Raw genomic sequence first — 57,499 nt, forward strand, 5'->3', positions numbered from 1 at the left:
TATAAAAATTTCGAAAATATGGCTTCGCGACTTGGGATAAAAGCGGAATTCCCAGCATCTCCAGCAATCGCGCTTGGTGCTCTAGACGTTACTTTATCTGATATGACAAATGCATATAACAGATTTGCATCTGGTGGCACCGAAGTAGTACCCGTAACCATTCTTTCAATTTCCGATTCTGAAGGAAAAACGGTGTACGAACAGTCCTCTAAAGATTTAAAACAAATTATGTCAAAAGAAGATGCTTTTATTCTCACACATCTTTTAACAGGTATGTTCGATCCGGTTTTCAATGACTACTCGTCCGCAACAGGTTTGTCGATGCGCCAAAAACAAACGAGACCTTATGCCGCAAAATCCGGAACGACAAACTCCGACCAATATTTGATTGGCTACACTCCCTCACTCACTGCAGGGATTTGGACGGGATACGACGTCGGCAAGCAATTAACAGACGCCCAAGATTTAGCCCCTTCGAAGAAAATTTGGATCGATTTCATGGAAAAAGTACATGAAGGAACTGCACCAGAACCGTTCATACCACCTAAAGGAGTAAGTGGAGTCATCGTCGACGTCGAAACAGGCGGTCTTGCCATCGAAGAATGCGAACGTCAACGATTGATTTATGTAAAAAACAAAGACCTGCCACAAAAACTATGCACGGACAAATCCCTACGCGAACAGCGGACATCTGATTCAAAAAAAGGAAAACTCTTTAACCTATTCCCATTTTCATTTTTCGAATAAATTATGGGCTTGGTTGGACTAACCACGGGCTTGGTTGGACGCACGGTTACGCTGGTTGGACTATCCACGACGTTGGTTGGACTATCCAGGTTTGGTTGGACTAACAGTGGCGTTGGTTGGACTATCCACGGACTTGGTTGGACAAACGGCGACGCAGGTTGGACTATCCCCATAAGAATCACTTCAATCAAAAAAGCTTTCTACTCCTAAATAAATTCAGGGGTAGAAAGCTTTTTTACCAGTATAAAGCAGTACTAACAAATTGACACCATGCTTGGGTTTGTCTGGGTCAATCTGAAAACTACACTATTCCGGTTGTCCTAGCTTATGTTCGCAAGCTATGAGTTCAGTGTACTTCGTTTTATGAAGAGATTCAACACTGTTCATTGAAGAATTCAAGATTTGTCATATTGTGTTCACAATTCAGTTGTTTTCAGGTCTAAGACTGCTGTGCAGTTCTGGTGTACTGCGGTCCCATAATTCCTTATTGTGGCCTTCTAAAAAGTCCGCAAGTATATGTTTTGATTTATCATCCATTTGCTCCACTATAATATGACGCTTCATCGATTTATCCATATAATTCATATGTTCAATAAAGTTTTTATAGCCACGACGTTTTTCACGATTAATAACCATTTCACAAGCTGCTACGCCCGCATAATACGGTCCGTCTTCTTTAAAATCAATTGTTACCCAAACGAGCCAGTATGGTTTTCCGCCTGCAGACGGCTCACGGTCTATAAGAAACTTAATGCCCCGCTCTAAAGTGCTTCTGGCATGCATCGCGCCTATTTCAATTGAAGCAACGCCTTCTTCAACATCAATAATTACCGGCGAGACATTTTCCAGTGATAATGAACCTATGCCAAATCCTTTATGACCATCTGTCGGATCATTTTTTATAATAGTGAAACCTAATTTTGGTTTAGACTTTTCTTCATTTGTCATGTGTTTTGTCCCCTCCCATTTTGGTATACTCTTTAGTATACTGGATTTATCCAGAAAGGGGGAAGAAGTATGCCGTACGTAACTGTAAAAATGTTAGAAGGCCGCACAGATGAACAGAAACAAGAACTTTGTAAACGTGTAACTGAAGCTGTTTCGGAAACAACGGGAGCACCTTTAGGAAACGTTCATGTCATTATTGAAGAAATGAAGAAAAGCGATCATTCCGTTGGAGGAATACGCTCAAGCGATAAATAATGCACTTATAACAAGCTGACCTAAATGAAAGTACGTCATTTCATTAAAGTCAGTTTTTTTAATGCGCAGATTGTCGTTCCAGTTGTTCTATGAAGTCATATGCCCCATCTATTTCCTCCGCAGAGAATTTTAATTTGTTTTTCACAATATGAAGTTTCTCAATTTGTTCTTCTTTTTCCAAATGATCGAAATATAGAAGTGTCGACACGAGTTCAAGAAATCTTGAGCTTTTATTCATCATCAAATCAATGCAGCCCTCAAGGTTTTCAGGTACAGCATCCATCGTTTCAAGAAAGCGGTCCCCTGCATTTGTTACTTGATAGGCATATTGAATATAGGAACCTTTATCCGTACAGCTTTCTTGTAAAAAACCCATTTCACAAAGCTCTTCAATTCTAAGTGTTAATTCTTCTGAATATGGACCGTAAATATGAAAATTATATTTTTCTGCAAAAGTATAATTTAGTTTTTTTGAAATAAAAATCATTTTTTGCAATTTCTTTCTACCCGTAATTTCATTCGCAAGCGAAATAAATTGAACGATTTTAGCGTGATTTTGGAACATGACGGCCATCCTTCCTATCTATTTAACATTTCTAAGATTTTTCTATACAGTGGATTCTGATCTTTCCCTTTTAATAAAACGTCTTCCGGAAAATAAAGTTTATGGTCTGTTCTGCGTTTTCCTGTAATGGCATCGACTATATTGGATTGCAGCGAGAGTTCGCTTAATTCCCCATTCGGCATTTCTAAAAAGATCGGCAATCGCTCATTTTCTTCACCAGGTCTGTAAAAATCATAAGGCAAGTCGGACGATGAATCCGATACTAAGTAATATTCAGGATCTAGACCAGCTTCTCTAAAGAGTTCGGAGAGTTGAAGGACCTTTTCATATTCCGTCGCGGGATTGAAGTCGACATACTGAAACAATTTACGGTTAATAAACCGAGAGCTTAAATCCGCTAGAATTGTATCCTCTTCGGTCATCCACCACTGAAAATATGTCGTCATAACGCCCTCATCCAGCGCAATGTATTCTTCCAATAAAAATGTTTTGTCGAAAAACGAACTGAAATGGGTAGGCTTGTGTTTAAAGACATACCCCGTATCGTTAAGATATTTTGCACGATGTAATATTTTAGTTAGGATGACTTCCGCACTTCTTGAAACGGGGTGGAAATAAACTTGCCAGTACATTTGGTAGCGGCTCATTATATAATCTTCAACGGCATGCATTCCACTATATGTAACGACGGCCTGCTCTTCTTTCGGGCGCATCACACGTAAAATACGTTCCATATCAAAATGTCCGTAAGATACTCCTGTAAAATAGGCGTCTCGCTGTAAATAATCCATTCGGTCGGCGTCGATTTGACTTGATATCAGACTTACTACAAGTTTGTCAGGATAGGTTTTACCAATGACATCGGCCACTTTTTGCGGAAAGTCTTCGGATACACGACTTAGTATTTCATTTACCTCTGTGTTTCCTAGCAATATTGCTTGAGTGAATTCTTCATGGTCGAGATCAAACACATTTTCAAATGCATGTGAAAACGGTCCGTGCCCCAAATCATGTAATAATGCGGCACATAAGGTTAGGAGACGCTCATCGTCATTCCACTCAGGTCTTCCTTGGAAGCCATCATCGATAATTCGGCGGACAATCTCATATACGCCTAGCGAGTGATGAAAACGACTGTGCTCAGCCCCGTGAAAAACTAGATACGTAGTACCCAACTGACGAATACGACGAAGACGCTGAAACTCCCGTGCCCCAATCACATCCCAAATCACTTTGTCGCGTACATGGATATATCGGTGCACCGGATCTTTGAACACTTTCTCCTCTTTTAATTTCTCGTTTTTATACTCCATTTGCACACCTCCACCAGTTCTTTATTCTATTGTACTGAAAGAATGACAGAACTAAAAGCTCGAAAAATGCGGTCTATCTTAAAAAAGGTATGGGAATGCTGTGCAGACAATGAATAAAATAGTTGTTTCATGTACACACTGACATTAGAACGAGACTATTAACATGGCAGGAGGCACGGCAATGGTGAAAGTTAGGCAGGATGCTTGGATGGAAGAAAATGATATTTTATTAGCTGAGACTGTTTTAAGACATGTTCGTGAAGGAAGTACTCAATTAAGTGCTTTTGAAGAGGTCGGAGATTCACTAAATCGAACGGCTGCGGCTTGCGGATTTAGGTGGAACGCGGTTGTTCGACGAGAATACGAGACAGAACTTGAGGGTGCTAAAAAAGAACGTAAGCAAGCAATGCGCGTTCTTGGTAAGGACTTTAAACGACGCGGAAGGCAATTATACAGCCCTACGCAAGGGAGCGAATCCGACAATCGGTCAGTAGTGCCGTTATCGGCTTTATCACTAGATACCGTTATCGCCTACCTCGTCCGTTTACATCATACAGGTGCTGGCGATAGTGAATCTCTACGATGGAGGCAAACAGCTAAAATCGCAAATGAACACATTGCAAAGTTGGAAAAAGAAGTTGAGAAATATCGTAAAGAAAATGAGACGCTCCGTACCGATTACGAACAGTTTGTTCAAATCATGAACCGAGCTCGTCGAATGGTAACACTCTCAGATGATGATGACCGAACAGCCCCAGTTTTCACAATGGAAAGCAACGGGAATCTAATCACTAAAGAACCGCCGAATCATCATTGATCGGCGGTTTTTCTTATGCCTGAGGAGTTTTCGTGATGTGTTGCGAAGTTTTGTGGAAACGTTGCGTTGTTTTCGAAAAGCGTTGCGTTGTTTACATAAAACGTTGTGAAGTTTGACCAAAGTGTTGCGAAGTTTCCAAAAATCCTCACCCCTATCTAGCAATCCCATCCAAAACACAAAAGGTTGCTTCCATGTTATTGGAAGCAACCTTTTTTCGAACCAATTACTTGTGTAACATCTTCTGATTTCGTTCCACTACACGGTTTAAATAAAACGTGTACAACTCTATCTCTTCTGCTTTGAAACCGCCCATGAACACCTCTTCTGCCAATGAACGCAGCAATTGTTGCGTTCGGATGACGACGTCACTTACGGTTAATGGAGTTTCTAGAAGTTCTGTTAGCGATGCCATCACTTCTGGTTTAATTTCAGGGTAAATGAATTTTGTCGCTTCACCGTTGAGCCCTACTCTATAAAGTTCTTTAATGATTTCAGCACGTTCTGCACCAGAGTCTTCAATACATAAATACACTTGGACTGCGATGCCTTGACGTAATCGGCGTTGTGAAACACCTGCAAACTTACGACCGTCAATGCTTAAATCATACGAACCTGGACAATACGAACCTACGATTTCATAAGCTTCAATTCGATTTCCTGCTTCAGGAAACAGCAAACGAACGAAGGCCAACATCACTTCGTATCCCGCTGGAATATCGATAGGTGTTTCTTTTTCCGATAAGAGAATTGAGATATTTAAAATACCTTTATCGAGAACGACTGCGAGACCGCCGGAGTTTCTGACGATTGGTTTGTAACCCGCGTCCTCAACCATTTGCATCGCCTCGGAAATGTAAGGCATTCGGTGATCTTGGATGCCAAGGACTATCGTATCGTCATGGACCCATGTGCGGACGGTCGGGATACTCATCCCTTGCCCAACTAGATGACATAATGTGTCGTCAGCCGCAAAGGATTCAAGAGCGGAACGATTTTGTGCACTTAGCGATTCATCAACAAATCGCCATGCAGGAATGCGTAAAAAAGATTCAAAGTTCACCATTTAATTATCTCCTGATCTTAGACTTTGCGCGAAATACCTTTCCGTTTACCACCTTTTCATTTAGCTTTTAGTCCACTAAAAAAATCAGTCCTGTACGGCTACTCTTCCCGCGTCTTTCATATACCTTCAGCATACACCAATTCAGGAGGCCTGAAAAGTTGTGTGGTTCTTGTCAATTTCATGACAACGCACTGTACCAGCAATGCTTTCTCACTGAATATGATACACTTGTGATGAATTCTAAATACAATTCGAAGGAGTGTCACCTTAAATGAATGAAGCAGCAATTACACTCGATGGATGGTACGCACTACACGATTTACGGTCGATGGACTGGACATCTTGGAAGATGGTTTCCAATGAAGAACGCCAAGCCGCGGTCGATGAATTTCATGTTTATTTAGAAAAGTTACAGAAAGCCGATGACGAAAAAACTGGAAGTCATGCTTTCTATACAATCGTTGGCCAAAAAGCAGATTTCATGCTTATGATTATGCGACCTACAATGGATGAGTTGCAAGAACTTGAATCAGAATTTAATAAATTAGCAATTGCGGATTTTACAATTCCTTCGTACTCATATGTCTCAGTCGTTGAATTGTCCAATTATCTTGCAGGTGAATCTACAGAAGATCCTTACCAAAATCCATATGTTCGGGCTCGTCTGTATCCTGAACTTCCGCGTCAACAATACATTTGTTTTTATCCCATGAATAAAAAGCGTGATGGTGAGGACAACTGGTTCATGCTCGATATGGACAAGCGTAAAGAATTAATGCGTGCGCACGGTTTAATTGGCCGTGGTTATGCAGGAAAAGTGAAGCAAATCATAACGGGGTCTGTCGGTTTCGATGATTTCGAATGGGGCGTCACACTTTTCTCTGAGGACATTCTTCAGTTTAAAAAACTCATTTATGAAATGCGTTTCGATGAAGTAAGTGCACGCTATGCTGAGTTCGGATCGTTTTTCGTAGGAACTCTTTTAGATGGCGATAAAAAAACAGCTTTTTTCAATATTTAATGCGTAACCGATCGACAGAAGTCACATACAACTGTGGCTTCTTTTTTTATTCAATCATACTTGCTTCATGAACTTCATATGTTGGGGTTAAGGGGGTTGTTCCGCAGCGTTGATAAAGTGTGTAGATAATGAAGTCCATTAAAGCGTATGGGATTTCAGATGACTGGTACAACCAATGGAAGATCGGTCGATTATTAGTCTCATTGTTTATTCTTCCAAGCGGAATACGACTACCCAGAACTATAAAACAGTTGAAGAAAGGATGATTGAATGGTCCAATATTATTGGAACCCTAATTACCAACAAAACATGACACCACCCCAAATACCAAGCTCTGGTGGAAGACCACCCGGAAGAGAAGAATCATACATTGAAAACATATTACGACTCAACCGAGGCAAACCCGGAACATTTCACTTTTCATTTGAACATGCAGTAAACAGCGGCAAAAACACAATGGCTGTAAAAGGCGTTGTAGAAGCTGCTGGACGTGATCACGTCATATTAAGCGACTCCAAAACAGGTCAGCGTTTTCTATTTCCAATGATCTATTTTGATTTCGCTGAGTTCGATCAAGAGGTTAGCTACTTCCCTCAACAACCTTAATCATTAAAAGATCTTCCGTCTGCCCAATGAGGCTGATGGAAGATCTTTTAATTTTTCATGAATATTGCTTATACTTCTTAACAATTGTATGATTTATAGTAAGACTTTTATAAAAGGAGGTTCTACTTATGGAAATCTTACTTGAATTGACACAGTTAAAAGAGAAATTAGATAAGCAGAGACCCTTGCCCACTATTACTATCCAAAAATTACAACAAGACTTCCTTATAAAAAGCACATATCATTCTAACGCTATCGAAGGAAATACTCTGACTGTTTATGAAACAAAGGCCATTTTAGAAGATGGAATTACGGTTAGCGGAAAATCTTTGCGAGAACATCTAGAAGCCATTAACCATAGGGACGCAATCCTTTTTGTAGAAGATATTCTACATGAATCCATTAATGAACGTTTAATTAAAGACATCCATCAACTTGTCTTAAGAGGTATCGATTTACAAAATGCCGGAATTTATCGTATGCACGAAGTAATTATTACTGGCGCCTCACATGATGTGACCCCAGCTTTTAAAATTAATGACCAAATGGAATCCTTGATTGATTGGCACAATACGGTAAATGATTTACACCCTATTGAAAAAGCATGTATGCTGCATAGTAAGTTTGTGAATATCCACCCATTCATTGATGGTAATGGTCGAACTGCAAGATTATTAATGAACTTGGAATTACTGCGAAACGGGTACTTACCAGCTATAATACACGTTGAAGAGCGACAAGCATATTATGAAGCACTCGATATTGCCGCCACGACAAAAGAATATACAAAACTCGTCAAACTTGTTGCGGAACGTGAAAAAGAACAGTTACTTCGATATTTGTCCCTAATTACAAAAGAATGATCTTCCGTCTGCCCAATGAGGCTGGTGGAAGATCTTTTAAATTCGAAGGGCTCACTTAGTCGTTATTTCCACTGTTCGGCCATGTTATATACCCTGTCTCAACCAATTCCTTAAGTCCCATAAACATTAAATCCCAACCCCATTCATTGTTCGCACGATGTTCACTTAGAGCTTTTTCGAGGCCCGACTCTGACCAATTCTCCTCTTGGGGAACATGAATGAGGTGCGTAAATGTCATCTCACAGCCTTGCTGAAGTTCTTTTAGCTCCACCGTAATCGTATCTTCTAATTCGTTGAATTGCGGCATCGTGAAAGTGAACGCAAGTTTATGAGAAGGAACAATTTCGAGATATTCCCCTGTCGCACGGTAATCTTTTCCCTCTCGATGGTCAACAATTTCCCATGTACCGCCTACTTGGGGTTTATTTTGTGTTACCTTATTCGTCTCTTCCAATGTAAATAACCATTTCCTCATCATTTCCGTGTTCAACCATGCATCAAAAACACTTTTAGGCGCTACATCAAAAGTTCTTGTCATTATTAAAGTAGTAGTTGAAACGTTGCTCATACGTACACTCCCCCGTAAATTATTTTGTATATGTATAGTTAAGATCCCATGTGATATCAAAAGCGTCCTTTACTTTTGCAAAGCGTGCATCCCAAAATGTGTCTTGCAATTCCATGATCACTGTTCCGTTTTTAGACAAGAGATTATAGATTGCATCCAGTTCTTTTTGCTCCTCAAATTCAAGAACTAATGAAAAATTATTGCCTGCTTGCACATCTTGTCAAGGAAAAGAATCGGATACCATGAAAAACAGCTCACCCTTTTTAAATTTCGCATGCATTATTCTGTTATCTGCTTCCGGCGGAGTTGGGTAATCAGCCTCGCCAAAAGTTTGGACGTCTAGTATTTGCCCACCAAAAACTTCCTTATAAAACTCTAATGCTTTCTGTGCATTTCCATCGAAAGTTAAATAAGGTGTTATTTGTTGCTTCATCTGTAAGCACTCCTTTCAATTTACCTGCCACGTTCGTTCTTAAATATCGCATTCTTTAGCATTTGCACTTAAAGACTTTTATTGCGTACTACTTTAAATCGAACAATATATGGAGTAAGCAAAGAACCGATTAAAAGCAGTACCAATCCTACTCCAAGTGTTGCCACAAAGTTCTTAAAAGGTGATAAGTAATTCACAAAAATCAGCATTGGTAAAATGGTTAGGGATACAAAGATAAAACGGCCGGGAATCGTTATTTTATGTTTTGCACCACAGTTCGTACACTCAATCGGTTTGTACATCCAACCCCACAACGTATTGTATATTTCTCTCCAACTAAATGACCGATTACAATTTTGACATTTTTGAATAATGAGGTTCACCTCTTCTGAATTTAGTGCGTACCTTTATACAAATTTACTGCGAATGGCTCTCGTCCATTTTGCTATATATTTCATATGCAACATATCCCAATAAGAAACCTATCCCTGGTCCCCAAGTCAGTGTAGACAGTAAGGGGATAGAGGTAAACAAATTTATAAGTACAGCAATAGCACATCCCACTATCATTCCGAAGGGTATTAAACTATCCAATACATTTTGAGCACTTTTAGACTGTTTCTTACCTAATGTACCTTGCTTAGATTTATACTTCATTCTTAGAATTACAAATACTCCAATTCCCCCCACTACTATAAGAGGCAACACAATACGCGCAATCTCCAAAGCTAAGCTCATAGTAAAAACTCCTATCTTCCGCTTATAAATTAATTCAACTAAATCGTTCACTAATAAAACCCGCTAACATTCCAAGTCATTAATTTGCCAATTAAAACACTACAACCTATTCCTTAACAGATTTAGATTTCAAAACATTTGTTATTTATTCATTCACTTCACTCACCTATATATTCTTCCTTACTTTTTACTTCCACCAATAATGGGTATGAAAACATGGCTATCCAAAATAAAATAAAATACAAGCTGAACAAGATAACTCCTGGAATGTCAAAGAATATTTGAAGTAGAAGTGGCAATAAAACAATTGGAGTTAGAAAGGCCATTTTCTTCTTTGATTTTAGCGTTTGAAATTGTTTTTCTCCGCAATGCGGGCACGTCAATGCAGGGTTCAATGTTGTTGTTTTTCTAAGTGTTTGTTTCCAACTCCACTTATTGTTGCAGTTTTCGCAAGTTGGCATTGAAATCCCTCCTTTTTAAGTACTACGAACGGTTCTACTACTGTTACGTTCTTACTGTAGGATAAGTTTCAATTTTCCGATACATCACGAAATGAAAATGCCCATGTTCAAAACCAGAATACAAAATTTCACTTCCCGAATAAAAATAAAAGCACCGCATAAATGCGATGCCAATGCCTATTTTAAACGAGGATTCTTACCTTACTTACCAAATTTAACAACGGCAATAATAAGCATGATCCAGCCGGTAATGAATGCAACGCCGCCAATTGGTGTAATCGCTCCGAGAATTCCGATTCCTGAAAGACTAAGTACATATAAACTTCCTGAAAAGATGATGATTCCAGCAAGTATTAAATAACCTGCCCAAGTCAGTTGTGTGGAAGGCCCTAAAATTGAACTGTTCATTAAAATTCCAATGAGTATTAAACCGATTGCGTGAAACATTTGGTATTGTACCGCAGTTTCCCAAACCGCTAAGTAATGTTCCGTCAATCGATCTTTTAACGCATGTGCACCGAACGCTCCGAATGCAACAGCAATTGCTGCGTTCACAGCCCCTGCAATAATAAAGAATGGCATTGTTTCTCCTACTTTCTATTTGAATTCAGTTATTTTATCAAGCTACGAATTTAAAAATCAAAGAGCGATCCACCGTTTGCGTCTTCCTCTTCCAGTACTTTTGATTCGAGAGAAACCGGTGATGTACTGTTTTCTGTTGAAAGCATTTTCGGGAAAACAGGAGACTCTTTTCTTTCATGACCACTGAGAGCCACTTCACAGAGCGACCGAATAGCCGAAAGGGCCTCACGCATTGCCTGTTCATCCCCTGCATGTTTCGCGGTAGATAGTTGACGCTCCATTTCCAACAGAATCCGATTGTATGGAATCATCTTTTCTTATCCCCTTTCTTTTGTTCAAATAGTAAGCAATCCATACCCGAAGATTGCTTAACAATTACCGATGGAAGAGGGCGCGACTTAAAACCATGTGCTCTACATCCACGCGGATTTTGCTGTTCCCACGTCACAAAGAAATGTTGACACTCAAAACAATTTACTGCCACAACTGCCCACTCCTTCTACATTACCTTACCATGCATACTTTATGATTTATACCGTTCAGTCGTTTCTACACCAATCTATTTCCGTATTGCCCCATGAGTTTAAAAGCTCATTTGTCTTTGAAAATGGACGGCTGCCAAAAAAACCTCGACTCGCACTAAGTGGACTTGGATGAAACGATTCAATAACCCCGTGCCGTGTTAAATCAATCAGCTGTTTCTTCTCCTGTGCCGGTCGACCCCATAAAACAAAAACGATGGGCTCTTCTCTTTCTGAGAGACTTCGAATAACTTCATCGGTAAACGTCTCCCACCCTTTTTTGCGATGCGAATGGGCCTCCGCGGCTCTCACTGTAAACACCGTATTCAATAGAAGCACACCTTGTTCAGCCCACCCCGTTAACATTCCATCTTTTGGAACTGGACAGCCTAAATCGGCATTTAGTTCTTTGTAGATATTCCGCAAACTGGGTGGAATTTTAACATCCTTCTTCACAGAAAAACTGAGCCCATGAGCTTGTCCCTCTCCGTGGTAAGGGTCTTGTCCTAAAATAACGACTTTTACATCCTGATACGCAGTTAATTTGAAAGCCGTCCATAATTCATCCTCTGACGGATAAATGACTTCTTCCATATATTCTTTTTTCAAAAAAATTTCAAGGTCTACATAATAAGGTTTCTTGAATTCATTTCCCAAAATCAAATCCCAATCATTATTAAATACTTTTCCGTCCATAAATAATCAGTCCTTAAATTCAATCGTTACGTCATATCCTGCGAATGAAAACATCTCTTTTAATGTTTTCGCAGCATTTTGTTCGGCCATACTGAGTACACCTTGTCCTGCAGTTTCTTCCAGTATAAGCTGCTTTGCTTCTTCAGCAAGTTCATACGCTTCTTCAATATTGGCTTTCTCACGGAAAAGTCCTTCATACGAATAAATTTCTACTTTATCAAAATAGATTTCGGCCCCACCAAGAAATTGAGCGGGAGACAATGTAAGTTTTGCCGTTTTCTTTTCATCATCAACAACAACATCTTTTTCTGTTAAACCAGATAAGTCAACGCCGGCTTTCACAGAACCCGGAATCACAACCAATAGCTGGCGTTTCGTTCCAGGAAGATTGAGCCCGATACTTTGTCCAAATATCGTGTTGTCTTCTCGCTGAATGACCACTTTTGTATAGGCTTCTGCAGTTGCAAGTTCATTTAACTCTTGGATTTGTTCTAGAAACGCACTTTTTTGTTCTGTATACGTACTTCCCGACTTTAAAAAATACATTGTTGCAAAAGGCAATGCGACAATTAGCAGGAATATTAAAAGTACAATTGCTATAAATGTCTTTCGCCATAATAAAAAGATGATTTTTCCAGCATTCCAAAAACCCGACGGACGCTTTCTAACTTCATCCACAGTAACCGCAGTTTCAGATTTTCCAGCTTTCAGTTCAGCTAGTAACCGCTCTATATCGTCACGTTTCTTATCGTCCGCCATAGGATCCCTCTTTTCTACTAGTATTCGATACTCTCTTATACGTTTAGACTATAGGAAAGTTTCCTTTTCAACAACTAGAATATCATGGTAGGATTAGATTGGGGGAATGCTAAGTGTCCGATATGCATATGCAAGAAAATATCCGAAAGGTAACAGAAGCCGCAAAAGAAGGTAAAAACGTTTCAGAGCGATCTAAAAATGTTGGCTTTATACTCTTTCTTCTATTTGTAAGTATCTTTGTTTTGGTACTATTCGCTTTAATCGCAGGATTTATTATTAACAAAAGCTTTGTTGCCGCTGCAATTACGACGCTTATCACATTCTATCTCATATTTTTTGTTTACAAATTAATTACAACCAAAAATATCACAAGTTTGTAATTCTAAATTCTTTTGCTTAAAATCATGTATGACTCAGCTAAAATAAAAGGAGACGTTCGATATGACTATGAAAAAGACGTTAACAATTGCAGGATCAGATACTTCCGGCGGTGCTGGAATTCAAGCTGATTTAAAAACATTTCAGGAACACGGGACATACGGCATGACTGCACTTACTGTAATCGTTACAATGGATCCTGAAAATAACTGGAACCATAATGTTTATTCACTTCCAATCGACGTGCTTCAAGCCCAACTCAACACCGCCCTATCCACTGGCGTTGATGCCATTAAAACAGGTATGCTCAGCACGGAAGAGGTCATACAAACAGCTGGAGAAGCAATTACAGCCTCAGGTCTAGACCATGTTGTAATCGATCCCGTGATGGTTTGTAAAGGCGAAGACGAAGTACTAAACCCTGGGAATGTAGGAGCAATGGTTCAATATTTACTTCCAAAAGCTGAAATTGTGACTCCAAACTTATTTGAAGCGGGACAACTCGCGGGAATTAAAACACCTAAGACAGTCGCCGATATGAAAGTTGCCGCGGAAAAAATTCACGCCCACGGTGCTCGAAATGTTGTCATTAAAGGCGGAAAACAGCTCGAACACGATAAAGCTGCGGACCTATTTTACGACGGAAAATCATTCATCCTTCTTGAAGCAGAAAAAACAGCAACCTATCACAATCACGGCGCGGGATGTACCTTTGCCGCCGCAATCACTGCAAACCTGGCGAATGGTCTTCCTGTTAAAGAAGCCGTCATTGAGGCGAAAAAGTTTGTGAGTGCAGCAATCGCCAACGGCTGGAAGCTAAATGAATACGTCGGTCCTGTTATGCACGGAGCAAAAAACCGTTTTGAAGGAACAACAGAAATTACTTTAACAGAAGTCTAATTATGGATTAAAGCCGTCAAAGAATCATTTGAGATTCTTTTGACGGCTTTTTGGTTGTTATTTTTTGTAGACACGACTTACTTGACGGAAACCTCGCAACGTTCAGATCAAACTTCGCAACGCTTTCGGAGAACCTCGCAACACTTCGAACAAACTTCGCAACGCTTTCCAAACCTCGCAACACTTCGATCAAACTTCACAACGTTTTCGGAGAACTTCTCAACGTTTCGAACAAACTTCGCAACGCTTCATTACACACCCACTCAGCAAGACTCGCGAAAACCAATTTACGAAACAGACAAATCGCATTTAATATCTATTTTCTATATACTAGAACAAGGCAATGCCAAAGGTTTAAGGAGGATTCATTATGGAAATTGTACAACCCGAACACCTACAACAATTAATTACTTCGTTCGAAAATAAAGATGTTTACATTCATCTTGAAACGACGAATGGTTCATATGCGGGTCATCTCAGAGGGAACACTTTAAATGCAGGAGCGTTTATCCGAAACGTCGTTATTAATTTTGAACTCGGAAAAGTTGCTGGCGATGCACCACATCGAATCGGATTGAAACTCCCATCTGGTTGGATTTATGCACAAGGAATTACACATTACGAACTCGACGAACACGGTCGTCTACTTATGGCGGGTCTTGACGAAGAGGGAAAACTTGCGGTCGCACTTGAAATAAGTGAAACACCGTTCACATATTAATACACGCTTAAGGAGGAAAATTGTATGATAAAAAAAGAACGCCATGTACTCATCGTACTCCCCCATCCAGATGATGAAGCTTTTGGAATTGCGGGCACGATTTCAACGTATCGTGAAATGGGTGTACCTGTTACATACGCATGCTTAACGCTTGGTGAAATGGGACGGAACCTAGGTAATCCACCTTTTGCAAATAGAGAAACATTACCACAAATCCGTAAAGCAGAACTACAAAAAGCATGTGATGCAATGGGACTTGATGACTTAAGATTTATGGGATTAAGAGATAAAACAATAGAATTTGAAGACGATGAAAAAATGGTGAAACTCGTAACAGATTTAATAGATGAAACGAATCCATCATTAGTGATATCCTTCTACCCGGGACTCTCAGTTCACCCTGACCACGATGCATCTGCGCGCGCAGTTGTTCGAGCAGTCAGAAGAATGCCTGAGGAAGATCGACCGGCACTTTACACAATTGCCTTCGCAAATAATACTGTTGAAGTACTCGGACAACCCGATATCATTCATGATATTCAACATGCTCAAGCGAAAAAAATTGCAACATTAACTGCACACGCTTCCCAAACGGTTTGGATGATGCAAGGGATGGAACAAAAACTTGCAGACAAGGACCCCGAGGCACTCAAATGGTTCCAATACGAACGTTTCTATTCGTATAATTGGGATCAAGATTTTGAAGACTCGTTTTAAATCACGCCCAAGCAAAACACATATTCTATAAAACCAATGCAACTCCCTATAAAACTGAGGGGGTTGTATTTTTCACATATTTACATCCGAGATGTAAAACATTAAAAACCACACAGGAAGGGTTAGAGCCCTATCTAAAAACAGTTCTATCAATGGTCTAGCATTGCCCTTTTCGCCATCTACCTGCTCTCTCCCTACAAATCTCACGCACAGTGGACGTCCATTGTGATTGCGCAATAAAAAAAGCCCTGCGGCCATTTTTCTGATCGCAGGGCTTTACTTTTTATTTTATTAGTCTTCTATGAGCGCGTAAACACCATTTTCATCATGTGTTTCCGTTCCCACAATCGGAGGGTTAAAGACGCAAATCATCCGCATGTCTTCTTTTCCGCCGCGCAAGTAATGCTCGTCATTTTCATCGAGCGCGTACATCGTTCCATCTTTAATAGGATAAATCTTACCATCTGAAACAGTTTCAATTTCACCGTCACCACCAACACAAAAAACCGCTTCTAAATGGTTTTTGTAGTGAATATGTGTTTCAGTTCCTGCATAAATAATTGTTTCATGAAACGAAAACCCCATGCCGTCCTTCTTTAAAAGATAGCGACGGCTTGCCCATGTTTCTGATTTTGTTTCATTTTCTGTACCAATAATTTCATCAAGTGTACGTACAATCATTATTATATCTCTCCTTATATTTTGCGATTAATTGTTAAGAACTTCTTCAATTGCTTCTTCTAAAATATCTAACCCTTTATTGAGACCTTCATTGTCAATTGTTAGAGGACCTAGAAATTTAACAACTTCCCCACTCGGTCCTGCCGTTTCAATGATAAGTCCTTTTTCAAAAGCTTTTTCACATATTTTGCCCGCATAATCTTCTTTTCCTTCACCACATGCAATACCACGCATAAACCCACGTCCACGTGTAGTTGCATTTAGTTCAGGATAATCTTTTACGATTTTTTCGAAGCGAGTTTTGATTACTTTTGATTTCTCTTGAATGGAATTCGCTAGCTTATCATTTTCCCAATACGTTAGCGCTTCTGTTGCAGCAACAATCGCCATGTTATTTCCACGGAAAGTACCATTATGCTCGCCTGGCTCCCAAATATCATGTTCGGGTTTTATCAGTGTGATTGCCATCGGTAAACCATATCCACCAATCGATTTCGACAAACAGACGATGTCTGGCTTAACACCCGCTGGTTCAAAGCTAAAGAACGTACCTGTACGTCCACAACCCGCTTGAACATCATCAACAATAAGCAACATATCGTAACGACGACATAATTTTTCAATTTCCTGTAACCATTCAAAACTTGCGGCATTAATGCCACCTTCACCTTGTACAGTTTCTAAAATAATCGCAGCCGGCAAATCCAGACCACTTCCTGTATCCGAAAGGTAACTTTTCAAAAAGTCTAATGAGTTATCATCATCCATGAACGTTTCATAAGGCATCGGCACTGTATTATTTAGTGGCACACCTGCACCATCACGGTTAAATGAATTACCCGTTACAGACAGTGATCCCAATGTCATTCCGTGGAAAGCATTTGTAAAACTAATAATATTCGTCCGTCCCGTAACTTTTCTAGCAATTTTTAAAGCGCTCTCAACAGTGTTGGTACCTGTTGGTCCAGGGAACATTACTTTGTAATCAAGTTTTCTTGGTTTCAAAATAACTTCACTGAATTTCTCAAGAAACTTTGCACGGACGACAGTTCCCATATCTAAACTATGAGAAATACCATCTTCCATAATGTATTCGACGATTTTCTCTTTCATCTTGTCATCATTATGGCCGTAATTTAAAGCGCCTGCACCTGCAAAGAAGTCAATATACTCTTTTCCATCCGTATCCCAAATTTTATGCCCTTTTGCTTTGTTGAACATTTTTGGAAAACTACGACTATAACTTCTTACTTGTGACTCATGCTTTTCAAATGTTTCCATCGAATTTTTTTCTTTTGTTGTAACCATTGGTTTTACATTCCTCCATTACTTTTCGTTCAATTTTTAATTCATTAAAATAGATCTCGACATATGTTATCCCGGTTAAAACGGACCGATTGTGAATAATAATTCATCTTCGTGCCCACTACCTGGGAACTGGTTTTCCGTGAAACACTCTGTTACTTTGCAAGTTGTTTTCAAATCACGCGCTAATTTCAAAAATAGTGCTTGGGATGCTTCGTTTGAAGGACCAATCGTAGCTTCTAAATAACGAATATTCCGACAGGCATCACTATGCAAATTCTCATGAAGCATTCGTGAGGCAAGGCCTTTACCTCGTGCCGATTCATCGACTGCCACTTGCCATACAAATAACGTATCAGCAGATTTTGGTTGTATAAATCCTGATATAAAACCGACAATTTGTTTGTTCGTTTCTACTACAATACTGGTTTCATCAAAAAACTTAGACCACATTAAATAGCTATAAGAAGAATTTAAATCGAGCACACCAGTATTTTTAATTAGCTGCCATACATCTTTTCCATCTTCTTCTGTCGGAGTTCTAAATAGAAGTTCCTCTTTTCGTTCTAAGACTGCTACTTGACTCTTTTTCTCCATTGACAAAAGTATTTCCTCCAAGTCTTTTCATTTATCAATAAAATAAATGATTTTTCTTGATCACCATTGTTGAGGATTCTTAAAAGTTGGCAGAGAAATGCCTTTTCTAACTAGCGAGTTGTTTTTTGGTTGTGTAATTATATTGAGGTAGTGCATACCAAGTCACGTCGACCCGAAGCATCCTTGGTTTGCATAGCGTAGTATTTCTAGTGGATATAACAAGGTATTAAAGGTACACATATCGCCAAATTGGGATGAAACAGGCAATACGGTCAAAACGGGCTGATTTTTTGCCTTGCAGTATGAAGTGCAAAAAAGAGCGCCTTTTCAAAAATTTAAAAACAGCTTTATATAGTGATGATTCGCTGACATGAAAGACACTTTCATTATCTCGAAACCTACTAACATACTTAAATCCATCCACCCACTCAACTAGTTTCAGATAGCCTGAACAATGGGTAATCTCTTTAAAATGTAACAAACGCGAATGCATTTGACATTGTCTTCATAGTAAAGTTGTCAAGTAGCAGTGTCAACCGGTAATCCATTTTCATTCTTACATAGGCTCTTTTATCTAACTAGAGTTAATTGCTTTCTAAATAATAAAACACGCTCCAGATGTTACTCATACAACCTTCCCAATACTCTTATTATTGCGACACCTCAGATAATCAACTATGAAACTAAATTCAATAGTTTTTGATTTTCACAGTAAATCCCAGTAAATACAGTTCTTTTACCATTAAAATGATTAGGTTAGGATTTTATGATAATTTCTCGAAAAAGTAATCAATACCATGCTTGAACCATACTGTTTCTCTTTTTCTCGAACGACTTGACTATATTTTCTGAATACTATATAATTTCGGTAGTACCAAGAGTATATCTGGTCTTACCAAAAGTGGATTTGATTGAACTGTTTCATGGAAAATTAATATAGGGGGGAATTTTATTGAACAGAACGTATTTTAAGGAGTTTATTACATTTCCAGATATCGCAATCATGCTTCTCTTATTTGTTCCACTCATGATCTACACTACTTTAAATATGCTACATATTGGAACCTGGATTGCTTTCATCATAGGAATGGGAACATATGCGATGAGTGAGTATTTATTCCACAGATTTTTGTTTCATATGAAGACACCCACAAATCCCTTTTTACTAAAAACGATTAAACGCTTACACTTTGATCATCATCTCGACCCTAATAATTTAAAACTCTTATTCCTACCGCTTTGGTTCAGCCTTCCAAACGGGTTAATCGCAGCAGGAGTTTTCTATTTGATAACAGGAAGTACACAATTGACGATTGCTTTCCTCTCCGGATTAATCGCCTACTTTATGTATTATGAATGGAAGCACTATATTGCTCATAAACCTATTCAACCACGAACGGAAATGGGAAAGAAAATGAAGAAAGCGCATCTTTGGCATCACTTTAAAAATGAAAACTATTGGTTTGGTGTAACGCATACGTCTATTGATAAAACGTTTGGTACGTATAAGGATCAGAATTCCGTAGAGAAAAGTGAGACTGCGCGGAATTTGGAGAAGCGTGCTTGAATGCGACAACTGACTGTTTGAAAGGTTTATCGAGAGGGGATATTGCAATGAATCGAACTGCGGTCATTGAAAAAGAAATGATCAAAGCAATTCTTCAGGGAGACTATTTAGCAGGAAGCCAAATACAAACAGAAAGAGAGTTAGCGTCTATACATCAAGTAGGCCGACCTGCAATTAGGGAAGTATTGCAAAGATTAAGCCATGGTGGTTGGCTCACATTAAGAAAAGGTCAGTCGGCGATTGTGAATGATTATTGGTACGGGGGAAATATCACTACAATCGTAGATATTGTTCAATACTTTGACCAAGTACCCGATGCTTTTGTACTTTACTTTTTAGAAATGCGTATTGCGATGACGCCACAATATGTAAAAAAGGCCGTACTGCTCAATCATCCTAAAGTTGTCGGCTTACTTTCGCAAATGGATGAATTAGTAGATAGTAAGGAAAGTTTTGCGATATACGATTGGAAGATCCAGAAAGAGTTGGCAATATTATCGGAGAATCCTATTTTTTCATTAGTGCTCAATAGCTTTGAACCCGCCTATGTTAAAATGGCTATCAAATACTTTGACCATTCTTTCCGTCGTGAAGAGTCATTAAATTATTACAAAGAATTGATGGCAGTTGCATTAACTGGTGATCATCAACAAGCAGAAGAACTGGCACGCTCGATGATGGAAAAGAGTTATGTTTTATGGGATAGTCAGTTGTCCCCTGATGAAAAAATCGGTGTGAAATTTAGTTTATAAGAATTTACGCGTACCCGTTCTGAACAGGTACGCTTTTTAGAATGTTGAAGAGTCTTGACTTACTTATTTAACAGGCAGACAATCAGGCTCGTTTTACTGATTTCAATTTCCATTATATACTATGAATTGTTAGAATAAATAAACAACCATACTTTGAAAGGATGAGAAATCATGAGTATTGTAGTTCTATACGGCGGTGGCCGTCCAAATGGTAACACCGAGATATTAACGAAGAAAGTAATAGAAGGTATTGAAGTTGAAGAAATCCATCTGAAGGATTTTTTAATTGAACCTATAATCGATATGCGTCATGCAGAGGAAGGATTTCCGGAAGTTAATGACGAGTACAACTCAATTATTGATCGAATTCTAAAGCACGATGTCATTATATTTTCCACTCCGGTTTATTGGTACAGTATGACTGGAATAATGAAAAACTTTGTGGATCGATTTTCTCAAACATTAAGAGACTCAAATTATCAAGATTTCAAACAGCAATTGGCATCCAAAAAGGCATATGTAATTGCGGTGGGTGGAGATAATCCTTATATGAAGGCATTGCCTATGATTCAGCAGTTTCAACATATTTTCAACTTTATAGGACTACCTTTTGAAGGATATATTATTGGAGAAGCTAACAAACCTGATGAAATTTTTCAAGACTTAAAAGCACTTTCAGCAGCTGAACTGCTCCGAAAAGATCTACAATAAATCTTCTAGCGCAAGGATAGAAAATGAATGTATTAGAATAAACACAAGTTCAAATCATGGTGGTAGAGATTACGGGACATTACTAGTTGATGTACTCTTATTTGGACTTTAGGCCGTCTGAGTCTTATACTTAAACTATAGAGGTACTTGTTACAAACTGAACATGCTCGTTTCAAAATCAAGTTTTTAAGGTAAACACACTATAACACCTTACGAATAGGAGGATTAACAATGACAAAAGATAAAAGAGTAAAAGTTAAAGTAGAATCTGAAATGCGGACAGAAGAAATTTCAGACATGATTGACGAAGGTGGACTGGGTGCCGAAAAGTATTACAAAATCAAAAAGGACCCCACTTCTACTCAAAACAACACTGAAGAAGATACGCCTGAAAAAGAAGATAAAAAATAATTATTTTATAAAAATGCCCGTCACACAACTTTTCATAGTTGTGTGACGGGCATTTCCTTCTTTGTAGGCAAACTCATTTCTTCAATTTAATTTTGCGGAACGTACCCTAATTACATAAAAGGCATTGGCCCCCTATTTCAGTCTTGCTTTGTGTTCTTTATTATGTTCTTCATCGTAAAGGTGACACGCTACCCAATGTTCAGGCTTATGCTCTTTGAATTCAGGTCGGATCTCACTGCAAACATCCATCACATGAGGGCATCTCGTCCTAAAACGACACCCGCTAGGCGGATTAATTGGACTTGGTAAGTCGCCTTCAATGAGAATTCTTTCACGGCTTCGTTCTACTTCTGGGTCTGATATCGGTATTGCGCTCAGCAATGCTTGTGTGTATGGGTGCATGGGATCTTCATATAAATCATCACTGGTTGCGATTTCGGCCATATTCCCCAAATACATAACGCCTACACGATCACTAATATGTTTTACCATCGATAAATCATGGGCGATAAATAAATAGGTCAATCCCCGTTCTTTCTGTAATCTCCCCAGCAAGTTTACAACTTGCGCTTGAATAGAAACATCCAATGCAGAAATCGGTTCGTCCGCTACAATGAATTCTGGGTCTACGGCTAAGGCACGAGCAATCCCAATTCGCTGTCGCTGACCACCACTGAATTCATGTGGGTATCTGTTTCCATGTTCACTATTCAATCCAACCGTTTCCAATAATTCATTAACACGAGCTGTCCGTTCCGCTTTCGTATTTACGAGTTTATGAATATCTAGACCTTCTGCAACAATATCTTTTACCGTCATTCTAGGGTTTAATGAAGCATAAGGATCCTGGAAAATCATTTGCATACTGCGATTAAACTTAATGAGATCTTTTTTCGATTTTTTCGCATGTACATCCTCGCCCTTAAATACTACTTCTCCCTCAGTTGCTTCATAAAGCCGCATAATCGTTCGTCCCGCAGTAGACTTTCCACACCCCGACTCTCCGACCAAACCGAACGTTTCGCCTTTATATATGTCAAATGTGATCCCGTCAACGGCCTTCAGGACACTTCCACGGTCGATTTGAAAATGTTTTTTCAGCTGTTTAATTTCCAGTAACTTTTCCCGACCTTTATCCATGTCCTCTTACACCTCCAACAAATGCCGATTCAGGTTTTTCTACTTTCGGCGAACGTTCATCTAATAGCCAACAAGCTGTTTGTTGTGTCTTTGACAAATGTGTGTGCTCAGGCATGTGAGCTTCACAAACTTTCATAGCATATGGGCATCTTGTCACAAACGGACATCCGGTTGGTGGATCCGCTAAATCTGGTGGTGATCCTGGAATCGCTTGTAACTCTTTGCCTCTACTGTCCAACTTCGGCATTGAGCCCAAAAGTCCCCAAGTGTAGGGGTGTTTCGGATTATAGAAAATTTCATCCACATTGCCTGTTTCAACAATTTTCCCACCGTACATTACTGCAACTCGGTCAGCAGCATTCGCTACAACCCCTAAATCATGGGTAATTAAAATGATTGCAGTTCCTGTTCGCTCTTGTATCTCACGCATGAGTTCAAGAATTTGAGCCTGAATTGTTACATCAAGGGCAGTTGTGGGTTCATCAGCAATAAGTATTTTAGGATTACAGGCCAATGCAATCGCTATCATTGCCCGCTGTCGCATTCCTCCCGAGTATTGATGCGGGAACTGCCTAATACGGGTCTCAGGATTTGGAATTCCTACCAATTTCAGCAGTTCAATCCCGCGCATATGTGCTTGTTTTTTCGACAATTTCTGGTGCTTAATAAGACCCTCAGCAATTTGTGTCCCGATTCGCATCGTCGGGTTAATAGATGTCATTGGGTCCTGGAAAATCATGCTTATATCTTTACCACGAATATTTTGCATCTGCTTCTCCGATTTCTGCGTTAAATCTTCCCCTTCGAATAAAATCGTTCCTCCAGAATATTTACCTGGAGGAGTAGGAATCAGACGCATTATAGAATTGGCAGTTACAGTTTTCCCAGATCCTGATTCACCGACAATTGCCAACGTTTCTTTTTCATGTAAATGAAAGGAAACGCCACGGACAGCCTGTACATCGGCTCCATATGTTTCAAATGAGATGGAAAGATCCTTTACCTCTAGTACTTTTTTCATTTTTAGTCCTCCCTTTATTTACGATCTTTCGGATCCAGTGCATCTCTTAACCCATCACCGATGACATTAAATGCCAGAATCGTCAAACAGATGAAGAATGCTGGAAAAAAGAGCTGGTGCGGATAATACTCAAAGGAAGATAAAGCATCATTCGACATCGTACCCCAACTAGCTTGAGGTGCAGGGACACCTAAACCAAGATAACTCAAAAACGCCTCCGTAAATATTGCTGTTGGTATCGTTAATGTTAAAGTCACGAGAATTGGGCCAAGTGTATTAGGTATGAGATGCTTCACTAGCAATCTAGTGCTACTTGCACCGAGCGAGCTGGATGCGAGTATATACTCAGATGACCTCAATTGCATTACCTGGCCACGCACAATTCTAGCCATACTAATCCACCCTGTTATCGTCATCGCAAGAATCATAGTCCATAAACCTTTCGGCATAATAACCATTAATAAAATAACAACAAGTAAATAGGGCACGCCATACAAAATATCAGCAATACGCATAAGATATTCATCTACTTTGCCGCCATAAAATCCTGCAAGAGCACCCCAAATAACACCGATAATTAAATCGATTAAAGAGGCCATCAGGGCGATAAACAAAGAAATTTTCGCACCATACCACGTTCTCGCAAATACATCTCTCCCAAGATTATCTGTTCCAAACCAGTGATCGCCATTTGGTGATTTATTTGCATTCATTAAATTTGTTGTTTGATACGTGTGTCCCGAGATCATCTCGCCAATAAGTGCCATAATTGCTAATAAGATAATTACACCAACACCGAAAAGTGCAAGTTTGTTTTTCTTGAAACGACGCCAAGCATCCTTCCAAAATGAAGTACTTTTACCTACAATTCTTTCAGCTTCTGCAAAGTTCACGTCTAATCTATCGAAATCAGAGTTTTTAATTTGGTTTTGCGTCATGAGTGATTGGCCCCCTTTCCAGTTACTTTGATTCGTGGATCAATCAATCCGTAAATCAGATCCACAATCAGTATGGAAACGAGTAAAATCATACTAAAAAACACTGTAGTTCCCATAATTACGGTATAGTCTCGGTTTGTAATACTTACTACAAACTCACTTCCTAAACCAGGGATAGCAAATATCTTTTCTATGATAAAACTACCAGTTAATATGCCCGCAACTAATGGTCCTAAATAGGACACTACTGGTAATATCGCATTTCGTAATGCATGTCTATAAATAACAACTTGCTCACTTAATCCTTTTGACTTTGCAGTTTTAATATAATCTGCACTAAGTACATCTAACATGCTTGAACGCATGAGTCTTGCGATAAAAGCAAGAGGTGTTGTCGCTAGAGCAAATGCCGGTAAAATCGTATGTGCAAAGGACTCAAATCGAGCTATTGGTAGCAATTCCAATTTAATTGAAAATATATATTGAAGAATAGTTGCCATAATAAAGCTAGGTACTGAAATGCCAAGTATTGCAATGATCATTACGGTATAGTCACCCATTCGGTTATGCCTAATTGCGGCTATCGCACCAAATAATACCCCAAAACCTAAAGCTATAAAAATGGACTCCAACCCCAAAATCAAAGAGTATGGGAAACTTCTCTTGATAATATCCATAACTTCCTGTCCTTCGTACTTAAAAGAAGGTCCAAAATCTAATTGAGCGGCATTAATAAGATACTTAAAATACTGTTCGTGAATCGGATCGTTTAGACCATAAGCTTCTTTCATTTGCTCTTCAATTGCTGGAGAGGTTTTCCGTTCGGAAGTAAAAGGACCCCCAGGAGCTAATTTCATCAAAGCAAACGTAATGGACACAATAAAAAAGAGTGAAAGTAATATGTATCCAATCCTTTTCAGTAAATATCTAACCAAACGATAACACCTCCGTAATTCTAAGAAGTCTAATCTCATTTCTCATTTATCTATTTAGACAAAAAATTGGAGGTGAGAATAGATCACCTCCTATTGATTACCTATACAAATATGCTAGATTTTATTACTTTCCGTCGATATATCCCCATTTGTACTGAACTTGTCCAAGCGGTGATACTTCAACATCTTTAACGTATTCCTTGTTCGTCCACACGTTTGTGTAGAAGTAAACTGGTGAGATTGGAAGCTCATCCATGAAGATTGCTTCAGCTTTACGTAAGAGAACGTCTCGAGCTTCTGGATCAATTTCAACTCGTGATTGCTTCAATAATTCTTGATACTCAGCACTTTCCCAATTGGTATAGTTGTTTCCACCAATAGTTTCAAAGATTTCTAGGAAGTTAATCGAATCGTTAAAGTCTGCTAACCAACCCATACGACCAATTTGGAAATCTCCTGCGCCCATTGAGTCAAGATATACAGCCCACTCTGCGTTTGTAAGCTCGATATCTACTCCAAGATTTTCTTTCCACATGTCTTGTACCGCTTGTGCGATAGAACCATGTGCTTCACTTGTATTATATGAAAGTTTAACAGGTGGTAATTTATCTAGCCCTAATTCTTCTAAGCCTTTAGCTAGATACTCTTTTGCTTTTTCAACATCATTATCGTTAAAGTAACCTTTTGAATTCTCTTCGAAAATAGAAGGTGGTACTAACGCCATAGCTGGTTGTTGCTCAGCTTGTGTGATGTTTGTAACAATACCTTCACGATTAATTGCTAAAGCAAATGCTTTACGAATATTCACGTTTGTAAATGGCTCTTCTTCTACGTTAAATGCGTAGTAGTAAACGCCAGCTAGTGGAGATATGTTTAAAATATCTTCCTTTTTGTATGCCGGAATCGCTGCCAATGGGATTGAGTCCGTTGGCGAACCTAACCAATCTAATTCTCCCGCATCATACATTTGTTTTGCAGTGTTTTCATCTTCAATCATCAACATGTTAATCGTTTCTAGTTTTACTGTATCAGCATCCCAATACTCTGGGTTTTTTGTAAGAACAACTTTATCTTTATGCTTCCATTCGGACATAAGGAATGGACCATTCGTCACATAGTCATCAGACATGTCATTAGCCCAACCTGCATTTCCTGCAGTAACCTGATGGTTAACTGGGAAATATGTGTAGAATGCTGTTAATTCAAGGAAATAAGCAGTTGGTTGTGCCAACTGAACAACTAGTGTTTGATCATCTTCTACTGTAATACCTACATCATCTAATGACCCACCATTTTCCTTAGCATCTTGAGCACCTTTAATCATATACAATTGGTAGGCGTAGTCTGTATCAGCATTTGCTGGATCTAACACCCATTTCCAAGCATATTCGAAGTCTTTAGCCGTTACAGCATCTCCATTTGACCATTTTGCATTTTCACGAATTTTGAACGTATAAGTCATTCCATCTTCAGACATTTCAGCACTCTCTGCCATCGCTTCTTCGATTACACCTTCTTGGTTAATACGCATTAACCCCTCAAATGTTTGATACAATACTGCACCAGAAGTAGTGTCTGTTGCTGAACCGGGATTTAGTGATGGTGGTTCTGATTTAATGTTCAAGTTTAGAACCTGTTCTGAAGTTCCTTCTGCTGTACCTTCATCTTTTTCTTTATCGTCCTCTTTTTCTGTTTCTACCGTTTTGTCGGGTTCGTCCGTTTTCCCCTCTTCCTTTTCATCTCCACCGCAAGCAGCTAAAAATAGACTCATTACCAAAACCAGAGCTAGGAAAAACGACCATTTTTTCAACTTCATACATTTAAAACCTCCCCATTTTTTTTCCTTGCAAAGACATTATTCGTCTTAAGTTTTATCATACTATTGTTTCACCAATATTCCAACACTTTTTAATACTTAGTATATTAGTAATTGTCCATCTTCTTAGAGTTATGCTGATTAAATGTTTCCTAGAGCTTCAAACTCAATACACATCACCTTTCATCAATCCTTGCTCTAGTGCTGTTTGACGGCTTAGGTCATTCGTTGTTTTCTTGGCATAAGCCTTATGACACAAACTATTGTTGGCTAGTAAATAATTCTAGTGGCAGGACTGTTCTCGCACATAACAAGAATTAATAAGCAAAGAGTAGACCGAACTTTATGGAATAGTCTAAAGAAATGGAATATACCCGATGCTATTTGCAAAGTCGCTTCTTGCGGTTATTATAAATATCTACGTACTATAAAAACGCTTACAAAGGAGCAGTGTAATGAAAAAGTTTAGTTTATCAACATGGTTACTTTTCCTAGTTCCATCTATTCTCGGTATTCTTTTGTTCATGATACCCATGAAACTTGGTGAGGAATGGAAAGTGCTCATTGCAACATTCGCATTTTATTTAGCGGAAGCAATTTCACCGGTAATGCCATGGATTGCAACCATAATTCTCATCATTGCTGCACTCGGATCAATACTCTTTTTACCGATTAAAAAGAATGAAGCTCATCCATCCTTTTTAAAAAACCTATTCAAAGTTTCTCTTTTTTGGACTCTTACTCGTGTTGCCGGTGCAGTATTTGCATTAATGGTAGTGCTTCAATTAGGACCCGAAGCGATTTGGGGAGAAAATACGGGTGGTTTATTACTTAGCGAAGATGGACTTGTCACATTTTTATTCACAATTTTCTTATTTGCTGGCCTATTATTGCCGCTCCTTTTAAATTTTGGATTACTTGAATTTTTTGGGACACTAATGGTGAAAGTAATGCGTCCTTTATTCAAAATACCGGGTCGTTCATCAGTTGACGCTTTAACTTCATGGGTTGGTGACGGAACAATTGGAGTACTTCTCACAAGCAAGCAGTATGAAGAAGGCTTTTATACAAAAAAGGAAGCCGCAATCATCGGGACAACCTTTTCCGTTGTATCCATTACGTTCTCCATTGTCATCATTGAAACGGTTGGACTTAGTGCGTACTTCCTTCCATTTTACGGAACCGTCGTTTTTGCAGGTTTAGTTCTAGCGTTTATCATGCCAAGAATTTTTCCGTTGGTTGGCAAAAAAGAAGAATACATTGATGGAAGACCGTTTACGGGGGATGAAGAAAAATTACCTGAAGGATATAATTCATTTTCACATGGGCTCGAAAATGCATTACTGAAAGCAGAGTCAAGCCGCTCGTTCGCTAAAAATGCTTCAGAAGGTGTTAAAAACGTCCTAGATATGTGGATTGGTGTCATACCTGTTGTTATGGCTTTCGGAACAACCGCATTAATCGTCGTAGAAAATACTTCATTCTTTACTATATTAGGTAAACCATTTGAACCGATTTTGGCACTCCTGCAAATACCACAAGCTGCGGATGCCGCTCAATTAATGGTCGTAGGTTTTACAGATATGTTTTTACCCGTTATTTTGGCAGAGGGCTTAATAACATCTGATTTGACATTATTTGTTGTTGCGGCAATATCCGTAACACAACTAATTTTCTTAGCTGAAGTCGGTGGGCTTCTACTAGGTTCAAAAATCCCGGTCAACTTTATGGACTTGGTTTTCATTTTCTTATTGCGCACGCTTATCGCACTTCCAATTGTTGCAGGTGTGGCACATCTATTGTTTTAAAAGACGACATCAAAAAAGCTTCGCGGACAATACACCGCGAAGCTTTTTCATGTTTATTTATCCATTTTAAGTTTTAAGTTTTCTAACATATCGATGGTCATTGAATCAAGATCGTAAATTGATTTGAATCCCCATTCTTCACACGCAACAGATATATCAATTGAATCTGGCCAACTATCGGCAATGGATTGAAGTTCTGAATTCACATCATAGGACATCTCAAATGACGGTATATGCTTTTGAATTGATGCAGCAATTTCAGACGGTTCAAAACTCATCCCTTTTACATTAAATGCATTCCTGTGAATCAATTTCTCCGGGTTCGCTTCTAGTAAATCAGTAATCGCTTGCAATGCATCCGGCATATACATCATGTCCATATACGTTCCCTTTGCAATTGGAGAGGTGTATCTCCCTGTTTCTAATGCTTTATAGTAAATTTCAACTGCATAATCTGTTGTTCCCCCACCAGGTTTTGAAACGTGGGAGATGAGCCCTGGAAAGCGGACGCTGCGCGTATCCAGTCCAAACTTTTTATGATAGTAATCACATAATAATTCACCAGCCACTTTATTGACACCGTACATCGTTGTAGGACGTTGCAATGTATCTTGCGGAGTACCCTTTTTAGGTGTAGACGGTCCGAACGCACCGATTGAACTTGGTGTGAAAAATTGCATTTCCAGCTCTCTGGAAACTTCAAGGGCATTCATAAGTCCACCCATATTCAAATTCCATGCAAGCAATGGATTTTCTTCAGCTTTAGCAGATAATAATGCAGCCATATGCATCATCGTATCCGCTCCGAAACTTTTCGTAAGTGCATGCATTTTTTTCACGTCTGTAACGTCTAAAACTTCAAATGGACCTTCCATTACGGAGTCCGTTTGTTTAATATCCGTCGCTAAAACATTTTCAGTTCCATACATAGTTCGCAGCTTTATTATCAATTCAGAACCAATTTGACCAAGAGCACCCGTTACGATAATTTTCTTCATCTGAAAATCCCCCACTTTCACAAAAAACGTACTTACTAGTAGTACACGAGTTTTCAACTATTCCAAAAACACATATTTACAGCGTATAAATCATTATAAAATGTTCTTCTCAAAAACACAACTAAGATTAATGAATTTTAATCTTGCTATCTGTTATACTAAAGAAAACTTGAGGTGGATCTACTTGCAAAACAAAACGCTCATTTTCTCAAAGGTATTTCGATTTGTTCTTCTAATTGTTATTGGTGTTCTCTTGTCAATCACACTCATTTCATATGGTGTGCCACGTTCGCTTGTTTTCATACTTATTATTGTTCTGTATCTTGCAATTTCTATACTGAAACCACTACATATTATTTATAAATCTAAGTCTATAAAAACTCTCGATCGGTACGTCACATTAAATAATAAGAGACCTATCTTCAATTATTCCTATGCACTGGGTCATGGAAATGATCAGGATATTGAAGATTCATTAAAACGTATTGTAAATGTCTATTCACAAGATAGTATGCGTCCCATCTACAGCGCAAATCTAGCCATTCATCAGAATAAGCCGAATGAGGTTTTAGAGTTTGTTGAACAAATTAGTGAATCCGATTATAAATACTACTATTCCGGTATTTCTTTTGCGATGCGCAAACAATATGATAAGGCCGAAGAATTTTCAAAAAAAACACGTACGCCTTGGATGAATCATGGATTGAAAGCATTTATATTTAAAGAAAAGAAAGAGTATGAGGGCTTTAAAAAAGAGGCTGCTTTATCCATCTCAAATGCAGTTGGGATGCAGCGCTATGTAATGCATCATATGATGAGACGCATGGAAATTGAGGCTTTTCCTGATATGATAAAAGGGTCTAGTAAATAAAAAAGGAGCTCCTCCGTTATTTCAACGGATGTGAGCTCCTTCTTTTTAGTTCTTTGACATATGATGTTGGTGAAGAATTTTAGCCTGCTACAATCGATTTTTTTATTTGCTGTAGAACTGTCCTGAAAGTCTACGAACATTAACTTTTGGGGCTATCTTTTTTACATAGGTTTCCAAGTACCCCCGTCGCTTTCCGTTCCAGTCGGACGCATTCCGGAGGGCGTGGCTTGAGCCGCTTCCTTCGCTTCGCTCCGTCCAGGGTCTCAAGGCGCACGCTAATCCTCTCGGAGTCATCTTTAGCCGAAGGCCCACACGAAGTGGGTCATGCAGTCGTTACGACAGGACGTCGTGATTTTAGACTGCCTTGCACTCCAAGCAACTAAGATTGCACATTGAAATAGATGGGGATCACCCAAAACGGGATTACATTGCTTTAGGGAATAATTGTTTTTGCTCACTTTTTTAATGAGTGGTTTTACCTTAAAGTATAAAAAAGCATCATTTTATTATTCTGCAGGGAACCTCACTTGTTTTCTATTATACTGAACTTATATTCCCCACACTTTCCAGCTGATCGGAGTGCAGATCGGCGACTCCTATGGGATTAGCGTGACTTGGAAGACCCCGCAGGAGTGCGCTTTTCGCGACGAGGAGGCTCACAGCACGCCCCATGGAACGCGTCCGATCGGAACGGAAATCAGCGAGTAGCAACATGAATCTTTAGTTCAGTATATATATATTTTTTTATACTTCACCAACGCCATAAATTGTACAACACTCTTTATTTATTACGAAATAATTCCGAGTTCCTTCCCAACCTTTTCATATACAGAAAGCGCTTCGTCGAGCATTTCTTTCGTATGTGATGCAGTTGGCATGTTACGCACTCGGCCTTTTCCTTTTGCGACTGTTGGGAAAACGATTGCTTTAGCATACACGCCTTCTTCCATAAGTCGTTTTGAAAATTGCTGAGACAGCTTTTCTTCGCCAATGATACATGGTGTAATTGGCGTTTCTGAAGCACCGATATCAAAACCAAGTTTTTGGAGTCCGGCTTTCAAATAATCGCCGTTTTCCCAAAGTTTGTCGTGAAGTTCAGTAGAATCCATAATGATTTGCAATGCACCGATTGTTGCGGCGACATCTCCTGGAGTAACTGCTGTTGAAAAGAGAAATGGACGTGAACGAACTTTTAACCAATCGATGAGTTCTTGTGTACCGGCAACATATCCACCAACAACACCAATCGCTTTGGAAAGGGTTCCCATTTGAAAATCAATTTCCTTTTCGAGTCCAAAATGCTTAACGGTTCCCTTCCCTTTTCCAGTAACACCTGAACCATGCGCATCGTCAACGTATGTGATCAAATCAAATTCTTTCGCGATTTTCACAACATCTGGAAGGTTCGCTATGTTGCCATCCATCGAAAAAACACCATCCGTAATGTACATGACTTTTTCATATAGCCCGGATTCCGTAGCTTCTTTCGCTTTTGCACGAAGGTCGTCCATGTCTTGGTGATTGACACGAATGACTTTAGCACCTGACAAACGGCACCCATCAATGATGGATGCGTGGTTTAATTCATCCGAAAGGATTGCATCTTTTTTATTCATCACAGCTGAAATTGCGGCCATATTACAGTTAAACCCTGATTGAAACGATATTGCTGCTTCTGTACCTTTGAACTGGGCAAGTTTTTCTTCCAAGAGTACGTGTAAATCGAGTGTACCGTTTATTGTACGTACAGCACCCGCGCCTACTCCATATTTATCGATTGCGTCTTTTGCAAGTTCCTTTAAACTTTCATCTGTTGCAAGTCCAAGATAGTTATTTGAGGATAAATTTATAAGTTGTTTTCCACCTATTGTAATTTCCGCACCATTTGGACCTTCAAGGGGATTAATTTCATTATAAAGTCCTTGTTCACGAAGCTCCTTTAAGTTTTCCGTTAAAAATGCATTTAATACTTTTGACAAGGTCATCTTCCTTTCAGACGTTTTCTATGTTTACTTTACCATATCCATTCACGTCAGTAGTAGGATGACCTTTTATAAATAGAACTAATCAAACCGATTTCCATAATATATATGCGCGCATTTTTAGTCAGTAGTTGTTAAAACATTTCCATTAGCAGCCTGGATTTTTCCTCGAAAACACTTTGCTTTATAGCGGAATCCATGGCTGTTTTCAGTTTATTGTTCGCTTGAGCATAGGCTTGCATGTAACCCGTACTATCCAACATTTTCTCTGAATACTGCTCACTGATTTCACGTACCTTTTCCTCTGCGACTTCATTTTCCGCACACATATGAACAAGGTCTAAAATTTCATCACCAGGACGTTCTGGATTATAAGCATGCGGTTTCGTTGCATCGATCAGACAAACCGATAATTCAGGAAAGAGAATGAGATCCACTCCGTTCGGATCTAGTCCACACCATCCATAAAGAACATCAATGCCGCGTTTTTTTGCTTCTAAAGCCAACGCTTTCATTAAAGTGGATTTCCCCGTTCCTGGAAGTCCTTTAATAAGAATACGACGTTCCACTTTTTGAGTAATGGAAGGAATGAAATCACAAGCTCCACCAGACGTTAACGACCCAATGAGTCGATGCGCTTCCGTTGATTTTTTATTTAAGGATATCTTATTAAACAATTCATCCTTAAGAGCAAGAATTGTATTTTCATGGAGTTCCCACATCATTCGCTCAATGTTGAAGGTCTCCCACTCATCGTGAATTATTTTAGCTTCAGAAAGTGATTTCAAGGCTTTCTTTAGAAATCTTTCTGCTTCTGCGAGATTTTTTACAATACATTGATTTTTTTCTTTCAACTTATTTTCATCATACATATCGTAAAAACTTATCACTTTATGTTTTACTCCAATATCTGTAGGTTCAAGTGCAACTGGGTGGGAGGCCTGAACAAATAGTAAGTTGGGCCCTTTTACAAATATTGCATCTGTTTGGTCAGGATTTGTCGGATCCATAAATCGATCGATGTTGAATCCCAGTTTCAAGTAATGTGAACCGGTTTCATTCAACAATTTTGAAATCGAATTTGTCGGGGGGCATTTTATAAAAACTGTTTTTGAAGCAAATGCAATCAGCTCGTCGTATTTATGAGAGATTCCTTGCCCTGTATAAGCCGTCCCCATGTATTGTGTTATTACTCCATACATATAGTCGCCATCCTTTCTATACCTATGAATAGCGTATGCTTGGACAATAAAAAAAAGAAGACTTCTCGTTAATTTCAACGGGAAATCTCCTTGATTTTATAACGTTGCAGTTGTATGAATCATAGTTTTGTCCATTATTTAATATTCGCTTCTTCACTTGTTAGTGGCCGAGGACTTCGCAGGGATAAAATTATACAATACCGAGTCATCCTCTTCGCCAATTACTCTCAACAGCAACTTACGGGAAAGTGGTAGTGAGTAGTGTACGATTTGACCTATGAATAGTGCGATAAACACTGTTCCAATACCTACTGGGCCGCCTAACAACCATCCTAAAATCGCGACAACCACCTCGATTGTAGTTCGCACAGTTTTGATGCCGATGCCAAACTTTTCAACAAATATGAGCATCAGACTGTCTCTTGGACCCGCTCCCATATTCGGTGATACGTAGACGCCAATACCAAAACTTAAAATAATGATGCCGACTATGAATACTATTAGTTGTGCGCTGAACGACTCAAAATCGGGAAGTATCCAGTTGAATAAATCGATAAAAAAACCAAGTAAAATCATATTGAGCCATGTGCCTAGTTTCGGCCACTCTTTGAGCACTAGAGCAGTGCAAAGCACAATGAATAAACCTGTAATAATACTCCATGTTCCTATTGTTAACCCAAAGTTTTTATAAAGGCCAACATGAAATACATCCCAAGGACCTATTCCGAATCGTTGCCCCTTTATTGTCATTGAAATTCCAAGTGCACAGATCATTAATCCCGTCAGGAAAAATGTCCATCTCCATCTTAATATCCTACTCATATGTATCCTTCTTTCTAGTAACGCATTCGTGAAAATTTGCATGCTTATTCATTATAACATGAAGAATGTGTTCGGGAGTCTTGGTCTTATTCTTTTACAATATCATGAAAACTTGCCTTTGAGACTAGCGCAAGTGCTTCCGGTGAGAGTCGCATCTGCAAGCCTGGTAATCCAGCACTTACAATGATTTCGGCATGTAGTTGAGCAGAGTTGTGGATAAATGTTGGATACGTTTTTTTCATCCCGACTGCCGAACAGCCTCCCCGCACATAGCCAGTTTCTTTTGTTAGTTCACTAAGTGGGAGCATTTCGATTTTTTTAATTCCTGCTGCTTTTGCGGCTTTTTTCAAGTCGAGTTCGAGAGCGACTGGTACTAAAAAAACAAATAATTCTTTAGCGTTTGCCCTCGTTACAAGCGTTTTGAATACGATGTCTATAGATTGCCCAGTTTTTTCTGCGACAGAAACACCGTCTACGAGTCCATCGTTTACGTCGTATTCCATGAGTTCATATGCGATGTTTTCACGTTCTAATATGCGTACTGCGTTTGTTTTTTGTTTTCGGTTTTGTTTGCCCATTTTTCGTCTCTCCCTTTTCGTATATTTTCGGGATGTCCCCGCAATCTCGAATGATCTACGCTCTAATCATGATGATGTCCTCTCTTGAAACGAGGATGTCCTCTCAAATCCGGTTTTTGTACCCTCTCGACTGGGATGTCCCCGCAATCTCGGATGATCTACGCTCTAAACATGAGGATGTCCTCTCAAATCCGGTTTTTGTACCCTCTAAAGAGGGATGTCCCCGCAATCCCGAATGATCTACGCTCTAAACATGATGATGTCCCCTCTTGAAACGAGGATGTCCTCTCAAATCCGGTTTTTGTACCCTTTAAAGAGGGATGTCCCCGCAATCTCGGATGATCTACGCTCTAAACATGATGATGTCCTCTCTTTAAACGAGGATGTCCTCTCAAATCCGGTTTTTGTACCCTCTAAAGAGGGATGTCCCCGCAATCTCGAATGATCTACGCTCTAATCATGATGATGTCCTCTCTTTAAACGAGGATGTCCTCTCAAATCCGGTTTTTGTACCCTCTCGAGAGGGATGTCCCCGCAATCTCGGATGATCTACGCTCTAATCATGATGATGTCCTCTCTTTAAACGAGGATGTCCTCTCAAATCCGGTTTTTGTACCCTCTGGAGAGGGATGTCCCCGCAATCCCGAATGATCTACGATCTAATCACATGATGTCACCTCAATCCAAGTTTTTGTCCCCCCAATCGGTTGCGCGCTTGGCCGTGGAAAGTTAAAAGACCACCTTTTGAAAGGCGGTCTTTTGACTTTTATTAGGCCGTTTGTGAGAATTCAGGCATCGTCATTTTAAAGCCGTTTTGTTTCATTTGAGATTGAATAGAGTAGGTTGTGACCGCCTTTTCAAATCGTTCTAAATGAGATGTATCGCGCGCATCATTGTATGTGGATGCGCTAATTTTAGTTTCAATTGCGCTCATGTCTTTAAACTTTTTCGCCATATTGTGAAGAGCAATTTTGGCTTCTGTATACATAATTTCCGCTGATGCTTTTGCGGCAATTTGATAATTTTCTAGTGTTGGCTCTGGTGTTGATATCGCTTCCGATCGCAAGCCTCGCCAAATGTTGATTGTTTCTTCCAACGTTTTTCCAACGGGTAAGGATGCCTGTTTTAATTGCCCCGCGCCGAGTGGTTGGAATGCCTGGTTCTCCGGTTGATTGGGTTGGACTGATTGTTCTTTTCGGTTTGTTTGAACAGTTTCAGTCTCGTTTTTACCGGTGAGTAAAGCCTCCAAATCTTCTACAGTTTTACGATTCTGCCCATTATATTGTATCGTTCGATTGTATGCGTCGTCCGCATTTCTTCGTCGAATAGCATCATAACGTTGCAGTTGATCGTTCATTGAAGCATTGGTCAAAACGGCATTCATGTCACTCCACCTCCCGCACTATAGTTTTCTGAACTATTGAATAACTATACTATACCTAAATTCAGCATGTAAATCAATCATACCTTCACATGATTACATCCACCCGATGGAGGTTTTATATTTATTTTTACTTTTCAAATAGCTTTTTTAAAGCATCTGCCATAGCTGTATTCTCTGGTTCCTCTTGCTTTTTCATAAATTTTTGAACATCGCGTTTATCTGCTTTTTTACCGCCGGAGTTCTCTCTGCGCTTTTCAAATGCCGATAACTTTTCACGATGTCCACATTTACAAACAAAGATCTTCCCGTCGCCTTCACCGCGCAACTCTAACTTCTTTTTACAAACAGGACATCTGGCATTCGTTAGCGTGGAAACATTTTTTCGATGACCACATTCTCGATCTTGACAGACGAGCATTTTACCGCGTTTTCCCGTTACCTCTAAAAGAAGTTTACCGCAATCTGGACATGCTTTACCTGTTACATTATCATGTTTGTATTTTTTTTCATCTGTTTTTATTTCAGTTACAGTCTTTTTCGAAAAAAGAATCATTTCTTTCATAAATGCCGCTTTCTTCATTTGACCGCTTGCGATTTTGGATAATCCTTGTTCCCATTCTGCAGTTAAAGCTGGTGATTTTAAATCTTCCGGAACGAGTTCCAACAATTGTCTACCTTTGGATGTTGTATAGATATCATTCCCTTTTTTCTCCATGACAAATGAACCAAATAAACGCTCAATAACGTCTGCACGAGTAGCAACAGTTCCAAGTCCACCTGTTTCACCTATTGTTTTAATCAGGTCTTTGGATTCGCCTTGCATGAACTGTGAAGGGTTCTCCATCGCACCAAGCAATGTTCCTTCGTTGAATCGTGCAGGCGGCTTCGTTTTTCCATCTGTCATTACAATTGCACGAATTTTTACTTCTTCGCCCTTTGTGAATGCTGGAAGCGTATCGGATTCAACTTCAACATCCTCATCCTGATATACTTTTTTCCACCCGACATCTGTAATCGTCCGGCCTTTTGCATTGAATAGTTCACTTCCAACAGTCAGTTCTGCAATTACTTGATCATAACGAAACGGCCCAAAGAACACAGCAAGAAAACGTTTAACAATCAAGTCATATAAGCGCTTTTCTTTATCCGATAAATCTTGCAGAATCGGAGTTTCCTCTGTCGGTATGATTGCATGGTGATCCGTAACTTTTTTATCGTCAATTACGCCGCGTTGAGGTTTAATCGTTCCTGACCGCAGTAGCATGTTGACTGACTTGCGATAAGGTCCAAGGTCAACTGCCTTTATCCGCTCTTTCAATGTACTTTCCATATCCGAAGTTAGATGCTTGGAATCTGTGCGGGGATACGTAACCGCTTTATGACGCTCATAAAGCCCCTGCAATGTGGATAATGTTTCTTTTGCGGACCATGACCAAAGACGATGTGCTTCTTTTTGCAACTCTGTTAAATCAAATAAGTGAGGTGCTGGTTGTGTTTTCGGTGTTATTTTCACTTCTTTAATCGTTCCAATTTGAACGTTATTTAGGGCCGCCATCCGCTTCTCAATTAATTCTTTATCAAAGGATTGCGTTTGACCTGCTTTGTCTTGCCATGTGAATTTCGCAGTTTCCGTTAATGCTTGCATGCCGTAAAACGGTTTTGGCTTAAAATCACGAATTTGGTTTTCACGCTCTGCAATCATCGCTAGTGTCGGCGTTTGAACTCTACCCGTTGAAAGTTGAGCATTGTACTTCACCGTTAGTGCACGGGTTGCATTTATACCAACGACCCAGTCCGCTTCCGCACGTGCAACTGCAGCTTCATATAAATTTTCATAGGCACGGCCGTCTTTCAGATTGTTGAAACCGTCTTTAATCGCCTTATCTGTGACAGATGAGATCCATAAACGCTTTACAGGTTTTTTGACTTTCGCCATTTCAAGAATCCAACGAGCAACGAGTTCCCCTTCGCGTCCTGCGTCTGTTGCAATTATAATATCTTTTACATCATTTCTTCGAAGTTGCGCTTTTACCGCATTGAATTGCTTCATTGTTTGACGAATCGGCACGAGCTTAAACGGTTCTGGAACAATCGGTAAATGCTCGAGCTTCCATTCTTTAAATTCATTGCCGTACCCTTCCGGATCAGCATGCGTTACGAGGTGACCGAGTGCCCATGTCACTATATAGTTTGTTCCTTCAAGAAAGCCATTTCCTTTTTTGTTACACCCTAAAACTCGCGCAATATCTCGAGCGACTGAGGGTTTTTCAGCTAATACAAGTGATTTAGACATAAGTTAAATAAATCCCCTTTCTACATACATCAATTATACGGGAGATTTAGATGCAATGCATGTCACGCAACTGGTTTTATCACGGGAGCATACAAAATGCGCAATAAAAAATCACCCAACAATTGTTTCATTGGGTGACATCAAAACTATTTCTTAGTATTTGGAACTTCTCTAAGAACCTTGCTCATCTCTGCATATTGAACAAAAACACGTGCCAGTTCCCGAAAACGATCATGGACATCGTTACTACTAATCCGGTTATCGTGATCGAAATCTCCAGCCTGTGTATAAACGTAATTTGGCGTTACCATACATCTAAAGTAATCCAATATAGGTTTTAACTGATATTCCATTACAAGATGATGTTGGTAAGTACCCCCGGTTGCGACAATTGTAACAGGCTTGTATCGCATCGTACTTGGATCTAACATATCCAATACATTTTTCAAAACACCGGGTATAGAACCTTGGAAAATTGGCGACGCAATGACATAGCCATCCGCCTCCTTAAACTTTTGAACGATTTCTTGCATATCTGTATTATATTCGATAAGCGGACGTCCATCGACAATTTGGTGTTCATAATCCTTCAAATTCATGATTTCTAAACTATATCCACAATTTGTTTTCTCTATATAGTTTCGAATAATTTCAAGCATTACTCCTGTTTTCTTTCCAATCACTGTACCGTTAACGAATAATACTTTCATTTAAAAAACCTCCTACTACACAATACCCCTTTTCATTTTGCTGAAATAGGTGCATCACCCGGAATAAAAGATTTCTCTGCTTTTATTTCAGTCGAAAATAACCCCTCTATTTTCTGATGCGGAATCTCAGCTTCTTCGTTCACATCTTTCAATCGTTCTTTCACCCGTTCAATTGTTTTCGTTGGATAAACCAATGCAATAACTGTATCTTCAGCTTCTGCTTTCAGTTCAACTTTTGGTGAATAAAATTCAATGGAGCCGTCTGTGCGGAGTATATAAAGCAAGATTGATGTGTCATCTCTCTCACGCAAGTATTGTGTATAACTATACTGTTTCGTAATAAGTGTTTTACGAATTACATGCCCCTCGTTCATTCTTTCCTCTAAATCATAAATCGATACTGCTGGAGAAAAAAGTAACCGCCCTCCAGTAATTTTATAATTCTTTTCAACATTCGTCTCAAGAGCCGCTGTTTGAAACAAAAATTCACGACCTAGATCAGGTACGAAATCCTCGCAAACATGTGCATTATACGTATCTAAATTCGTCATTGCTAGTATGAATCGATACGGTGTCAAGTCCAAATGATAATCCAGTTGCTCTGAAAGAATATCTCCCACAAACCCGTTAAGCCCAACTTTACGGCTATGCGATAGGCCAGTCCAAGTCTGATCTACGATGAGTACTTCGTTGCCAGTACTCTTAATAGATGCAGCTAAGTCTGCAGCAAAACGGGAACCACCGACTATGAGTACACCCGATTCGTCAGTTATTTGTAAGTTCAATTTTTTAGCAAGAGGTCCTATGGAAAAGCCATGTACAAGAACCGTTGTAAAAACAAGTGCAAACGTCAATGCTGTCAGAATTTCGGCATCTTCGTAACCATGATCTAATAAAATCGTAGCAAAATATCCAGAAACAGTTAACGCTACAATTCCACGTGGCGCGATCCAACCAATAAGTAATTTCTCCCGATTCGTCAGTTCTGTTCCTATTGTTGAAACCCATATCGACAGAGGTCGAACAATAAAGAGCATTACAAGTACATACCACATGATATTCACGTTAAATATTTCGATTAGCACACCTGGATCGAGTGAAGCAGTGAGCATCACAAATATACCCGAAATGAGCAATACCGATATATTTTCTTTAAAGTGTCGAATGTCTTGAATCGACGACAAACGCATATTTGCCATCTTCATTCCCATCGCAGTTACAGCTAAAAGACCTGTCTGCAGCATGATTTCATCTGATAATACAAATGTGAATAGTACAACTGCGAATAATACAGGAGACTTTAAAAACTCAGGCACATTGCCCCGTTCAAACGCAGTACCAAGTATTTTCCCCGAACCCCAACCAAGGAGGACGGCGAAAAAAGATGCAGCAAAGAAAAGTAAGAATGAATTCAATGTAACTTCACTATTTAAGAACTTGAAAAACTCGAAAGCAAATACCGCAAGCAATGCACCAAAGGGATCTACAACAATCCCTTCCCACTTCAGTATCGCCGCGGGACGTGGCTTTAACTTCGCCTGCCTAAGGAGCGGTAAGATAACAGTTGGTCCTGTGACAATGAACAAGCCCCCCATTATAAATGCAACAGCCCATGAAAGCCCCGCGAAATAGTGCGCTGCTAGAGACCCTGCAATCCAAGCAATTACTGCACCTACGGTAACAATTCTAAAAACAGGCTTTCTAAATTCCTTGATTTCGCGGAAATCTAAATTCAAACTTCCTTCAAATAAGATGATTGCAACTGCAAATGTAATAATTGGTTCAAAAAACTCTCCCATACTTTCCTGGGGATTAATAACGCCGAAGATAGGCCCTACAAGAAGCCCAACAACTGACATCACAACAATCGCTGGCATACGGAATCGCCACGCAACCCATTGCGATAATATACCAATTAACACAACAAGCATGAGATTAAATAACAATGACTCAAACAATAAAAGGTCCTCCCTCAGTTGTAAATAATATAAGTTTATCATATAGACAATCTTATTCCATATTTAAATACATATAAACTTTTTTCAGACCATACGATTAAGAGATGTATAAATCGATGGTATGAGGAAGGATGATTCTAATAGACAACAATCATAAGAAAAAAGCAGTCATTCACATTAGTCACTCGGATGGAAAAGGGACATACCCTGAAAGAAGAGCTGAAACAATCGCCCGAGCACTTGAAGGTGTCGAAATCATATTTCTCCGTGGGAATCACTCTCCAGTAGCACCCACCGATTTTAAAACAGTGACAATTGCTCCAAGTTCAACACTGTTAAAGACAATTTCGGAAATAAAACCCGATATTCTTCTGCGTGATACCGGTTCCACTTTACAAGAAGAAGTTGAGAAAATATGTGAAATTGTGCCAACAGTAATCCATTTTGATGACTTTGGGGAGGGTGGAAAGTTTGCGGACATTGTCTTCCAAACACTTTACTCTGAAACAAATGATCAAGTTCCCGATCATTACATCCAGGGAATCAAAAACTTTATTGTTGATGAACAACTTGCATCTTATAAAAATATTGGTCTGAAAAGAAAATTAAGTCAGCCACTTCCACATCTCGTTATTTCATTTGGTGAGGAAGATACAGGTAATCTGTCTTACCGCGCTTTGCGTCATATGCTTCAATTACAAATCCCGCTAAAAGTAACCGTTTTAGTCGGCGAAAACTATAGCCATGACGTAAGCGAACTTCAAATGATGGCCCTTGGTAGAAGAAATACGTTCATTCAAACTTTTCCATTCGATTTACACGAAGCATTCTCTTCCGCTGACATCGTTCTATGCGCATCAGGATATATGCCATTTGAAATAGCTGTAATGGGGATTCCATGTGTCGTTGTCGCGCAAAATGATTTCGAATTGTCTCTCGCCTTCCCAAAAGAACAGCATGGTTTTATTCATCTCGGGACCGGTCGGAAAATAAAACAATCGAGCTTACTAAATGCAATTATGGAGCCTCTTTTACATGAATCACTTAGAAAAAAGGCAATCGCAAGACAAACCGCGCTTGGGCTCGGCAGCGGAAAAGACTCGATTGTAGAAGCAATTTATTACTACCTGGAATACCCCAAACGAAAAACCGGGGGTGAATCCACAGGAAAAAAGACGTCCAACATGCTACAATGAGGAAAAGAGATAGGGGTTTTCTTCATGAATCAAAGACAAGTAGAAAATGCAATCGCTGAACTAAAAATGGACTATATCAATTTACAGGGCGATATCGAAAAACTAGAATCGACCGGAAACGACAGCTTCGTTCATAAGGCCGAACTGCGACTCGCTAAATTAGAAGCAGAACTCGCGGAACTCAATAAAAAACGTGCCGAATTCGAATAATCCAAAGACTGCCCTTCGGCAGTCTTTTTTGAATCCTTTTTTAACTAATGAATCCTGTTACCCGCTACTTTACCATTAAAAATTCCAAACAAAAAAGCATAGCCATAAACCGGCTACACTCTTATGCAATAACATATTCTCTTACACTATTATCCTGCATCATGATTTCCTTCAAATACTTCTTCGCGCGGAACAACCGAGACTTAACAGTACCAATTGAAACCTTCATAAGCTCCGAAATCTCAATCAAGGAATACTGATACACATAGAAATATTCAATCGTTTTTCTATAAATCACATCAAGCTCGCCAATCTTTTGTTGAACAAGAAACTCAATATCATTCTTCTCAAGAAGCTCACCAGGCGTTAAATCTTCACTTGCAACCAAATCTAGAAGCGGAACGTCTAATGTATCAGGCTGATTCATAACATGCTTGCTTCGTCTGACATCTTTCCGATAACGATCCCGAAACGTATTCATACAAATCGTAGTTAGCCATGCTTTCATATGATCCACATCGGTAATTCGGTCCTCATAGCGAACAACTTTAACCCAGACGTCTTGCATGACATCTTCTGCCTCTTCTTTATTACGTGTCAATTTTAAACACAAATGATAAATATAGCGACCATATTCCTCATACAAGCCATCTAGATTTTGTTCCATTGCTAACTCCCCCGTCTCTTACTGTTAATTAACATTATCAGCAATTAACGGGTTTACAGCCATCGTATTCTCTTTCAGCTTACTTACAAATGTGTAAGGAACCTTAACTTCGCAGAAAGCTTCTAGGTAAATCTCTCAAGACAAGGTCTTTTATACTTGCGGCTCCAAGTTTGTAATGGTCATTCGCACAATTCGATTACGTTCCATTTCTTCAATCTCGATACGAAGCTGTTCGTAAGAGAACTTATCACCAGACTCTGGTAAATGTCCAAGCTCCTGCAATACAAAGCCGCCAATTGTCTCATGATCTGTTGGTAACTCAACACCTAACAGCTCCATCGCATCTACAATTTCAAGCCTACCGTGACATGTAAGTACATTTTCGGTTTTTTCATAAATGAGAGCTTCGTCTTCACTGTCTGTTTCATCTTCTATATCTTGTCCAATCATCTCTTCAATAATATCTTCCTGAGTTACAATACCAAGCGTTCCACCGTATTCATCCAATACAATTGCCATATGTTTCTTTTTCGAGAGCATTCTTTTAAAAACCGTCTCGACACTTGCAGACTGAACAACATATAACAAATCGCGGTCGATTAGCTCTCCAAGTGTTTTCTCTGGCGTCATCGACCATTCAATAATCATTTTCGAATAAAATACCCCAATAATGGTGTCCATACTTTCCTCATATACAGGATATCGAGTATAAAAATATTCAAGAATTGTATCACGAGCTTCTTCGTACGTAGCTTCAATCGGCAAACCTATAATATCTGTTCGGTGTGTTTCCAGAACATCTGAAACATCTTTATCTGGAAAATCGAGTATTCCCTTTAGCCGAAGCGATTCAGCTTGCTCAAATGTACCTTCAATAGATGCAATATCCACCATCGATCTTAGGTCATCCTTTGTTAAAGTTGCTTGTGTCACTGTACCTTTTGATATAATCCGTATAAAAATATTTGTAAATGCCGAAAGTAACGATGTGAGTGGTGTTAACACTTTAACGAGAACTGCAATGACAGGAGCTACGACATAAGACACTCTATCTGAAAAAGTTGCAGCTATTGTTTTAGGTAAAACTTCTCCGAAGATAATAATGACTACAGTCAAAACACCAGTAGAAATCCCAACTTTCCAACCACGTTCCAATCCAATCATCGTAACGATTGTCGGCATCATTATATTTGAGATGTTATTTCCGATTAATATTGCAGTAATCATGCGATCTGGCTTCGATATTAATTCCAGCAGCTTTACAGATTGTACATCTCCTTGCTCCGCTCGAAATTGGACTTTCATCCTGTTTACTGCTGTAAGTGCCGTTTCACTTCCAGAAAGAAAAAACGACATTATTAAAAAGAAGCCTAGTGCGATAAACAAGTGCAGTTCCTCCCAGAATAATTGATCATTTCACGTTATTAATTCGCCATATGAGTTTTAAATATCATACCATATCGTTCTATTTCGCGTCTGTAATTCTAACTTAAATTCAAACAAGTCTGCTATACTATTTCCATACAAAAACTTTTTGAAATGAGGGATTGAGTTGGATCATTTACAAGCACTTGATGGTTATTTCAAAGAAAACCGTGACGCACATATTGAACAATTGAAGGACTTTTTAAAAATACCTAGTATTAGTGCATTATCTGAACACAAAAAGGATATGCAACTTGCAGCAGAGTGGCTATTAAAATCTCTCCAAGACGCAGGAATCGAAAATTTAAGTATCGATAAAACGGATGGACATCCAGTCATCTATGGAGATTGGCTTCATGCAGAAGGAAAACCTACAATTCTTGTTTACGGTCATTATGATGTACAACCTGTAGATCCAATTGAACTCTGGGAAAGCGGTCCATTCGACCCTGAAATTCGTGACAACAAATTATTTGCACGCGGAGCAAGTGATGATAAAGGACAAGTATTTATGCACGTAAAAGCGGTTGAAGCGCTTATTAAAGAAACCGGAAGCCTACCTGTAAACGTTAAGTTTTTAATCGAAGGCGAAGAAGAAGTGGGCAGCCCTAGTCTTGAAAAATACATCGAAGAAAATAAAGAAAAACTATCTGCTGATCTCATTGTCATTTCAGATACAGGAATGTACGGACCTGGCAAACCTGCTGTATGTTACGGACTTCGTGGACTTTGCGGCGTTCAAATCGATGTCAAAGGAGCAAAAGGCGATCTTCACTCTGGACTATACGGAGGTGGTGTTCAAAACCCACTCCATGCCCTAGTTGAAGTCCTCGCTTCATTCCGTGATAAAGATGGAACAATAACTGTAGAAGGTTTTTATGACAATGTTCAAGCACTATCGGATGAAGAACGTGCAGCCTATGATGCACTCGGTTTTGACGAAGAAGCGTTAAAAAATGAATTGGAAGTACCAGAGTTGTTCGGTGAAAAAGGATATACACATCTTGAACAGACATGGGTTCGACCAACACTTGAGCTCAACGGTATTTTCGGCGGATTTTCAGGTGAAGGCATTAAAACGGTGTTACCAGCTGAAGCCGGAGCAAAAATAACATGTCGCCTCGTTCCAAACCAAGATCCTGAAGAAATTGTTGAAAAACTTAAAGCACATATCGAAAAACATAAACCCGTCGGAGTCACTGTTACTGTAACCGAATTTGACAAAGGTAAACCATATATCACACCATTCGAACATCCTGCAATTCAAGCAGCCGGTCGATCGTATGAAAAAGTATACAATGTACCAACAGCTTACATACGTGGTGGAGGATCGATTCCAATTGTAGCTGCTTTTGATGAAATCCTGGACCTTCCTGTCGTTCTAATGGGCTTCGGTCTCGCATCGGAAAACTTCCATGCTCCAAATGAACACTTCCACTTGGAAAACTTTGACCAAGGTTTGCGCGTCATTGGCGATTATTACTACGAAATTGCTCATTTTACGCGGGATGAACTTAAAAAATAAGATGAAAGCCGAATCCTTTTGAGGATTCGGCTTTTTTATGGCGGTCTTAAGTCCCGTTTTGCGGATATTATGTTTAAACTGTCGGATATATCGTTGGATGTGTCGGATATAACCCTTTACTTGTCAGATATCCGCATGCGTTTGTCGGATATCACGTCCCAAGTGTCGGATATATTTTTTTACAACAATAAAACCGGATTGCATGTACTAAACGCAATCCGGTTTTTTGTTTATTCTATTTCACGACCGAAATATGTAATGAGTTCAGTCATATCAACTCGTGGACGCGCTTTCGGAGCATTATCAAAATAACCGAATTGCAACATACTAATGATTCTTTCACCCTGTTTTACTCCAAGGTCTGCCCTGAATTTCGGGTTATCCAAAAACGGAGGAGTTTTCCAGCAAGTGCCGATTCCTTTATCCAACGCAAGCAGTTGTGCGTTTTGGATAAACATACTTGCTGCCGCGTAATCTTCTAGTCTTTCTTTCTGACGTGCGTCTTCCGGAACAATTACAAAAACTGCTGCACCGGGACCCGTAAACTTCTTCATTTGTTGCTCTAGCGCATCTTCATCTAGCTCTTTCCATTTAGGCACGCCGTACTCACGAAGTACATCTAAAAACGCAGTGTATTCCCCGCTCGCAGCGACGACAAAACGCCAAGGATTACGGTTTCCATGATTCGGTGCCCATGAAGCATCTTCTAGGATTTCCGCAATATTTTCGGTATCCACTGGCTGTACGTTGAAATTTTTTATTGAACGACGTGTAAGGATTGCATCTCTTACTGATAAGGCTTGTTCATTCATTAACCATTTCCCCTTTTGATGTTCTTTTTTCCATTATACCTTAACTTGTTTTTATTTGCCGATTCCTTGAATTTGAACGAACCAATCATTATTTACAATACTTTCTGATTACTTTTCATGGTATAATATTAATAGTGTGTAAAAACAACTAAAAAGGGGGATTTTATTTTGGCAAAAAAACCAATAGCCTGGATTGTAGATAGTACTGCCTATATCCCAAAAGAACTTCAAGAAAATCCAGACTTCTTTTCGATACCTCTAAATATCCATTTTGGAGAAGACCAATATATAGATGGTATCGATTTAACAGCTGAGGAACTCTATACAAAAATTAGAAACGCTGACCAATTTCCTAAAACTTCGCAACCTTCAGCTGGAGAGTTTGGAGAAAAATATAAAATAATTGCTGAAGACTATGAAGAAGCATTTGCTGTTCATTTATCGTCAAAAATGAGTGGAACGCTCGACTCTTCAATGGGTGGCGCCGAAATTGCTGGGTTCCCTATTACATTTGTCGATTCCCTTCAATTGTCTTACGGAATTACAGGACTCCTCCAACACGGCATGGAAATGCATAAAAATGGTGCAACCGTAGCGGAAATTAAAGTTGAACTTGACCAGATGGTTGGCAGTTGTAACACCTATATTTTAATGGGTAATTTAGAACAGTTATATAAAGGCGGTCGCATGAGTGCTGCACAGTTTTATCTCGGCAGTCTATTAAAAGTGAAACCTATCGTTCACATCAATGCCTCTGGCGAACTAGAACCAATCGCTAAAGTCCGTTCCGAAAAACGTGCTATGCAATATTTGATTGATAAAGTAATTGAGGCACATAAAAATGGCATTCATAAAATCTATCTTATGCAAGGCAATGTTATAGAACAAGCCAATCAATTGAAAAAACTTATTCAAGAACAAGTTCCTGGAATGGAAGTTGAAATTGGTGAAATGAGTTCCGTTCTAGCTGTACATGCCGGAGAAGGTACACTTGCAGTTTTATGGTATGAAAAATAATTCAAAAAGACAGTTCATCTATTTAAAGATGAACTGTCTTTTTCATGTCTAGTTACCAGATGCCTTACATCTTCATCATGAAAAATGGTCGTTAATTTTAAAAAATACATACCTAGCATCTGGTGTGCTTGCATAGGAATCTTTGTACGCCCAATCCCGCTGCCGAACGTTATACGTATGTGCATTGACAAGTGGAACCCCACCCACTTTTGCAGTAACAATTGTTGAATGGTCGTATCTTCCATCGTTTTGAAAATCATAAGAGATCACATCACCCGGTTCAAGTAAATCTGCGGATGCTACCCGTGTCGCAGTCAATCCTTTTTTCGATGTGCCTAAATACCATCTAAGTGAATGAGATGTTGACCAACTTAAACTCCAAGTTCCCCCTTGAACCCACCAACCCTTTTCACGATTTGGATATCCCCACATCGGTGCCCCACCCGCACGTAAACATTGTGATACATAGTTTGTGCAATCTACATCAAATTTCGGATATGCAGGGTTGTAGTCGTTCCACCACTTATTCGCATATTGAACTGCCGCTTCCCTATCGTACATTAAACACAGCCTCCTTTTGACAACTTATGAATGAAAGACGATAGGAATGCAATTTCGGTTGAATAAAAGAAAGAAGTACTTAAATGCAATCGCAATCAACTTCTCAATATTAAACCACAAAAAAGTGCCTCGGAAAAATCCCGAAACACTTTCATCTTACCTATGGAGACTATCGGGCTCGAACCGACGACCTCTTCACTGCCAGCGAAGCGCTCTCCCAGCTGAGCTAAGCCCCCGTTAATTTGGTACAATAAGAAGTATAGCAATAAGTCATTATAAAAACAATAGTCAGGGGGAAGTCGGCATGCAGCACGTTGAAAGAGAAATCACAGCACCCGTTACACTTTGCGACAGCAAGGGATTGCTTAATCCAGAAGCAATCGGCTTTGCTCGGCATCCTTTAATCCAAAGTAATTTAGCGAAAAACTTCATGAAAAAAAAGAAGTGGAATTACTGGTGTGTATACGGAGAAAATCTCATGTTTTCTGCAACAATTAGTCATATTGACTATGCCGTCGTCTGTTTTGTTTATATTTTAGATTATGAAACTCAGCGCTTTTTTGAAAAACAAATAACAATTCCAATGGGGCGATCCGTAAAAATGCCCGAAAATGTTCTTGAAAGCGTTAAATTTACAAATGATAATCTCACCGTTCAAATGTTTCACATTCAGGGAGAGACTCATCTTTCCGTAACAATTCCTGATTTTGATAATGAAATACTACACGCCGATTTACACATCACTCATCCACCAAATGATGAGTCTTTGAATGTTGTAATCCCAAAAAGTCGAAACGTTTTTCAATTCACAGCCAAACACCATACACTTCCAACTTCCGGTTTTGTAAAGATTGGCGATAAAAGATATGATTTTAATCCAGATTATAGTTTTGCTGTGCTTGATTATGGACGTGGTATTTGGCCACGAAATGCAGAGTGGAATTGGGCTATGGCTTCTCAACGACTTGGCGGTCGCAGAATCGGGCTAAACTTCGGAGGAAAATGGACTGATGGTACTGGTATGACTGAAAATGCAGTATTCATCAATGGAGCTATGACAAAAATTCATGAGGATGTTATATTCACTTATGATTCATCTAACTTTATGAACCAATGGAAAATACAAACGAAATTTTCCGATACGGTGAATCTAACATTCACACCTTTTTTTGAACGTGTTTCTGCGACAAACATTAAAATCGTTCGAACTGAGGTACATCAACTAGTGGGGTATTTTGATGGAGAAATACTATTAGAAAACCACTCCAAACTAAAGATTCGGCAAATGCTTGGTTGTTCAGAAGAACACATCGCAAAATGGTGATCTTTTGACTGACAATTCTTTTTTGTTTAATTTCCTTACAAAGAGGTAAAAATAAGAATAGGGAAATTAAATTTGAAAGGCCGTGGAAAACTTGAAAAAGTTTATATTCTTAGGATTTGTTTTGTTGCTCGGAGCTTTAATTGTTGGTGGTTGTGGTAATTTAGGCAAGAATGCAGATAAAGAGAACACAGAAGAGGCTCTTGTTATTCCTGAAAGAGACAAAGTCGGCGGCTCTATAGAGACTGGCGATGGATATGGTTTTAATAAATTCGATCTTGATATTGAAATCGATGGTAAGGATGCAATTGACGCCGAATATGATGTATCGAAAAGTAAGATTGAGGCTGAATTCGAAAATAAGCTTGAAAACGTAAAGCTAAAAGATGAGGAAGCTTTTAATGAACTGAACAAACTTTTCGTCGACATTTTCATAACAAAAGACACTTCTAAACAAGATGTGATCGACAAGATATTAGAGTATTACGGAATTGATATGTATTCAAAGTTTGATTTAGAAATAGATTTCGACGACGGTACAAAACTCGATATTGAAGAAGAACAGTAACTTTTATTTAATGTAAGAAAAACTTTCCCAATAAGTACTAGAGTGTCTATTCGTTATAGATACCCTAGTGCTTTTTAATTTACTTTTTCACCGGAACTTCACAACGTTTTAACCAAACCTCGCAACGCTTCACAAACTTCACAACGTTTCCACAGAACTTCGCAACACTCCATCAAAACCTTGCAACGTTTACACTAAACATCTCAACACTCCACCAAAACTTCACAACGTTTGTTCAAAATCAAAAAAGCTGCAAGAAGATATCATCCTCTTGCAGCTTTTTCTTTTGAATTCTTATATTTCAGATTCGCGCAACATGTTGTAGAAAACACCTTGTTGCTCGATGAGTTCTTCTTGGTTCCCCGATTCAATGAGCTGCCCTTGTTCCATTACGTGAACAGTATTTGCTTTTCGAACGGTATTCAGTCTGTGTGCGATGACGAAACTCGTTCGTCCTTCCATAAGGCGATCGAGTGCTTCTTGAATTTCCAACTCTGTCACCGTGTCGATACTGCTTGTCGCTTCGTCAAGAAGTAGAAGTACAGGATCTGCCACAAGCGCCCTTGCAATGGACAGCAATTGCTTTTGACCTTGTGAAATTTCTTCACCGTCCGCAGTAAGAACTGTGTCATAGCCTTCATCTAGTTTTTCAATAAAATTATGTGCATTCGCCTTTTTAGCTGCCGCAATGACTTCATCATCTGTCGCGTCTAGTTTTCCATACCGAATGTTTTCGAAAACAGTCGCTTCGAATAGAAATGGATCTTGTAAAACAAACGCTGTTTGACTGCGAAGTGTTTTTCTCGGCAACTTATGAATTGGAATGCCATCTATTAATATCTCACCTTTATTAATTTCATAAAATCGCGCTAGAAGTTGCATAATTGTTGTCTTTCCAGCTCCTGTTGCACCAACAAAAGCCGCTGTTTCACCAGCTTTTACATGAAATGAAACATTTTCAATCGTATAGCCATCCGTTTCTACCGCATAACCGAAAGATACATCACGGAATTCAACATCGCCTTTCAGCAACATATCTTCATACTCCGTCGCATCATCTTTCTCAATCGGTTCGTCCATAATGCCGAAAACACGCTCCGCTCCAGCAAGGGCAGATAGAACTGTGTTGAACTGGTTCGCTAAATCATTGAGCGGACGTGTAAACTGACGTGCGAGTTCCGTAAATATCACGATCGTTCCAACCGTCACGGCACCGTCACCTCTAAGTGCAAGCAACCCACCCACACCTGCAACGATAGCAAAACTCGCATTATTTAACGTATTCATTACTTTGGGAATAAAACCCGAATACGTCAGTGCCCAAAAACCTGTTCGACGAAGACGATCGCTTTTTTCTCTAAACTCTTCCATAACACGTGCTTCCTGAGAAAAAGCCTTCACAATGCGTTGTCCCGAAATGGTTTCTTCAATCATTCCGTTTAATTCCCCAACTGCAATTTGTTGTTCTTTAAACAGTTTACTTGTTCGACGCGTAATCCACCGCATCGCTATGAACATAAGCGGTATAATACTCATCGTCAATAAAGTTAAAAGTGGACTGAGATACAACATAACCGCGGTCGTTCCAACGAGCGTCAAGACACTTGAAAACACCTGTATAAATGAAGTGTTCAAGGTCTGGCTGACGTTTTCAATATCGTTCGTCATCCGACTCATAAGCTCTCCATGCTGTCTTTTATCAAAAAAGGTCACGGGTAGTTTTTGCAGATGGGCAAATAAACTTGTACGCAGTCGATAAACTGTCTGCTGAGCAATCCCTACCATCCAATAGTTTTGTAAGTACAGCGCGGTGGATAAACCAATATAAACTGCGATAAGCCAACCGATTTTACTTCCAAGATTGGTGAATTCACCTTTTATAATATTATTGTCCAAAATGTTCCCAACAAGGATTGGTCCAAGAAGTGCTAGGACCGAACTGACAAAAACGAGTGCTAAAACCGTAATTAAAAGCGCTCGTTGTTCGTCTACAAGTAGCCAAATTCGGTGTAGGACCGATTTCCAGTTTCTTGCACGCTCTGTTTTCTTTTTCGCGGGACCTTTAATATCTTCTTTCGTTAGAATCGGTTCATAACCAAATGGTTTACGAAGGATGCGTAACATCGGTTATCACCTCCTCTTCCGACTGCGATTCCGCAATTCTTCTGTATAAACGAGACTGTTTCATTAAATCTTGATGCGTCCCGTAACCAACAACGATTCCTTCATCCAATAACAGAATTTTGTCTGCCCCTTTTGCAGTTTGAATTTTCTGCGTGACGACAAGCATTGTTGCATTTTCTCCTTCTAACGCATCCCATAATGCCGTTTCCGTCTTAACGTCAAGTGCACTTGTACTGTCGTCTAAAATAAGTATTGAAGGTTTCCGCACGAGTGCTCTTGCAATGGACAATCGTTGTTTTTGTCCACCAGATAAATTGACACCTTTTTGCCCCACACGCGTAGCATACTTTTGTGGGAATGAATCGATGGATTCGTGAATTTGAGCTTTCTTTGCAGCCTCTTCAAGTTCATCAATATGTACTTCAGTATCCGAGGTAGTTACAGAAGGTGCTCCCCATGATAAGTTTTCTAAAATCGATCCCGTAAATAAAATGGATTGTTGAGGAACGAGACCTATCGAGTCGCGTAAATCCTTTAATGGCCACTCACGGACTTCCATTCCACTGACCAATATTTCTCCTGACGATGCTTCAAAAATTCGTGGAATTAAATTCAGTAATGTAGACTTTCCTGACCCGGTTGCTCCCATAATCGCGAGCTTTTCACCCTGCGAAACTTTAAAAGATATATTATCCAGAATTGGTTTTTCGCTTCTTGGATAATTAAAAGATACATTTCTAAATTCAAGTTCACCTTCCAAAGGTCTAACTTGTGCTTCTTCTGAATCTTGAATTTCTAGATTTTCATTGGCCAGAAGAACTTCTTCCATTCGTTCTGAAGACGCCTTTGCTCTAGAAAATGCGACAATAATAAATGCAAACATTGAAAATGCACCTGTCATTCGCATCGCATAGTTCACAACCGCAACAAGTTCTCCAACTTGCGCGCCACCATCACGAACCTCAAATGCACCGAACCACAATACCGCCATTAAACTCACGTTCATAACGAGTAACAAGACCGGTAAAATAAGCTCCATTAAACGCATTGCTCGTACCGTATCGCTTCTAAGATAATTTGCCACTTTAGAGAAGCGAGTCGTTTCATATATACCGCGTAAATAAGCCTTTACAAGACGAACCGCTTGTAGGTTTTCTTGGATTACACCATTCACTCGGTCTAAGCGAGTTTGGATCCCCGAAAAATATCCGACACCCTTTTTAGCCATTAAATAAAGAAATACCAATAGGAACGGAGCCCCAATTAATAAAAACAACGCCAGTTTCACATTGACGATTAAAGCCATGATTACGCTTCCGATTACTAGGAGCGGTGCGCGCAACATGATTCGAAGCCCCATAAATAGAACGTTTTGCACCATTGTAACGTCGCTCGTTAAACGTGTAATGAGTCCAGACGTTGGAAATCGTAAAAATGTAGACATTGTAAATGCTTGTATTTTACCAAATAACGCTTGGCGCAAATCAAAAGCAAAAGCTTGTGCTGCATGTGCCGCGAAATAGGAATTGATAACTCCTGATAAAAAAGCTACAAGCGCGAGCCCCATCATCGCGCTTCCCCACAGCCATATCACATCTTCGTTTCCTGCAATAATTCCATCATCAATGATTTTTGCAATAAACAAAGGCTGAATAAGCTCTACACTTAACTCCAATAGCATTAAAATTAACGCAATCGCCATTGGTAATTTATACGCTTTTGCAAAAGAAAATACCGTTTTCATATTAATCCCCCAAAACTCTTTCGTATTACGAATTGTTTATAGATAATCACTATTATGCCACAGCTTTTCAGGTCTGTACACTGTTCAAACAGAATTGCCCAAAACTTCTGAATGGCTTATTTCTTTATTGACTTTTATTCATAATTAACCTATAGTACATTACAAGAGTAATGCACTATAGAAGTAGGAGGTGATGCTAGTGCTTGACATGGACGGTTCAAAACCAATCTATATCCAAATTGCGGAGTGGATTGAAACAAGTATTATCGACTCCACCCTTTTACCAGACGCAAAAGTGTATTCACAATACCAGCTTGCAGAGATTTTCAATATTAATCCCGCGACTGCCGGGAAGGGTTTGACGCTGTTGGTGGATGCTGAACTTATTTACAAACGCCGCGGACTCGGCATGTTCGTCTCACCTGATGCCCGTGAAAAGTTACTTACAAAACGAAAAGAAGAGACGCTAAAACGGCTCGTAGTGGAATTACTTAAAGAGGCAGATCTTCTTGGGGTAGATGAAAAGCACTTACTAGCGATTATTTCAAAAGAACGAAACAAGAAAAAGGAGGGTTCTTCATGAACGTGATTGAGTTTAACAATGTAACCAAATCATATCGTAATCGTTCTGTGCTCAATCAAATGAACTTTACAATTACGGAAGGTGTTTTAACAGGAATCATCGGTCGAAACGGAGTTGGAAAGACCACATTAATGAAAATCATTTCCGGACATATTAAAGAAACTTCAGGTGATGTGCATGTCTTTTCAGAAAATCCATTTAACAGTATAAAAGTCTCCGCAAACTCAATTTACGTCGACGATACGATGAGCTTCTCCGACAAACTTTCTCTCGAAGAAATATTGAAAGAAGCGAAACGATTCTATGTCAATTGGGATGCCATACTCGCACAAAGGCTCTTTGAGTACTTCGGATTTCATTCCAATATGCGTCATAAGCATCTTTCAAAAGGAAAGATGAACACATTCAATGCAATCATCGGCATTGCATCACGCTGTCCCCTAACCATCTTTGACGAACCGACAACCGGGATGGATAGTGCTGTTCGAAAAGACTTTTACCGCGCACTTTTGAAAGATTATATTGCCCATCCGCGAACGATATTGCTGTCCAGCCATCATCTTGATGAAATCGAAGACTTGCTCGAAGATATTCTTCTTGTGAAAGACGGCATTGTGCGTTTTCACGGTCCAATTACCGATCTTCAGGAAATGTTTATTCGATTGATTGGACCTGAACAAAGTGTTCGTGTTCAAATCGCAGAAAAAAATGTGTTCAACAGACAATTGAACGAAATCTATTATGAAGTTCTCGTTGAAAACACATTTACTTCTGATGAATTGATTCACATGCAGGATCTTGGAATAAAGATCCTTCCCGTTTCCGCAAACGATGCATATGTTGCCCTTACTTCTAGTTTGAAAGGAGGAATTGATGATGTATTTGACGGAGCCACGACTCGCTGATATCGTAAAAAAACAAATTCAATATAAGTTTAATGGCTACACTGGGGTCTTTACTTCTTTACTCGTCATGCAGTTACTTGGAATCTTTACGTCCTTTGGAAATGGTGGTCATTTCTCAAGTTATGGTGAGACACTTGAAATTGCACAGATGCAACTTACCAATGATACGCTCGTTATATTTACACTTGTCTGGGCAGTTATACAAGGGATTCTATTAACAACAATGGCTTATCGCAACGATGCATTCACGTTCGTTTCGAATCGATTCTCCCATCATATATCCAGTTATTTATTCTTAATGATTGCTGCAATAATCGGGGGCCTTACAGCAGCACTTGCAGGTTCCACTATCAAACTCTTCGCCATCATGAAATACGATTCTGTTGCAATTGAAACCGCTGGATTTTTCAGTTCACCTTATGATTTCGCCTTGCGGGTTATCGCTTCAATCTTTTATACTCTTTTATTTGCAAGCATAGGGTATGCAATCGGATCGCTCATACAACGAAGCAAACTTGTCATCCCAATTATCTTTATCGCAGTATTCGTTGGGCCTTGGTTTCTACTTGGAGTGAGTGGCTTTAATATTAACCAAATCGCCTTGTTTTATGGAAACGAAACATCAATCGTACTGTTCATCCTAAAAGTTCTAGTTACCGTTGTTTTACTATTTGTCATTTCAGTTGCCA

60 protein-coding genes, 1 tRNA gene and 1 pseudogene (2 of these 62 running past the window's edge) are annotated in these 57,499 nt (G+C 39.4%); 25 read left to right on the forward strand and 37 right to left on the reverse strand.

Going from position 1 to position 57,499, the window contains the following annotated elements; all coding sequences use genetic code 11:
* Window positions 1-747: the end of a transglycosylase domain-containing protein gene (locus ACFSFY_RS15325; RefSeq protein WP_381539525.1), read on the forward strand. Its footprint begins 1,311 nt before the window's first position; only the last 747 of its 2,058 coding nucleotides appear in the window; the start codon falls outside the window, past its left edge; its stop codon occupies window positions 745-747.
* Between the two features lie 423 nt (window positions 748-1,170).
* Here the strand turns inward: ACFSFY_RS15325 and ACFSFY_RS15330 are convergent, their stop codons facing one another.
* Window positions 1,171-1,695, reverse strand: coding sequence for a YwhD family protein (locus tag ACFSFY_RS15330; protein ID WP_381539527.1), 525 nt, complete (start codon window positions 1,693-1,695; stop codon window positions 1,171-1,173).
* 69 nt (window positions 1,696-1,764) lie between these two features.
* On the opposite strand from ACFSFY_RS15330, the gene ACFSFY_RS15335 reads away from it, so the two are divergent.
* Window positions 1,765-1,950 carry a 2-hydroxymuconate tautomerase gene (locus ACFSFY_RS15335; protein ID WP_381539528.1) on the forward strand — a complete coding sequence of 62 codons (186 nt, stop codon included), beginning with the start codon at window positions 1,765-1,767 and terminating at the stop codon, window positions 1,948-1,950.
* A 58-nt stretch (window positions 1,951-2,008) separates the two neighbouring features.
* Here ACFSFY_RS15335 and ACFSFY_RS15340 read toward each other — a convergent pair whose 3' ends face one another.
* Together ACFSFY_RS15340 and ACFSFY_RS15345 are read right to left on the reverse strand one after the other, a co-directional pair.
* Complete coding sequence (locus ACFSFY_RS15340; RefSeq protein ID WP_381539530.1) at window positions 2,009-2,515, reverse strand: YwgA family protein; 507 nt, start codon at window positions 2,513-2,515, stop codon at window positions 2,009-2,011.
* A gap of 14 nt (window positions 2,516-2,529) precedes the next feature.
* Window positions 2,530-3,828, reverse strand: a complete 1,299-nt coding sequence (locus ACFSFY_RS15345) for an HD domain-containing protein (protein WP_381539532.1) — start codon at window positions 3,826-3,828, stop codon at window positions 2,530-2,532.
* A 181-nt stretch (window positions 3,829-4,009) separates the two neighbouring features.
* Between ACFSFY_RS15345 and ACFSFY_RS15350 the strand changes: the two genes are divergently transcribed.
* Window positions 4,010-4,645, forward strand: coding sequence for an RsfA family transcriptional regulator (locus ACFSFY_RS15350; RefSeq protein ID WP_381539533.1), 636 nt, complete (start codon window positions 4,010-4,012; stop codon window positions 4,643-4,645).
* A 223-nt stretch (window positions 4,646-4,868) separates the two neighbouring features.
* Here ACFSFY_RS15350 and lipL read toward each other — a convergent pair whose 3' ends face one another.
* Window positions 4,869-5,708, reverse strand: a complete 840-nt coding sequence (gene lipL, locus ACFSFY_RS15355; protein ID WP_381539534.1) for an octanoyl-[GcvH]:protein N-octanoyltransferase — start codon at window positions 5,706-5,708, stop codon at window positions 4,869-4,871.
* A gap of 271 nt (window positions 5,709-5,979) precedes the next feature.
* Between lipL and hemQ the strand changes: the two genes are divergently transcribed.
* The 3 genes from hemQ (at window position 5,980) to ACFSFY_RS15370 (ending at window position 8,198) form a co-directional block, all read left to right on the forward strand.
* Window positions 5,980-6,729, forward strand: a complete 750-nt coding sequence (gene hemQ / locus ACFSFY_RS15360) for a hydrogen peroxide-dependent heme synthase (protein ID WP_381539536.1) — start codon at window positions 5,980-5,982, stop codon at window positions 6,727-6,729.
* Between the two features lie 270 nt (window positions 6,730-6,999).
* The gene (gene gerQ / locus ACFSFY_RS15365; protein WP_381539537.1) at window positions 7,000-7,335 is read left to right on the forward strand and encodes a spore coat protein GerQ; all 336 of its coding nucleotides are present in this window, start codon (window positions 7,000-7,002) and stop codon (window positions 7,333-7,335) included.
* Between the two features lie 128 nt (window positions 7,336-7,463).
* Entirely contained in the window at window positions 7,464-8,198 is a 735-nt protein-coding gene (locus tag ACFSFY_RS15370; RefSeq protein WP_381539539.1) for a Fic family protein, read from the forward strand.
* 55 nt (window positions 8,199-8,253) lie between these two features.
* Here ACFSFY_RS15370 and ACFSFY_RS15375 read toward each other — a convergent pair whose 3' ends face one another.
* From ACFSFY_RS15375 to ACFSFY_RS15415, 9 genes and pseudogenes are all read right to left on the reverse strand, one after another.
* A complete protein-coding gene (locus tag ACFSFY_RS15375; RefSeq protein WP_381539541.1) occupies window positions 8,254-8,766 on the reverse strand; it encodes an SRPBCC family protein in 513 nt (170 codons plus the stop codon).
* Window positions 8,767-8,785: 19 nt separating this feature from the next.
* Window positions 8,786-9,199, reverse strand: a pseudogene (locus tag ACFSFY_RS15380) (VOC family protein).
* A 68-nt stretch (window positions 9,200-9,267) separates the two neighbouring features.
* The gene (locus ACFSFY_RS15385) at window positions 9,268-9,582 is read right to left on the reverse strand and encodes a TIGR04104 family putative zinc finger protein (protein WP_381539543.1); all 315 of its coding nucleotides are present in this window, start codon (window positions 9,580-9,582) and stop codon (window positions 9,268-9,270) included.
* 34 nt (window positions 9,583-9,616) lie between these two features.
* Window positions 9,617-9,937, reverse strand: coding sequence for a hypothetical protein (locus tag ACFSFY_RS15390; RefSeq protein WP_381539545.1), 321 nt, complete (start codon window positions 9,935-9,937; stop codon window positions 9,617-9,619).
* Between the two features lie 158 nt (window positions 9,938-10,095).
* Window positions 10,096-10,398 carry a TIGR04104 family putative zinc finger protein gene (locus ACFSFY_RS15395; protein ID WP_381539547.1) on the reverse strand — a complete coding sequence of 101 codons (303 nt, stop codon included), beginning with the start codon at window positions 10,396-10,398 and terminating at the stop codon, window positions 10,096-10,098.
* 201 nt (window positions 10,399-10,599) lie between these two features.
* Window positions 10,600-10,980, reverse strand: a complete 381-nt coding sequence (locus tag ACFSFY_RS15400; RefSeq protein ID WP_381539548.1) for a DUF423 domain-containing protein — start codon at window positions 10,978-10,980, stop codon at window positions 10,600-10,602.
* A 50-nt stretch (window positions 10,981-11,030) separates the two neighbouring features.
* Complete coding sequence (locus tag ACFSFY_RS15405; RefSeq protein WP_381539550.1) at window positions 11,031-11,291, reverse strand: YwdI family protein; 261 nt, start codon at window positions 11,289-11,291, stop codon at window positions 11,031-11,033.
* 228 nt (window positions 11,292-11,519) lie between these two features.
* Window positions 11,520-12,197: a uracil-DNA glycosylase gene (locus tag ACFSFY_RS15410; protein ID WP_381539552.1), complete on the reverse strand. Its 678-nt coding sequence runs from the start codon at window positions 12,195-12,197 to the stop codon at window positions 11,520-11,522.
* Between the two features lie 6 nt (window positions 12,198-12,203).
* The gene (locus ACFSFY_RS15415) at window positions 12,204-12,956 is read right to left on the reverse strand and encodes a DUF4230 domain-containing protein (protein WP_381539554.1); all 753 of its coding nucleotides are present in this window, start codon (window positions 12,954-12,956) and stop codon (window positions 12,204-12,206) included.
* 113 nt (window positions 12,957-13,069) lie between these two features.
* Between ACFSFY_RS15415 and ACFSFY_RS15420 the strand changes: the two genes are divergently transcribed.
* From ACFSFY_RS15420 to bshB2, 4 genes are all read left to right on the forward strand, one after another.
* Window positions 13,070-13,336, forward strand: coding sequence for a hypothetical protein (locus tag ACFSFY_RS15420; protein ID WP_381539556.1), 267 nt, complete (start codon window positions 13,070-13,072; stop codon window positions 13,334-13,336).
* A 61-nt stretch (window positions 13,337-13,397) separates the two neighbouring features.
* Window positions 13,398-14,234 (forward strand): bifunctional hydroxymethylpyrimidine kinase/phosphomethylpyrimidine kinase, encoded by an 837-nt coding sequence (thiD, locus tag ACFSFY_RS15425; protein WP_381539558.1) that lies wholly within the window; start codon window positions 13,398-13,400, stop codon window positions 14,232-14,234.
* Window positions 14,235-14,604: 370 nt separating this feature from the next.
* A complete protein-coding gene (locus ACFSFY_RS15430; RefSeq protein ID WP_381539560.1) occupies window positions 14,605-14,955 on the forward strand; it encodes a YojF family protein in 351 nt (116 codons plus the stop codon).
* A gap of 24 nt (window positions 14,956-14,979) precedes the next feature.
* Complete coding sequence (bshB2, locus tag ACFSFY_RS15435; protein WP_381539562.1) at window positions 14,980-15,672, forward strand: bacillithiol biosynthesis deacetylase BshB2; 693 nt, start codon at window positions 14,980-14,982, stop codon at window positions 15,670-15,672.
* A gap of 291 nt (window positions 15,673-15,963) precedes the next feature.
* On the opposite strand, the gene ACFSFY_RS15440 is transcribed toward bshB2, so the two are convergent.
* The 3 genes from ACFSFY_RS15440 to ectA form a co-directional block, all read right to left on the reverse strand.
* A complete protein-coding gene (locus ACFSFY_RS15440) occupies window positions 15,964-16,353 on the reverse strand; it encodes an ectoine synthase (RefSeq protein ID WP_381539564.1) in 390 nt (129 codons plus the stop codon).
* Between the two features lie 27 nt (window positions 16,354-16,380).
* Window positions 16,381-17,661 (reverse strand): diaminobutyrate--2-oxoglutarate transaminase, encoded by a 1,281-nt coding sequence (gene ectB / locus ACFSFY_RS15445; RefSeq protein ID WP_381539566.1) that lies wholly within the window; start codon window positions 17,659-17,661, stop codon window positions 16,381-16,383.
* Between the two features lie 75 nt (window positions 17,662-17,736).
* Window positions 17,737-18,255 carry a diaminobutyrate acetyltransferase gene (gene ectA / locus ACFSFY_RS15450; protein WP_381539651.1) on the reverse strand — a complete coding sequence of 173 codons (519 nt, stop codon included), beginning with the start codon at window positions 18,253-18,255 and terminating at the stop codon, window positions 17,737-17,739.
* A 952-nt stretch (window positions 18,256-19,207) separates the two neighbouring features.
* Between ectA and ACFSFY_RS15455 the strand changes: the two genes are divergently transcribed.
* The 4 genes from ACFSFY_RS15455 (at window position 19,208) to ACFSFY_RS15470 (ending at window position 21,696) form a co-directional block, all read left to right on the forward strand.
* Complete coding sequence (locus tag ACFSFY_RS15455) at window positions 19,208-19,822, forward strand: sterol desaturase family protein (RefSeq protein ID WP_381539567.1); 615 nt, start codon at window positions 19,208-19,210, stop codon at window positions 19,820-19,822.
* A 47-nt stretch (window positions 19,823-19,869) separates the two neighbouring features.
* On the forward strand, window positions 19,870-20,574 hold the full coding sequence (locus ACFSFY_RS15460; protein ID WP_381539570.1) for a GntR family transcriptional regulator: 705 nt from the start codon (window positions 19,870-19,872) through the stop codon (window positions 20,572-20,574).
* Between the two features lie 171 nt (window positions 20,575-20,745).
* Window positions 20,746-21,285, forward strand: a complete 540-nt coding sequence (locus tag ACFSFY_RS15465) for a flavodoxin family protein (protein ID WP_381539572.1) — start codon at window positions 20,746-20,748, stop codon at window positions 21,283-21,285.
* A gap of 231 nt (window positions 21,286-21,516) precedes the next feature.
* Window positions 21,517-21,696, forward strand: coding sequence for a hypothetical protein (locus ACFSFY_RS15470; protein ID WP_381539574.1), 180 nt, complete (start codon window positions 21,517-21,519; stop codon window positions 21,694-21,696).
* Between the two features lie 132 nt (window positions 21,697-21,828).
* On the opposite strand, the gene ACFSFY_RS15475 is transcribed toward ACFSFY_RS15470, so the two are convergent.
* The 5 genes from ACFSFY_RS15475 to ACFSFY_RS15495 form a co-directional block, all read right to left on the reverse strand.
* Window positions 21,829-22,836, reverse strand: coding sequence for an ABC transporter ATP-binding protein (locus tag ACFSFY_RS15475; protein WP_381539576.1), 1,008 nt, complete (start codon window positions 22,834-22,836; stop codon window positions 21,829-21,831).
* Window positions 22,829-23,857 carry an ABC transporter ATP-binding protein gene (locus ACFSFY_RS15480; protein ID WP_381539578.1) on the reverse strand — a complete coding sequence of 343 codons (1,029 nt, stop codon included), beginning with the start codon at window positions 23,855-23,857 and terminating at the stop codon, window positions 22,829-22,831. The genes ACFSFY_RS15475 and ACFSFY_RS15480 overlap by 8 nt, the downstream gene beginning before the upstream one ends.
* Window positions 23,858-23,871: 14 nt before the next feature.
* Complete coding sequence (locus tag ACFSFY_RS15485) at window positions 23,872-24,795, reverse strand: ABC transporter permease (RefSeq protein ID WP_381539580.1); 924 nt, start codon at window positions 24,793-24,795, stop codon at window positions 23,872-23,874.
* On the reverse strand, window positions 24,792-25,730 hold the full coding sequence (locus ACFSFY_RS15490; protein WP_381539582.1) for an ABC transporter permease: 939 nt from the start codon (window positions 25,728-25,730) through the stop codon (window positions 24,792-24,794). Before ACFSFY_RS15490 ends, ACFSFY_RS15485 begins: the two co-directional genes overlap by 4 nt.
* A gap of 124 nt (window positions 25,731-25,854) precedes the next feature.
* On the reverse strand, window positions 25,855-27,546 hold the full coding sequence (locus ACFSFY_RS15495) for a peptide ABC transporter substrate-binding protein (protein WP_381539583.1): 1,692 nt from the start codon (window positions 27,544-27,546) through the stop codon (window positions 25,855-25,857).
* A gap of 455 nt (window positions 27,547-28,001) precedes the next feature.
* Between ACFSFY_RS15495 and ACFSFY_RS15500 the strand changes: the two genes are divergently transcribed.
* The gene (locus tag ACFSFY_RS15500; RefSeq protein WP_381539585.1) at window positions 28,002-29,354 is read left to right on the forward strand and encodes a YjiH family protein; all 1,353 of its coding nucleotides are present in this window, start codon (window positions 28,002-28,004) and stop codon (window positions 29,352-29,354) included.
* A gap of 53 nt (window positions 29,355-29,407) precedes the next feature.
* Here ACFSFY_RS15500 and ACFSFY_RS15505 read toward each other — a convergent pair whose 3' ends face one another.
* A complete protein-coding gene (locus tag ACFSFY_RS15505; RefSeq protein ID WP_381539587.1) occupies window positions 29,408-30,352 on the reverse strand; it encodes an L-threonine 3-dehydrogenase in 945 nt (314 codons plus the stop codon).
* 184 nt (window positions 30,353-30,536) lie between these two features.
* Between ACFSFY_RS15505 and ACFSFY_RS15510 the strand changes: the two genes are divergently transcribed.
* A complete protein-coding gene (locus ACFSFY_RS15510; RefSeq protein WP_381539589.1) occupies window positions 30,537-31,223 on the forward strand; it encodes a hypothetical protein in 687 nt (228 codons plus the stop codon).
* A gap of 788 nt (window positions 31,224-32,011) precedes the next feature.
* Here the strand turns inward: ACFSFY_RS15510 and ACFSFY_RS15515 are convergent.
* From ACFSFY_RS15515 to ACFSFY_RS15550, 8 genes are all read right to left on the reverse strand, one after another.
* Window positions 32,012-33,202: a glycine C-acetyltransferase gene (locus tag ACFSFY_RS15515; RefSeq protein WP_381539590.1), complete on the reverse strand. Its 1,191-nt coding sequence runs from the start codon at window positions 33,200-33,202 to the stop codon at window positions 32,012-32,014.
* A gap of 137 nt (window positions 33,203-33,339) precedes the next feature.
* A complete protein-coding gene (locus ACFSFY_RS15520; protein WP_381539592.1) occupies window positions 33,340-34,407 on the reverse strand; it encodes a hypothetical protein in 1,068 nt (355 codons plus the stop codon).
* Between the two features lie 153 nt (window positions 34,408-34,560).
* Entirely contained in the window at window positions 34,561-35,229 is a 669-nt protein-coding gene (locus ACFSFY_RS15525; protein ID WP_381539594.1) for a YczE/YyaS/YitT family protein, read from the reverse strand.
* 86 nt (window positions 35,230-35,315) lie between these two features.
* Window positions 35,316-35,807 carry a Cys-tRNA(Pro) deacylase gene (gene ybaK, locus ACFSFY_RS15530; protein ID WP_381539596.1) on the reverse strand — a complete coding sequence of 164 codons (492 nt, stop codon included), beginning with the start codon at window positions 35,805-35,807 and terminating at the stop codon, window positions 35,316-35,318.
* 769 nt (window positions 35,808-36,576) lie between these two features.
* The gene (locus ACFSFY_RS15535; protein WP_381539598.1) at window positions 36,577-37,191 is read right to left on the reverse strand and encodes a hypothetical protein; all 615 of its coding nucleotides are present in this window, start codon (window positions 37,189-37,191) and stop codon (window positions 36,577-36,579) included.
* A gap of 127 nt (window positions 37,192-37,318) precedes the next feature.
* Entirely contained in the window at window positions 37,319-39,484 is a 2,166-nt protein-coding gene (locus ACFSFY_RS15540; protein WP_381539600.1) for a DNA topoisomerase III, read from the reverse strand.
* A gap of 146 nt (window positions 39,485-39,630) precedes the next feature.
* Window positions 39,631-40,194 carry an NADPH-dependent FMN reductase gene (locus tag ACFSFY_RS15545; RefSeq protein ID WP_381539602.1) on the reverse strand — a complete coding sequence of 188 codons (564 nt, stop codon included), beginning with the start codon at window positions 40,192-40,194 and terminating at the stop codon, window positions 39,631-39,633.
* A 32-nt stretch (window positions 40,195-40,226) separates the two neighbouring features.
* Window positions 40,227-42,152, reverse strand: a complete 1,926-nt coding sequence (locus ACFSFY_RS15550; RefSeq protein WP_381539604.1) for a cation:proton antiporter — start codon at window positions 42,150-42,152, stop codon at window positions 40,227-40,229.
* 131 nt (window positions 42,153-42,283) lie between these two features.
* Here ACFSFY_RS15550 and ACFSFY_RS15555 point away from each other — a divergent pair, with 131 nt between their 5' ends.
* On the forward strand, window positions 42,284-43,348 hold the full coding sequence (locus ACFSFY_RS15555) for a PseG/SpsG family protein (RefSeq protein ID WP_381539606.1): 1,065 nt from the start codon (window positions 42,284-42,286) through the stop codon (window positions 43,346-43,348).
* 24 nt (window positions 43,349-43,372) lie between these two features.
* Window positions 43,373-43,558, forward strand: coding sequence for an SE1832 family protein (locus ACFSFY_RS15560; RefSeq protein ID WP_381539607.1), 186 nt, complete (start codon window positions 43,373-43,375; stop codon window positions 43,556-43,558).
* Window positions 43,559-43,679: 121 nt separating this feature from the next.
* Here ACFSFY_RS15560 and ACFSFY_RS15565 read toward each other — a convergent pair whose 3' ends face one another.
* Entirely contained in the window at window positions 43,680-44,225 is a 546-nt protein-coding gene (locus ACFSFY_RS15565; protein ID WP_381539608.1) for an RNA polymerase sigma factor, read from the reverse strand.
* A gap of 150 nt (window positions 44,226-44,375) precedes the next feature.
* Complete coding sequence (locus ACFSFY_RS15570) at window positions 44,376-45,611, reverse strand: hemolysin family protein (protein WP_381539609.1); 1,236 nt, start codon at window positions 45,609-45,611, stop codon at window positions 44,376-44,378.
* Window positions 45,612-45,777: 166 nt separating this feature from the next.
* Between ACFSFY_RS15570 and ACFSFY_RS15575 the strand changes: the two genes are divergently transcribed.
* The gene (locus ACFSFY_RS15575; RefSeq protein ID WP_381539611.1) at window positions 45,778-47,175 is read left to right on the forward strand and encodes a dipeptidase; all 1,398 of its coding nucleotides are present in this window, start codon (window positions 45,778-45,780) and stop codon (window positions 47,173-47,175) included.
* Between the two features lie 230 nt (window positions 47,176-47,405).
* Here ACFSFY_RS15575 and ACFSFY_RS15580 read toward each other — a convergent pair whose 3' ends face one another.
* Window positions 47,406-47,987, reverse strand: a complete 582-nt coding sequence (locus ACFSFY_RS15580; protein WP_381539613.1) for a nitroreductase family protein — start codon at window positions 47,985-47,987, stop codon at window positions 47,406-47,408.
* Between the two features lie 168 nt (window positions 47,988-48,155).
* On the opposite strand from ACFSFY_RS15580, the gene ACFSFY_RS15585 reads away from it, so the two are divergent.
* Entirely contained in the window at window positions 48,156-49,004 is an 849-nt protein-coding gene (locus tag ACFSFY_RS15585) for a DegV family protein (protein ID WP_381539615.1), read from the forward strand.
* Window positions 49,005-49,079: 75 nt separating this feature from the next.
* Here ACFSFY_RS15585 and ACFSFY_RS15590 read toward each other — a convergent pair whose 3' ends face one another.
* On the reverse strand, window positions 49,080-49,565 hold the full coding sequence (locus ACFSFY_RS15590) for an amidase domain-containing protein (protein WP_381539616.1): 486 nt from the start codon (window positions 49,563-49,565) through the stop codon (window positions 49,080-49,082).
* A 163-nt stretch (window positions 49,566-49,728) separates the two neighbouring features.
* Window positions 49,729-49,801, reverse strand: a tRNA-Ala gene (locus ACFSFY_RS15595).
* A 68-nt stretch (window positions 49,802-49,869) separates the two neighbouring features.
* Between ACFSFY_RS15595 and ACFSFY_RS15600 the strand changes: the two genes are divergently transcribed.
* A complete protein-coding gene (locus ACFSFY_RS15600) occupies window positions 49,870-50,889 on the forward strand; it encodes a DUF2804 domain-containing protein (RefSeq protein WP_381539618.1) in 1,020 nt (339 codons plus the stop codon).
* A 91-nt stretch (window positions 50,890-50,980) separates the two neighbouring features.
* Window positions 50,981-51,454, forward strand: coding sequence for a YusW family protein (locus ACFSFY_RS15605; RefSeq protein WP_381539620.1), 474 nt, complete (start codon window positions 50,981-50,983; stop codon window positions 51,452-51,454).
* A gap of 294 nt (window positions 51,455-51,748) precedes the next feature.
* On the opposite strand, the gene ACFSFY_RS15610 is transcribed toward ACFSFY_RS15605, so the two are convergent.
* Both ACFSFY_RS15610 and ACFSFY_RS15615 read right to left on the reverse strand, forming a co-directional pair.
* Window positions 51,749-53,578, reverse strand: a complete 1,830-nt coding sequence (locus tag ACFSFY_RS15610) for an ABC transporter ATP-binding protein (protein ID WP_381539622.1) — start codon at window positions 53,576-53,578, stop codon at window positions 51,749-51,751.
* A complete protein-coding gene (locus ACFSFY_RS15615; RefSeq protein ID WP_381539624.1) occupies window positions 53,559-55,322 on the reverse strand; it encodes an ABC transporter ATP-binding protein in 1,764 nt (587 codons plus the stop codon). Before ACFSFY_RS15615 ends, ACFSFY_RS15610 begins: the two co-directional genes overlap by 20 nt.
* A gap of 193 nt (window positions 55,323-55,515) precedes the next feature.
* On the opposite strand from ACFSFY_RS15615, the gene ACFSFY_RS15620 reads away from it, so the two are divergent.
* The 3 genes in view from ACFSFY_RS15620 to ACFSFY_RS15630 are tightly spaced (each overlapping or abutting the next) and all read left to right on the forward strand, a layout consistent with a single transcriptional unit that may run on beyond the window.
* Window positions 55,516-55,905: a GntR family transcriptional regulator gene (locus ACFSFY_RS15620; RefSeq protein WP_381539626.1), complete on the forward strand. Its 390-nt coding sequence runs from the start codon at window positions 55,516-55,518 to the stop codon at window positions 55,903-55,905.
* Complete coding sequence (locus tag ACFSFY_RS15625) at window positions 55,902-56,810, forward strand: ATP-binding cassette domain-containing protein (protein WP_381539628.1); 909 nt, start codon at window positions 55,902-55,904, stop codon at window positions 56,808-56,810. Before ACFSFY_RS15620 ends, ACFSFY_RS15625 begins: the two co-directional genes overlap by 4 nt.
* Window positions 56,782-57,499, forward strand: partial view of a hypothetical protein gene (locus ACFSFY_RS15630; RefSeq protein ID WP_381539630.1) — the 5' portion only. 29 nt of this gene lie beyond the right edge of the window; only the first 718 of its 747 coding nucleotides appear in the window; it begins with the start codon at window positions 56,782-56,784; its stop codon lies off the right edge, out of view. The genes ACFSFY_RS15625 and ACFSFY_RS15630 overlap by 29 nt, the downstream gene beginning before the upstream one ends.

It is taken from the genome of Sporosarcina siberiensis, from assembly GCF_042681925.1.
In the GTDB taxonomy this organism is placed as follows: Bacteria; Bacillota; Bacilli; order Bacillales_A; family Planococcaceae; genus Sporosarcina; species Sporosarcina siberiensis.

Bases quoted from the DNA above. Each gene is read 5' to 3' on its own strand.
- ACFSFY_RS15330 (WP_381539527.1), bottom strand. From the start codon at position 1,695: ATGACAAATGAAGAAAAGTCTAAACCAAAATTAGGTTTCACTATTATA.
- ACFSFY_RS15335 (WP_381539528.1), top strand. From the start codon at position 1,765: ATGCCGTACGTAACTGTAAAAATGTTAGAAGGCCGCACAGATGAACAG.
- ACFSFY_RS15340 (WP_381539530.1), bottom strand. From the start codon at position 2,515: ATGTTCCAAAATCACGCTAAAATCGTTCAATTTATTTCGCTTGCGAAT.
- ACFSFY_RS15345 (WP_381539532.1), bottom strand. From the start codon at position 3,828: ATGGAGTATAAAAACGAGAAATTAAAAGAGGAGAAAGTGTTCAAAGAT.
- ACFSFY_RS15350 (WP_381539533.1), top strand. From the start codon at position 4,010: ATGGTGAAAGTTAGGCAGGATGCTTGGATGGAAGAAAATGATATTTTA.
- lipL (WP_381539534.1), bottom strand. From the start codon at position 5,708: ATGGTGAACTTTGAATCTTTTTTACGCATTCCTGCATGGCGATTTGTT.
- hemQ (WP_381539536.1), top strand. From the start codon at position 5,980: ATGAATGAAGCAGCAATTACACTCGATGGATGGTACGCACTACACGAT.
- gerQ (WP_381539537.1), top strand. From the start codon at position 7,000: ATGGTCCAATATTATTGGAACCCTAATTACCAACAAAACATGACACCA.
- ACFSFY_RS15370 (WP_381539539.1), top strand. From the start codon at position 7,464: ATGGAAATCTTACTTGAATTGACACAGTTAAAAGAGAAATTAGATAAG.
- ACFSFY_RS15375 (WP_381539541.1), bottom strand. From the start codon at position 8,766: ATGAGCAACGTTTCAACTACTACTTTAATAATGACAAGAACTTTTGAT.
- ACFSFY_RS15390 (WP_381539545.1), bottom strand. From the start codon at position 9,937: ATGAGCTTAGCTTTGGAGATTGCGCGTATTGTGTTGCCTCTTATAGTA.
- ACFSFY_RS15395 (WP_381539547.1), bottom strand. From the start codon at position 10,398: ATGCCAACTTGCGAAAACTGCAACAATAAGTGGAGTTGGAAACAAACA.
- ACFSFY_RS15400 (WP_381539548.1), bottom strand. From the start codon at position 10,980: ATGCCATTCTTTATTATTGCAGGGGCTGTGAACGCAGCAATTGCTGTT.
- ACFSFY_RS15405 (WP_381539550.1), bottom strand. From the start codon at position 11,291: ATGATTCCATACAATCGGATTCTGTTGGAAATGGAGCGTCAACTATCT.
- ACFSFY_RS15410 (WP_381539552.1), bottom strand. From the start codon at position 12,197: ATGGACGGAAAAGTATTTAATAATGATTGGGATTTGATTTTGGGAAAT.
- ACFSFY_RS15415 (WP_381539554.1), bottom strand. From the start codon at position 12,956: ATGGCGGACGATAAGAAACGTGACGATATAGAGCGGTTACTAGCTGAA.
- thiD (WP_381539558.1), top strand. From the start codon at position 13,398: ATGACTATGAAAAAGACGTTAACAATTGCAGGATCAGATACTTCCGGC.
- ACFSFY_RS15430 (WP_381539560.1), top strand. From the start codon at position 14,605: ATGGAAATTGTACAACCCGAACACCTACAACAATTAATTACTTCGTTC.
- bshB2 (WP_381539562.1), top strand. From the start codon at position 14,980: ATGATAAAAAAAGAACGCCATGTACTCATCGTACTCCCCCATCCAGAT.
- ACFSFY_RS15440 (WP_381539564.1), bottom strand. From the start codon at position 16,353: ATGATTGTACGTACACTTGATGAAATTATTGGTACAGAAAATGAAACA.
- ectB (WP_381539566.1), bottom strand. From the start codon at position 17,661: ATGGTTACAACAAAAGAAAAAAATTCGATGGAAACATTTGAAAAGCAT.
- ectA (WP_381539651.1), bottom strand. From the start codon at position 18,255: ATGGAGAAAAAGAGTCAAGTAGCAGTCTTAGAACGAAAAGAGGAACTT.
- ACFSFY_RS15460 (WP_381539570.1), top strand. From the start codon at position 19,870: ATGAATCGAACTGCGGTCATTGAAAAAGAAATGATCAAAGCAATTCTT.
- ACFSFY_RS15465 (WP_381539572.1), top strand. From the start codon at position 20,746: ATGAGTATTGTAGTTCTATACGGCGGTGGCCGTCCAAATGGTAACACC.
- ACFSFY_RS15470 (WP_381539574.1), top strand. From the start codon at position 21,517: ATGACAAAAGATAAAAGAGTAAAAGTTAAAGTAGAATCTGAAATGCGG.
- ACFSFY_RS15475 (WP_381539576.1), bottom strand. From the start codon at position 22,836: ATGGATAAAGGTCGGGAAAAGTTACTGGAAATTAAACAGCTGAAAAAA.
- ACFSFY_RS15480 (WP_381539578.1), bottom strand. From the start codon at position 23,857: ATGAAAAAAGTACTAGAGGTAAAGGATCTTTCCATCTCATTTGAAACA.
- ACFSFY_RS15485 (WP_381539580.1), bottom strand. From the start codon at position 24,795: ATGACGCAAAACCAAATTAAAAACTCTGATTTCGATAGATTAGACGTG.
- ACFSFY_RS15495 (WP_381539583.1), bottom strand. From the start codon at position 27,546: ATGAAGTTGAAAAAATGGTCGTTTTTCCTAGCTCTGGTTTTGGTAATG.
- ACFSFY_RS15500 (WP_381539585.1), top strand. From the start codon at position 28,002: ATGAAAAAGTTTAGTTTATCAACATGGTTACTTTTCCTAGTTCCATCT.
- ACFSFY_RS15505 (WP_381539587.1), bottom strand. From the start codon at position 30,352: ATGAAGAAAATTATCGTAACGGGTGCTCTTGGTCAAATTGGTTCTGAA.
- ACFSFY_RS15520 (WP_381539592.1), bottom strand. From the start codon at position 34,407: ATGTATGGAGTAATAACACAATACATGGGGACGGCTTATACAGGGCAA.
- ACFSFY_RS15525 (WP_381539594.1), bottom strand. From the start codon at position 35,229: ATGAGTAGGATATTAAGATGGAGATGGACATTTTTCCTGACGGGATTA.
- ybaK (WP_381539596.1), bottom strand. From the start codon at position 35,807: ATGGGCAAACAAAACCGAAAACAAAAAACAAACGCAGTACGCATATTA.
- ACFSFY_RS15535 (WP_381539598.1), bottom strand. From the start codon at position 37,191: ATGAATGCCGTTTTGACCAATGCTTCAATGAACGATCAACTGCAACGT.
- ACFSFY_RS15540 (WP_381539600.1), bottom strand. From the start codon at position 39,484: ATGTCTAAATCACTTGTATTAGCTGAAAAACCCTCAGTCGCTCGAGAT.
- ACFSFY_RS15545 (WP_381539602.1), bottom strand. From the start codon at position 40,194: ATGAAAGTATTATTCGTTAACGGTACAGTGATTGGAAAGAAAACAGGA.
- ACFSFY_RS15555 (WP_381539606.1), top strand. From the start codon at position 42,284: ATGATTCTAATAGACAACAATCATAAGAAAAAAGCAGTCATTCACATT.
- ACFSFY_RS15560 (WP_381539607.1), top strand. From the start codon at position 43,373: ATGAATCAAAGACAAGTAGAAAATGCAATCGCTGAACTAAAAATGGAC.
- ACFSFY_RS15565 (WP_381539608.1), bottom strand. From the start codon at position 44,225: ATGGAACAAAATCTAGATGGCTTGTATGAGGAATATGGTCGCTATATT.
- ACFSFY_RS15580 (WP_381539613.1), bottom strand. From the start codon at position 47,987: ATGAATGAACAAGCCTTATCAGTAAGAGATGCAATCCTTACACGTCGT.
- ACFSFY_RS15590 (WP_381539616.1), bottom strand. From the start codon at position 49,565: ATGTACGATAGGGAAGCGGCAGTTCAATATGCGAATAAGTGGTGGAAC.
- ACFSFY_RS15600 (WP_381539618.1), top strand. From the start codon at position 49,870: ATGCAGCACGTTGAAAGAGAAATCACAGCACCCGTTACACTTTGCGAC.
- ACFSFY_RS15610 (WP_381539622.1), bottom strand. From the start codon at position 53,578: ATGTTACGCATCCTTCGTAAACCATTTGGTTATGAACCGATTCTAACG.
- ACFSFY_RS15615 (WP_381539624.1), bottom strand. From the start codon at position 55,322: ATGAAAACGGTATTTTCTTTTGCAAAAGCGTATAAATTACCAATGGCG.
- ACFSFY_RS15620 (WP_381539626.1), top strand. From the start codon at position 55,516: ATGCTAGTGCTTGACATGGACGGTTCAAAACCAATCTATATCCAAATT.
- ACFSFY_RS15625 (WP_381539628.1), top strand. From the start codon at position 55,902: ATGAACGTGATTGAGTTTAACAATGTAACCAAATCATATCGTAATCGT.